The sequence below is a fragment of the Lentzea sp. NPDC020367 genome (genome assembly GCF_044387305.1).
Taxonomy (GTDB): Bacteria; Actinomycetota; Actinomycetes; order Mycobacteriales; family Pseudonocardiaceae; genus Lentzea.
In genome coordinates this window covers 1-55,439 of the sequence record NZ_JBIRVV010000021.1, presented here as the reverse complement: position 1 = coordinate 55,439, position 55,439 = coordinate 1, and the positions used below count along the sequence as shown (strand labels likewise).

Here is a 55,439-nt window from a genome sequence, read left to right as displayed (position 1 = left end):
GGGGTGCTCGATGCCCAGCTCGTCACACAGGCTGGTGCGCATGGTCCTCCACGTGGCGCTTCGCCCACTGGTAGTCGGGTTTGCCGCTCGGGGTGCGGCCGATCTCGCCGACGAGCCACAACGACCGCGGCACCTTGTAGCCCGCCAGGGTCTCGCGCACGTGAGCGTCCAGTTCGGACAGTGTCGGCGTCGCGCCGTCGCGCGGCTGGATGATCGCGCCGACCCGTTGGCCGAGCAGGTCGTCCGGGATGCCGATCACGAGCGCGTCGAACACGTCCGGATGCGACTTCAGCACCCCCTCGACCTCCTCCGGGAAGACCTTCTCGCCGCCGGTGTTGACGCAGGTGTTGCCGCGCCCCAGCAACGTGATGTCGCCGTCCTCCTCGAACCGGGCGAAGTCGCCGGGCACCGTGAACCGCTTGCCGTCGACCTCGACGAACATCCGCGCGGTCTTCTCGGGGTCCTTGTAGTAGCCGAGCGGGATGTGCCCGCCGCGCGCGAGCTTGCCGATGACGCCGGGCACCGGTTCGAGCTTGTTGCCGTCCTCGTCGATGACGATGGTGTCCTCGTTGAGCTTCACCTTGGTGCCGTCGGTCTTCACGATCTCCTTGGGCACCGCGCCGATGCCGGTGGACCCGGTCTCGCTCGACCCGATCGACTCCAGCAGCGTCGTGTGCGGCAGGAGTTCCTGGTACTGCCTCTTGACGGTGTAGGAGAACAGGGCGGCGCTGCTGTTGAGGATGAACAGCGACGAGCCGTCGTAGGACCCGCGCTGGAACTCCTCGATCAACGGCCGGCCCATCGCGTCGCCGGTGATGGCGGCGACCTGAACCTTTTCCCTTTCGATCACCTGCCAGATCTCGACGGGATCGAACTTGGGCACCAGCACCACCGTGCTGCCGCTGAACAACGCGCCGAGCACGGCCCACTGCGCCGCGCCGTGGATCAGCGGTGGCAGGCACAGCCTGATGAGCCCGTAGTCCTTGCCGGACTTGGCCTGCTGCCACTCGTCGGTGAGCCGCTCGCCGGTCACGAAGTCGATGCCGCCGCCGAGCGTGCGCCACACGTCCTCGTGCCGCCACATCACGCCCTTGGGCATGCCGGTCGTGCCGCCGGTGAACAGGATGTAGAGGTCGTCCGGGCTGCGCGGCTCGAAGTCCCGCTCGGGTGACTCCTCGGCCAGCGCGGTCTCGTAGTCGGCGCCGGCGAAGGATTCCTCCGTCTCGTCGTCGATCACGACCGCGTGGCCGGGGACGCCGACCTCCGCGACCAACGGCGAGTACCGCCGATCGTGTACGAGTGCCTTCAGATCCGCTTCACCGAACAAGTACTGCAACTCGTTCTTGGTGTAGCGGTAGTTCACGTTGATGGCCACGGCGCGCAGCTTGAAGACCGCGAGCATGGCCTCGACGAGCTCGATCGAGTTGCGCGCGTAGAGCCCCACGTGCGCACCCTGTGTCACGCCGTTCTTTGCCAGGTGGTGAGCCAGTTTGTTGGCTCGCGCCTCAAGTTCGGCGTAGGTGACCCTCTTGGACCCGCACACGAGCGCGGTCCGGTCGGGCACGGTGTCGGCGGCGTGTTCAACGAGGTCTGCGACGTTGAGGGCCATGGTGAGCAAAGTAGAACGTGTTACTGTTCTCGACAATCCCCCGTGCGGTCAGACTCGATCCAGGAGGCGCGTGAATGACGACCACGACGGAACCACATGCGTTGGTGGACTTGGTCGGCAACGTCCTGGTCGTCACGATGAACCGCCCAGAGGTTCGCAACGCGTTGTCCGGCCCGATGCTGGCCATCATGCGCGAGGCGTGGGACCGGGTGGACTCCGATCCGGACGTGCGCGTCTGCATCCTCACCGGCGCGGGTGGCTCGTTCTGCGCGGGCGCGGACCTGAAAGCCATGACGTCCAACCATCCCAGTGAGAACGCCGGCAAGTTCGACTTCTCCGTCATCGAACCGCTGCTGAAAGGTCGTCGATTGACGAAACCGCTCATCGCGGCGGTGGAAGGACCCGCGGTCGCGGGCGGCACGGAAATCCTGCAGGCGACGGACATCCGCGTGGCCGGCGAGAGCGCGCGGTTCGGCGTCTCGGAGGCGCGCTGGGGCCTGTTCCCGCTGGGCGGCTCGGCGGTCCGGCTGCCACGCCAGATCCCGTACACGGTGGCGGCAGACCTTCTGTTGACAGGACGGCACATTCGCGCGGCGGAGGCCAAGGAGATCGGGCTGATCGGGCACGTGGTGCCGGACGGTCAGGCGCTGGACAAGGCCATGGAGCTCGCCGCGTTGATCACGGCCAACGGGCCGATCGCGGTCCAGAAGATCCTGCAGACCATGCGGGAGACCGAGGCCATGCACGAGAACGACGGGTTCAAAGTGGACGCTCGACTGGGCATGGAGGTGTTCTCCAGCGAGGACGCCAAGGAAGGACCTCGCGCCTTCTCCGAGAAGCGCAAGCCGGAGTTCAAAGGTCGCTAGATAGCTCCCGAACCAATTCGTTCGTGCCCGTAACACTTCGCGGGACTGCTCCGATCTGCGTATCAAACATCCGCGGTCCGGGGCAGGTGCAGGTCTTGAAACACTCCGATCAGTCGGCCGAGAACGACACAGCGGGGATGTCCACGGCACGTCGTTGCAGGCCACGTCGATGGGCGACGTGTATCTCGGCGAGCCCGCCCGGCCCCGGTGGCTCAAAGCCGTGCAGTACCTGGCCGTGCCGGCGGTGGCGGTCGTCGCGGGCGCCACGCTGACGGTCGTCCAGCTGGTGTCGCGTCCCCAGCCGATCACGGAGACACCGGTGGCCGAGGCGAGTTCTGTCCCGGCGGAGACCGGCACGACCTCGCCACCGGCCCCCGCGGCGGGTGCGCAGACGCCCGCCACCATGGCCGGTGCGAACCGGCCGGTGCCGTCCGGGTCGACTCCGCGCACGGCCGGCGGCACCTCGGTCACCGCCGCGCCCACGACGACGAGCAAGGCCGCCGTGGCCGCACCGCTGAGCACCGGCGTGCGGTTCAGCGGCGAACTGCGGTTCGGCAGCTTCCACCTGGACCCCGCCACCCCGCGCGACGTGCCGGAGTCGAACGTCTGGGCGCTCACCCCGACCCGCCTGCACGGCGACCCCGGTTACTGGCTGGCGGAGTGGCACAGCGACGGCGTGCCGGGGCACCAGGAGTGCGTGGCCCACCTCGCGAAGAACGCCACGCTGGACGCGGACAACGTGGTCATGGGCAGCCGGGTCTGCGGGAAGTCCCCCGAGGGCAGGATCTTCCGGATCGACGTCACCGTGCTGGACGGCAGCGCGATCACCGGCCAGGTCACCGTGTGGGAGTCCTCCTAGCCCGGGATGGTGGTTAGCATCGGATTCGTGAGACCTGTCGTCATCGTCGACCTCGACGACTGCCTGATCCCGGACGGCGCCGCCGCGCGTGCCGCCATCGCCGCCGTGCTGGACGAGTTCGCGATCACCGCGACCGAGCAGGCCGTCGACGCGGTGCTGGCCGCCGCCCGCCGGGAGTGGCGCGAGAACCGGCAGATCACCCATCGCGAGGTCGAACGGGTCGCGTCCTGGGAGGCGCTCTGGGCGGACTTCCACGAGCTGCCGATGCCGCAGGAGACCGTTCAGGCGTTGGTGGGCAACGACGTGCGGGCGTGGCGGCTCGCCCTGGACGACCTGGGAAGTGCCGCCGACGCCGCGGAAGCCGCGCTGGCGTTCCGCAGGCTGCGCAGGGCTTTGGTGCGACCGTTCCCCGGTGTGGAGTCCGCATTGGACTCGTTGCGCGAACGCCACGAGCTGTGGCTCGCCACGGACGGCTGCCGGTCGCTCCAGCGCGCGAAGATCCAGCTGTCCGGGCTGGGCGACCGGTTCGAGCGCGTGTTCGTCTCCGGTGAGGTCGGGCATCCGAAGGGCACCGCCGAGTTCACCGCGGCCGTGCGCACCGCGCTGACGGACGGCCGGACGGTGTGTCTCGTCGCGGGCGACAGCACGACCACCGATCTCCTGCTCGCGGAGACCGGTGGCTGGCCGTTCGTGCAGATCACCGACGAGGTGCGGTTCGCGGACGTGCCCGCGCTGTGCCGCTGCCCCTAGACGTCGTTGGCCGCGATGTACCCGAACGTCATGGCGGGCCCGATCGTCGATCCCGCCCCGGCGTAGCTGTGTCCCATCACGGCCGAACTGACGTTGCCCGCCGCGTACAGCCCGGGAATCACCGAACCGTCCGGCCGCAGCACGCGGGCACGTGCGTCGGTGACCAGGCCGCCCTTCGTGCCGAGGTCGCCGGGCACGATCTTGAAGGCGTAGAACGGCGGCGCCCACAGCGGTGCGAGGCACGAGTTCGGGAAGACCGCGGGGTCCGTGTAGTAGTGGTCGTAGGCGCTGTCGCCGCGTTTGAAGTCGGGGTCGCGGCCGGTCATGGCCTGGCCGTTGAACCGGCTGACGGTCGACTTCAGCGCCGCGCCGGGAACCCCGATCGCGCTCGCCAGGCCGTCCAGGGACCAGTTCTTCACCACGGCGCCGGACTGGTACCAGCCGTCGGGCAGCGGCAGGGTCGGGGCCACGTCGGCGAACAGGTACCTGTTGCGGTAGTTCTGGTCCACCACGAGCCAGGCCGGGATGCACGGGTCGTCGGGGTTCTTGTCGTACATGACGTGCACGACGTCGCTGTAGGGCGCGGCCTCGTTGACGAACCGCCTGCCCGCCGCGTTGATCATCAGGCCGCCGGGAAGCGTGCGTTCGGCGAGGCAGAAGTACGGCGAGCCCGGCGTCGGGATGGCCGGGCCCCACCAGGCGTCGTCCATCAGGTCGAGCGCGGCGCCCGCGCGTTGGCCGGCGCGGTGGCCGTCGCCGGTGTTCTCCTTCGCGCCGACCGTCCACTGCGTACCGATCGGCTGGCGCTGGTACTGGGCGCGCATCGCCGCGTTGTGCTCGAAGCCGCCGGAGCCCATGATCACGCCCCGGCGGGCACGCACGACGCCCCGTGACGTCAGCACTCCCTTGACGGCGCCGTTCTCCACGACCAGGTCTTCGAGGCCGGTGTTGAGCCACACCGGGACGTTCACCTGTTGCAGCCCCGCCCGCAGACCACCGGCCAGCGCCTGGCCCATGGTCAACGGCTTCTGGCCCGCAAGAGCGGCCGCCGTACCTCGCGCCAACGCCGCTGCGGCTGTCGCGGCGCCCTTCGCGTTGACCAGGGCCAGCGCCAGCCACTTGTAGTCGGCGCCGTAGATGACCATGCCCGCCGGGGTGGCGAGGTAGGGCGCGTTCAGGTTCGCGAGTTCGGCACCGAGGATCCGGCCGTCGATCATCTCGGGCTCGATCGAGCGGCCCTTCGCGATGCCACCGGGGTATTCCGGGTAGTAGTCGCTGTAGCCGTCCATGTGCCGGAAGCGCAGCGGGCTGTTGCGCATGACGAACGAGATCATCTGCGGCCCGTGGGACAGGTAGGCCTGCTGCCGCACCAACGGGATGTCGCCGACGACCGCCGCCATGTACTGCGCGGCCTTCGCGGGCGTGTCCGGGATGCCGGCCGCGAGGATGACCTCGTTGTTGGGGATCCAGATGCCGGCACCGGACCGCGCGGCGGAACCGCCGTAGGTCGGCGCCTTCTCCACGACCACGCAGCTCAGTCCGCGCTTGGCCGCGGTGAGCGCGGCGGTCATGCCGGCCGCGCCGGCGCCGACCACCACGACGTCGAACTCGCCGAGGTCGGCGGAGGCCGGCGACGGTTTGACGAGTCCGGAGGCCAGTGCGAGACCGGCTCCGGCGAGCACCTGACGGCGGTTCAGGTTCACGGGTTCACTCCAGACATCGTCTTCCGGTGGTCCCAGCTGGCGGTCTTGGTCGGACGGAAGATCACGGCGGCGCGCCTCGACATGGCCTTGCGCAACGCCTCACGAGCATCGGGATCGTCGCCGACCTCGCCGAAGTTGCGCGCCACGACGGCGTCCACGACAGGGCCGAGCTCGGTGAACTCGGTGACGCCCTCCATGTGCACGCCGCGCAACTGGTCGTAGGTCTCCCCCGCCTCGGCCAGCACGCTGCACCGCGGATCCCGTTGCAGGTTCACGATCTTCTGCGACTTGCGGTCGGTGCAGAACACGAGTGCGCCGTCCACCCACGCGAACCACATTGGCGCGAGATGCGGCAACCCGTTGCGGCCGATGGTGGCCACGATCAACGTCTTCTGCTCACCCAGAAAGGCCTCGACCTCTTCGGCCGACATCTTGATCGCGTCACGCACGGTCGCGCAGCTTTCGCTTGTACAGCTTGCCGTTCGGGTCACGCGGCAACTCGGCCATGTACTCGACAGTTCGTGGCAGCTTGAACTTCGCGAGCCTCGTCCGCGCGAACTCGAGGATCTCCTCGGTCAGCGCCTCCGAAGGCTCAACGCCATCGGTGGGCTGCACGACAGCCTTGATCGCCTCGCCCCAGTCCGGGTGCGGCACGCCGAACACGGCCACGTCCGCGACCTTGGGATGGCAGATGAGCTCGCCCTCGATCTCCGCCGGGTAGATGTTCACGCCACCGGAGATGATCATGTCGTTCTTGCGGTCGCACAGGAACAGGTAGCCGTCCTCGTCCAGATAACCGATGTCCTGCAACGTGAACAGCTTGCCCACCCGCGCGGCACGGGTCTTCTCCGCGTCCTTGTGGTACTCGAAGGTCGCGTCGCCCATCCGCATGTAGACCAGGCCTTGCTCGCCAACGGGCAGCTCGGTGCCGTCCTCGCCCAGGATCTTGATCTCGGACGTCGGCCACGGCAGCCCGACGGAACCCGGTTTGCGCAGCCATTCCTGAGCGGTGATCGCGGTGCCGCCACCCTCGGTGGCCGCGTAGTACTCGATCACGACCGGACCCCACCAGTCGAGCATCCGGCGCTTGACCTCCAGGGGGCACGGCGCCGCGCCGTGGATCATCGCGCGCAGCGAACCCATGTCGTACTTGGCCTTGACGTCGTCCGGCAGCGCAAGGAGCCGGTGGAACTGGGTCGGCACCATGTGGCTGTGGGTGACCTTGTGCCGTTCGATCAGCCGCAGCATGTCCTCGGGCGCCCAGTGGTCCATCAGCACGGCGGCGTGGCCGAGCTGGATCGAGATGACGACGAAGTTGAGCACCGCCGTGTGGTAGAGCGGCGACCCGCACAGGTGCACGTGCCCGTCGTGCGGCTTGATCCCGAAGATGCCGAAGAACCAGGGAGCGGACGGCGGCACGACATCGGGGTCGGCGCCGGTCAACGGCCTGCGCACGCCCTTGGGCCGGCCGGTCGTGCCGGAGGTGTAGAGCATCGGCGACCCGGTGGTGCGCCCTTCTGGACGACCTTCCTCGCCGGCCCCGAGCTTCGCCAGCGGTTCGAAGTCCGGGATGTCCCCGACCGCGAACCGGGCGTTGGCGGGCAGACTGGCCGACGCCTCCGCGGCGGCGGCCGCGAACCGTTCGTGGGCAACGAAAGCCTTCGCTCCGCTGTCCTGCACGAGGTACGCGACCTCGGCCCCGGTCAGGTGCCAGTTGGCCATCACGACGTAGAGGCCGGTCTGGAAGGCGGCGAAGTACACCGACACCAGGTCGGCGCTGTTGGGCAGCATCAGCACGATGCTGTCGCCGGGTTCGAGGCCCAGGGCCCGGAACCCGCGTCCGTAGCGGTTCGCGGCGTCCGCGAGCTCCGAGTAGGTGATCTCTCGACCACTCGGATCGACCAGCGCGGTCAGGTCCGGCTGATCGGCAGCGATGTTCCAGAGTCCTGTGACCACACCCTCAAAGTAGAACGCGTTTCACCTACTGACAAGCCTCCGACAAGGCCTTGATCGAGGCAACGTCGCGGCATCCGACGAGCAGCGTCGTCACGCCCGCCTTCTCCCAGCGGCGAACCTCGTCTCGCACGTGCTCGGCGGTGCCGACGATGCTGATCTCGGCCACCAGCTCGTCCGGAACCACCTGCGCCGCCTCGTCCTTGCGGCCCGCCTGGAACAGCTTGCCGACGTCCTGGACGACCTCGCCGTATCCCATGCGGGTGAAGACCTCGGCGTGGAAGTTCATCCCCGGCGCGCCCATTCCGCCGATGTACAAAGCGACGAACGGCTTCAGCATGGCCCTGACAGCAGCCGGATCGTCCGTCACCACGACCTGACACGTGGCCGCGACCTCGAAGTTCTCCCTGCTACGACCCGATTTCGCGAACCCTTCGTCGAGCCACTCGTCGTACATGCCGGCGAGCCGCGGCGCGTAGTAGATGGCGAGCCACCCGTCCGCGATCTCGGACGTCAGCGCGACGTTCTTCGGACCCTCCGCGCCGAGCCAAATGGGCAGGTCAGCGCGCAGCGGATGGGTGATGGGTTTCAACGGCTTGCCCAGCCCCAGGGCACCGGGCCCCTGATAGGGCAACGGATAGTGCGGGCCGTCGTTGCGGACCGGCGCCTCGCGGGCCATCACCTGCCGCAGGATCGACACGTACTCCCTGGTCCTGGCCAGGGGTTTCGCGAACGGCCGCCCGTACCAGCCCTCCACGACCTGCGGCCCGGACACACCCAGACCGAGCACGAACCGCCCGCCGGAGAGGTGGTCCAGGGTCAGCGCGTGCATCGCGCAGGCGGCCGGTGTGCGGGCCGACATCTGCACGACGGACGTGCCGAGCCGCACCCGCGAGGTCGCGGATCCCCACCACGCCAACGGGGTGAACGCGTCCGACCCCCACGCCTCGGCGGCGAACACCGCGTCGAAGCCGAATTCCTCCGCCGCCGCCACGAGTTCGGCGGCGTTCTGAGGCGGACCGGCGCCCCAGTACCCGAGCTGCAGACCGAGCTTCATGCCCTCATCTTGCCACCATTTCGAGAACCTGTTTCACTTTGATCTGTGACTCGGCCGCTGAGTGCTCCGCTCGACGTTGGCTTCGACTACACGCGCTCGCTCGGCCCGACGCTGGGCCGGTTCCTCTCGGATCTCCGCCGCCGCAAGGTGACCGGGATCCGGGGCAGTGACGGGCGCGTGCACGTTCCACCGCTCGAGTACGACCCCGTGACCGCCGAACGTCTCCACGAGTTCGTGGACGTGACGGCGACCGGTGTCGTGCGCGGGTGGTCATGGATTCCCGAACCCCTCGAAGGACAGCCGCTCGACCGGCCGTTCGCGTGGGCGCTCATCCAGCTCGACGGCGCCGACACCTCGTTGCTGCACGCCGTCGACGCGGGTTCACCGGACCAGATGGCGACCGGAACACGCGTGCGCGCAAGGTGGCGTGACGAACGCGTCGGCGCGATCACCGACATCGAGTGCTTCGAGATCTCCGACGAGCCCGCCGACGAACCCGTCGACGCCGAGGCCGTCACGATGGTCACGACACCGGTGAACCTGCACTACACGCACTCGGCGTCGCCGACGGAGGACCCGTTCCTGCGCGGCCTCATGGAAGGCAGGCTGATCGCCCAGCGCTGCCCGGTGTGCGAGAAGGTCTACTTCCCGCCGCGCCCCGCCTGCCCCGTGGACGGCGTGCCGACGACGGACCAGATCGAACTGTCCGACCGCGGCACCATCACGACGTACTGCGTGGTCAACGTGCCGTTCCTCGGCCAGCGCATCCCGCCGCCGTACGTCTCGGCGTACGTGCTGCTCGACGGCGCGGACATCCCGTTCCTGCACCTGCTGCTCGGCGTCGCACCGGAGGACGTGCGGATGGGCATGCGGGTGGAGGCGGTCTGGAAGCCGCGCGAGGAGTGGGGCCCGACGATGCAGAACATCGACCACTTCAGGCCGTCCGGTGAGCCGGACGCGCCGTTCGACTCCTACTCCCAGCACCTGTGAGGCTCGCGTGCGTGACATTGCGGTAGTCGGCTTCGCGCAGACGCCCTGCGTGCGCGAGACCGACGGCACCACCAACGGTGTCGAGATGCTGGTGCCGATCTTCCACGAGGTGCTCGGCGGGCTCGGGATCACCAAGACCGACATCGGGTTCTGGTGCTCGGGCTCCTCGGACTACCTGGCCGGGCGCGCGTTCTCGTTCGTCTCCGCGGTCGACGCGATCGGCGCCTTCCCGCCGATCGCCGAGTCGCACGTCGAGATGGACGCGGCCTGGGCGCTGTACGAGGCGTGGGTGAAGCTGCTCTGCGGCGAGATCGACACCGCCCTGGTCTACGGCTTCGGCAAGTCGTCGGCGGGCCAACTGCGGCGGGTCATGGCGATGCAGCTCGACCCCTACCTCGTGACGCCGCTGTGGCCGGATTCCCTTGGCCTGGCCGGGATTCAGGCGCGGATGGGCATCGAGAACGGGCTGTGGGACGAACGCGCGATGGCCGCCGTGGCCGCGCAGAGCCGTTCCGCCGCCCTCTCGAACCCGCTGGCCCAGCTGTCCGGTGAGGTCGACGCCGACGAGTTGCTGACCTTGCCGTACGTCGCGGATCCGTTGCGCCGCCACGACTGCGCGCCGATCACCGACGGCGCCGCGACGATCGTGCTGGCGGCCGGCGACAAAGCCCGCGAGCTGTGCGAACGACCGGCGTGGATCACCGGGTTCGAACACCGCACCGACTCGCCGTCGTTCGGCACGCGCGACCTCACCACGTCGCCCTCGGCGGTGGCCGCAGGCAAGGCGGCGGGCACCGACGGCGTCCAGGTCGCGGAGCTGCACGCGCCGTTCACGCACCAGGAGATCCTGCTGCGCCAGGCACTCGGGCTCGGCGACGACGTGACCGTGAACCCGTCCGGCGGAGTGCTGGCGGGCAACCCGATGTTCGCGGCCGGGCTGGCGCGCATCGGTGAGGCAGCCCGCCGGATCCACGACGGCACCGCTCAGAAGGTCCTCGGGCACGCCACCAGTGGCCCGCTGCTCCAACAGAACCTCGTCTGCGTGATGGAAGGGCGGCAGTGATGCGACCGGCAGCAGTGGTCGGCGTCGGCCAGACGCACCACGCCGCGAAACGCCTCGACGTGTCGATGGCGGGCCTGTGCCGTGAGGCGATCGACCGCGCGATGGCCGACGCCGGCGTGGACTGGTCCGACATCGACGCCGTGGTCCTCGGCAAGGCCCCGGACCTGTTCGAGGGTGTGATGATGCCCGAGCTGTTCCTCGCCGACGCCCTGGGCGCGGTCGGAAAACCGTTGCTGCGCGTGCACACCGCCGGTTCGGTCGGCGGCAGCACGGGCAACGTGGCCGCCTCGCTCGTCCAGTCCGGCGTGCACAACCGCGTCCTGGCCGTGGCGTTCGAGAAGCAGTCCGAGTCGAACGCGATGTGGGCGCTGTCCGTGCCGACGCCGTTCACCATGCCCGTGCACGCGGGTGCGGGAGGCTACTTCGCACCGCACGTGCGCTCGTACATCCGCCGAGCCAGCGCTCCCGAGCACATCGGCGCGATGGTCGCGGCCAAGGACCGGCGCAACGGCGCCAAGAACCCCTACGCGCACCTCAAACAACCGGACATCACCGTCGAGTCGGTGCAGGCCTCCACCATGCTGTGGGACCCGATCCGCTACGACGAGACGTGTCCGTCGTCGGACGGTGCCTGCGCGGTGGTGATCAGTGCGGAACCCACGTCGGGCCGGGCCGCCTGGATCCGCGCGACCGCGATGCGCACCGAGCCCACCACGTTCGCCGGACGCGACCAGGTCAACCCGCAGGCCGGTCAGGACGCGGCTCGCGCGCTGTGGAAGCAGGCGGGCATCACCGACCCGCTGTCCGAAGTGGACGCCGCCGAGATCTACGTGCCGTTCTCGTGGTTCGAGCCGATGTGGCTCGAGAACCTCGGCTTCACCGACATCGGCCAGGGCTGGAAGCTCACCGAGGCCGGCGAGACCGAGATCGGCGGGCGCCTGCCGGTGAACCCGAGCGGCGGCGTGCTCTCGTCCAACCCGATCGGCGCCTCCGGTCTGCTGCGCTTCGCCGAAGCCGCCATGCAGGTCATGGGCACCGCGGGAGACCACCAGGTCGACGGCGCGCGGGTCGCGCTGGGCCACGCGTACGGCGGTGGTTCGCAGTTCTTCGCCATGTGGGTCGTCGGATCGGAGAAGCCATGAAGTTCACCGTCGGCATCGCCATGAGCCCGCTCGACCAACTGACCGAGTTGGCCCAGTGCGCCGAGGAGTGCGGTTACGCCTCGATCGCGTTGCCGGACTCGTTGTTCTTCTCGGAGAAGGTGTCCGCGGACTACCCGTACACCCCGGACGGGTCCCGCATGTGGAACGCCGACACGCCGTGGGTGGACCCGTTCGTCGCCGCCGCCGCGATGGGCGCCGTGACGTCCCGGATCAACTTCTACACGCAGGTCCTGAAACTGGGCTCCCGCAACCCGTTGCTGCTCGCCCGCCAGGTCGGGTCGGTCGCGCACATGACCGGCAACCGGTTCGGGTTCGGCGTCGGCCTCGGCTGGTCGCCGGAGGAGTTCGAGTGGTGCGGCGTGCCGTACAAGAACCGCGGCCCGCGCGTGGACGAGATGATCGACGTGCTGAAGCTCGTGCTCGGCGGCGGAATGGTCGAGTACCACGGCGACTACTTCGACTTCGACCGGCTGCAGATGTCGCCGGCCCCCACGTCGCCGGTGCCGTTCTACGTCGGTGGGCACTCCGCCGCCGCGTTGAAGCGCGCCGCCCGCGTCGGGGACGGCTGGACGTCGGCGATGATCAAGTTCGAGGAGCTCAAGTCGGTGATCGCGCAGCTCGACGATCTCGGCTGCTTTGAGCGGCCGTTCGAGATCCAGGCCGTGTGCATCGACCGGTTCGGGCTCGACGGCTACAAGCAGCTCGACGAGATCGGCGTGACCGACACGATCGTCGTGCCGTGGCTGTTCTACGGCGTCGGCTTCGACGGCAGCCTGCAGGCCAAGAAGGACGGACTTCGGCGCTTCGCCGACGAGGTGATCGGAGAGTTCGCGTGACCGCAGTTACCTGGACGGCGTCCAAGACGGAAACCCCTGCCCGCGTGGCGTCCTGGCGTTCCATGGAGGCCGTGTCGAGCGGTCTCAAGGAAGACTGGCTGGCCCTGTTCGCCGAGGACGCCGTCGTCGAGGACCCGGTGGGCCCGTCGATGTTCGACGCCGAGGGCAAGGGCCATCACGGCAAGGAGGCGATCGCGGCCTTCTGGGACCTCGCGATCGCCAACGTCGAACGCTTCGAGTTCGCGATGCACGACTCGTTCGCGGCCGGTTCCGAGTGCGCGAACGTGGGCACGATCAGCGCGTTCCTGCCCGGCGGGGCGCGCGTCGACACCGAGGGCGTGTTCGTCTACAACGTGGGCGAGGACGGGCTGATCAAGTCGATGCGGGCGTTCTGGGAGACGGAACGGGCGATGGCCACCCTGCGCGTCGAGTCGTAGCAGACATGAGTGAGGGCCCCTCCGCGACACCGGAGGGGCCCTCGGCCTTTCTCACGAGTACTGGACTCGGAACTCCTTGATCCCGTTCAGCCAACCCGAACGCAGCCGCCGCGGCTCCGCGACCTGCTTGATGTTCGGCATGGCGTCCGCGATCGCGTTGAAGATCAGGTCGATCTCCAGGCGGGCCAGGTTCGCGCCGATGCAGAAGTGCGCGCCGCTGCCGCCGAACCCGAGGTGCGGGTTGGGGTCGCGCAGGATGTCGAACTTCTGCGGGCTGTCGAAGACGTCCTCGTCGAAGTTCGCCGACGAGTAGAACATGCCGACCCGCTGCCCCTGCTTGATCTCCACGCCGCTCAGTTCGGTGTCGGACATCGCGGTGCGCTGGAACGACACGACCGGCGTGGCCCAGCGGACGATCTCGTCGCCGGTGGTGGTGGGCCTGGAGTCCTTGTACAGCTCCCACTGCTCGGGGTGGTCGAGCAACGCCTTCATGCCGTGCGTGATGGCGTTGCGGGTGGTCTCGTTGCCGGCCACGGCGAGCAACAGCACGAAGAAGCCGAACTCCTCCGACGCGAGCCCTGCGCCGTCCACGTCCGCCTGGACGAGCTTGGTGACGATGTCCTGGCGCGGGCACTTGCGGCGGTCCTCTGCCATCGTCCACGAGTAGCCGAGCAGTTCCGTGGCGGCGGTGAGCGGCTCGATCTCGAACTCGGGGTCGTCGTAGGCGATCATCTGGTTGGACCAGTCGAAGATCTTGCGCCGGTCGTCCTGCGGGATGCCGATCAGCTCCGCGATGGCCTGCAACGGCAGTTCGCACGCGACGTCCGACACGAAGTCGCCGGTGCCCTTGTCCAACGCCTCCGCCACGATCCGCTCGGCCCGTTCGGCCAGCGCGTCACGCAGGCTGTTCACGGCTCGAGGCGTGAACCCGCGCGAGACGATCGCGCGCTGCTTCGTGTGTGTCGGCGGGTCCATGTTGAGCAGGAGCAGCCGCTGCATCTCGATGTTGTCGCGCGGCATGTCGTCCTTGAACCGGATGATCGCCGTGTTCTCGCGGCTGGAGAACAGCTCGCTGTTGCGCGAGACCTCCTTGACGTCGTGGTGCTTCGTCACCACCCAGAAGCCCTCGTCGGGGAACCCGCCCTTGCCCAGCGGCTTGGAGTTCCACCAGATCGGCGCGGTCTGGCGCAGTTCGGCGAACTCCTCGAACGGCAGCCGGCTCGCGTACATGTCGGGGTCGGTGAAGTCGAAGCCTTCCGGGATGCGCGGCTTGCTCACAGGCACCTCCTAGGTGGAACGCGTTCTATCCGATTCAAACACGGTTGCGCCTTGTGTTGAAGCCCCCATGCGGCCAATCTGGAGCCATAGAGGAACGTGTTCTAGTTTCCAGGAGGCTCGCGTGGGCAGTCCGGTGATCGTGGGAGCGGTGCGCACGCCCATCGGCAGGCGCAACGGCTGGTTGTCCGGCCTGCACGCCGCCGAGCTCCTCGGTGCGGCGCAACGAGGTCTTCTTGACAGGACAGGTCTCGATCCGTCCACTGTCGAACAGGTCATCGGCGGCACCGTCACCCAGGCGGGCGAGCAGTCGAACAACATCACCAGGACGGCCTGGCTGCACGCGGGCCTGCCGCAGACCACCGGCTGCACCACCGTCGACGCCCAGTGCGGCTCGGCCCAGCAGTCCACGCACCTCATCGCGGGTCTCATCGCGGCGGGTGCCATCGACGCCGGCATCGCGTGCGGGGTCGAGGCGATGAGCCGGGTGCCGTTGCGCAGCAACATCGGTGAGACCGGCATGCCGCGCCCCGACTCGTGGACCATCGACCTGCCCAACCAGTTCGTCGCCGCCGAACGCGTCGCGGAACGGCGTGGCATCGGGCGCGAGGAGGTCGACCGGTTCGGCGTCCAGTCGCAGAACCGCGCTCGGGCGGCGTGGGCGGCGGGCCGGTTCACCGCCGAGGTGGTGCCGGTGAAGGTCGGCGAGGAACTCGTGGACACCGATCAGGGCCTGCGGGAGACCTCGCTGGAGGCGTTGGCGGCGTTGAAGCCCGTTGTGCCGGACGGCGTGCACACGGCCGGGACGTCGTCGCAGATCTCGGACGGCGCGTCCGCCGTGATGGTCGTGGACGAGGAGTTCGCACGGGCGCACGGGCTCAAGCCGCGCGCCCGGATCGTCACGCAGTGCCTGGTCGGATCGGACCCGTACTACCACCTGGACGGGCCGGTCGACGCCACCGCGCGGTTGCTGAAGCGCAGCGGGATGAAGATGGCGGACATCGACCTGTTCGAGGTCAACGAGGCGTTCGCATCCGTCGTGCTGTCGTGGGCGGCGGTGCACCGGCCGAACCTGGACCGGGTCAACGTCAACGGCGGCGCCATCGCGATCGGTCACCCCGTGGGCAGCTCCGGGACGCGGTTGATCACGACCGCGCTGCACGAGCTGGAGCGCAGGGACGGAACAACGGCGTTGATCACGATGTGCGCGGGCGGGGCCATGGCGACCGGCACGATCATCGAACGGATCTGAGGTCCTCGGCCGGGTACGGAGTCCGCCGGCTCTCGTGCTGGAACCGTCGGTAGAAGTCCTTCATCACCGCGGCGACGTCGTTGTGGCGGTTCAGGACCGCCGCGACCCGTGGCGGAACTCCCTGTGAGCGCAGCTGGTACGCGAACCACATCACCAGGTGCGTGACTGTGTAGTGGCGGTCGTAGTCCTGGTTCTCGGCGAAGAACGCGATCTCCTCCCCGGACAGGTCGAACCGGGAGGAGATCGCGAGGCCGTAGTCGGCGAAGTACAGGCGTTCGCCGTCGGTCAGGATGTTCTGGAAGTGGCCGTCGAAGTGCAGCAGGCCGCGGGAGTTCATGAACTCCACCCCGGCCGCCATCTCCCGTTCGACCATCTCGCAAGCGCTTTCGAGGTCCTCGTGGCTGTTCAGCCAGTCGTGCAGGTTGTGCGGGAAGCACTCCAGGAACAGCACGATGCTCGCGCTGGACTCCCGCAACGCCTCGATGCGCGGCCGCACCTCCGGTCCCCAGTAGTCGACAGCCCTGTCCAGTTCCTCGGGAAGCTCCTGGGCCGATGGCAGGACCCGCCAGTGGTACGTCAGCGGAAAGCCCTCGTGCTCGCCCGCCAGCACCCAGTCCGTCGTCATGGTGTGCACGGCCAGCTCACGCCAGGCACCGAAGCCCGCCGACCCGACCAGCCCGACGCCGTAATGGGCGTGCACGGGCAGGTCGTAGAGGTTCGCCGTCGATCCGGCGTGCCGCAGCTCCAGGTCCGTCAGCGGCAGCCGCTTCACGAAGACCGGGATCCCGCCGACGTCCGCCACCGCCGTCGGCCCGCCGATTCCCGCCCCTCTCGGCTCGGCGCGGTCCACCAGGTCACCGAGTTCGCGGTCGCTGAGCTGCGCCAACGCGGCCGAGACGGTCCTGTGGGAGTCCAGACGGGTCACCTGATCGAAGTTACTCGGCTCCGTAGACCGGCGTCGGGTGATCGTCGGCGACCAGCTTGCGGACGACGCTGCCTAGCTCGTCGGACGACCAGCGCTCGCCCTTGTCGACCTCCGGCCCGCGCTGCCAGCCGTGCACGACGCAGACGCGGCCGCCGTCGACCTCGAACATCCGCCCGGTCACGTCCCCGGCCTCCTCGCTGCCGAGCCACACGACCAGCGGCGAGATGTTCTCCGGGGCCATCGCGTCGAACCCGTCCTCCGGCGCCGCCATCATGGTCGCGAACGTCGCCTCGGTCATCCTGGTCCGCGCTGCGGGGGCGATCGCGTTGACCGTGATGCCGTAGCGGGCCAGTTCGGCGGCCGCCACCAGGGTCATCGAGGCGATGCCCGCCTTGGCCGCCGAGTAGTTCGCCTGCCCGACGCTGCCGAAGATCCCCGCCCCGGACGACGTGTTGATCACCCGGCCGCTGACGGCACCCCCGGCCTTGTGCACGGCACGCCAATGCGCGGCGGCGTGGTGCAAGGTCGCGAAGTGGCCCTTCAGATGAACGCGGACGACCTCGTCCCACTCGTCCTCGGCGCAGCTCACGATCATGCGATCGCGCACGATGCCGGCGTTGTTGACGAGCACGTCCAGTCCGCCGAACTCCGACACCGCGGCGTCGATCAGCCGTTTCGCACCGGCCCAGGTGCCGACGTCGTCGGTGTTGACGACGGCCCGCGGCCCGATCAGCTCCGCCACCTCGCCCGCGACCGCGGCGGACAGGTCGTTCACCACGACCCGCGCGCCGGCCGCACCGAACGCCAGCGCGTGGGCGCGGCCGATGCCCCGCCCGGCCCCTGTCACGATCACAACCCGGTTCATGAAGAGCCCCCATCGGCAGCGGTCAGGAACGCGGGTGCCTCTCCCCCGCCGTGCACGACCAAGGTCGCGCCGCTGACGTAGGACGCCAGCGGTGAAGCCAGGAACACCGCACACGCGCCGACCTCGTCCGGCGACGCGAGACGCCCCAACGGCACGGTCTTCGCCACGGCCTCGATTCCGGCCTCGGAGCCGTAGTGCAGATGCGACTGCTCGGTACGCACCAGGCCCACGGCCAACGCGTTGACCCGCACCTTCGGCGCCCATTCGACGGCCAGCGACGAGGTCAGGTTGTCGAGCCCGGCCTTCGCGGCACCGTAAGCGGCGGTTCCGGGCGACGGACGCCGTCCGCTCACGCTGCTCACGTTCACGATCGACCCGCCGGAGTCCTGCTTCTGCATGACCTCGTTCGCCACCTGGGAAACCAGCAACGGCGCCAGCAGGTTCAGCTCGACGATCTTGGCATGGAACCGCGGCGAGGCCTTGTCCGCCAACGCGAACGGCGCCCCGCCGGCGTTGTTGACCACGACGTCGAGCCGGCCGTGTTCGGCGACGATCCCGGCCACCAAGGCAGCCACCTGATCGGCATCCCGCACGTCACAGGGCACGAACGACGCCCCGTCGACCTCTGCGGGACGCCGGGCACACGTCACGACGACGGCCCCGGCCGAGAGAAACGCGCGGGTAATGCCGAGACCGACACCCCGCACGCCGCCCGTCACGAGGACGACTGCTCCGTCGAGGTCCAGTTCCACCAGCACCTACCCCGCTCGCTCCGGCACTGCTAAGTTACCAAGCAATCGCTTGGTTCGGAAGGCGGCTCCATGGGAATCTCCAGCAGCCACACCGAAAACGGCATCATCGAGGTCACCGTCGACTATCCCCCGGTGAACGCCATCCCGTCGCAGGGCTGGTTCGAGCTGGCCAAGGCCATCACGGCCGCGGGTGAGGACCAGGACGCCCGCGTGGTGATCCTGAGGGCCGAGAACCGCGGCTTCTGCGCGGGCGTCGACCTGAAGGAGATCCAGCGCGCCGAGGGCTACAACGCCCTGGTCGCGGCCAATCGGGGGTGTGCCAAGGCTTTCGCGGCCGTGTACGACTGCGAGGTGCCGGTGATCGCCGCGGTGAACGGGTTCTGTCTAGGCGGCGGCGTCGGGCTGGTCGGCAACGCGGACATCATCGTGGCGTCCGACGACGCCACGTTCGGGCTGCCCGAGGTCGACCGAGGAGCACTCGGCGCGGCCACGCACCTGGCCCGGCTCGTGCCGCAGCACCTGATGCGGACGCTCTACTACACGGCCCGCAACGTCAGCGCGCAAACCCTGCACCACCACGGCAGCGTCGTCGAGGTCGTGCCGCGCGCACAACTCGACGACGCGGCGCGCGAGATCGCCAAGGAGATCGCCAAGAAGGACACGTCGGTGATCCGCGCGGCCAAGGAGGCCATCAACGGGATCGACCCGCAGCGCGTGCACCAGAGCTACCGCTTCGAGCAGGGCTTCACCTTCGAACTGAACCTCACGGGCGTGTCGGACCACGCCCGGCAGGCCTTCCTGGACGGAAACCATGCGCGACAAGCGAATGACAGCTGACGAGGTCGTCGGCGAGATCAAGGACGGGATGACCGTCGGCATCGGCGGCTGGGGCTCGCGGCGCAAGCCGATGACCCTGCTCAAGGCGTTGCTTCGATCCGAGGTCAAAGATCTGACGGTCGTGACGTACGGCGGCGCGGACGCCGGGTTGCTGTGCGCGGCGGGCAAGGTGCGCAAGCTGGTCTACGGCTTCGTCTCGCTCGACTCGATCCCGTACGACCCTTGGTTCAAACGGGCGCGCGAGACCGCCGCGATCGAGGTCCTGGAGCTGGACGAGGGCATGTTCCAGACCGGGCTGCGGGCCGCCGGTCACCGGTTGCCGTTCCTGCCGATCAGGGCAGGCCTCGGTTCGGACGTGCTGAAGTACGCGCCGGAGCTCAAGACCGTGCGATCGCCCTACGACGACGGCGAAGAGCTGGTCGCCATGCCGGCGTTGAAGCTCGACGTCGCTCTGGTTCACCTGAACCGGGCGGACAAGCACGGCAACGCGCAGTACCTCGGCCCGGACCCGTACTTCGACGACCTGTTCTGCCTGGCCGCGGACCGGCGTTACGTCTCGTGCGAGCAGATCGTGGAGGCGTTCGACGGGCCGCCGCAGACGTTGCTGCTCAACCGGATGATGGTCGACGGCGTGGTGGAAGCACCGGGTGGGGCGGGATTCACGAGCTGCGTCCCGGACTATCCGCGCGACGAGGCCCTTCAGCGCGAATACGCCTCAGCGGCCACCGATCTGGAGCAGTGGCCGGAGTTCTACGAGAGGTTCCTGGGATGAGCGACATCACGCGAGCCGAAGTCTGCGTCGCCGCCTGCGCCGACCTGTTCCTCGGAGCCGGGGAGACGCTGGCCAGCCCGATGGGCCTCATCCCGTCCCTCGGCGCCAAACTGGCCCGCCTCACCACCGAACCGGACCTGCTGCTGAGCGACGGCGAGGCGTTCCTGCTCACGCCCGAGTCCACTGTGGAGGGCTGGCTGCCGTACCGGAAGGTGTTCGACGTCGTCGCGCACGGCCGGCGGCACGTCGTGATGGGCGCGAACCAGGTCGACCGGTTCGGCAACCAGAACATCTCCGCGATCGGCGACCACGCGCGACCCACCCGGCAACTCCTGGGCTTCCGCGGCGCGCCGGGCAACACGATCAACCACCGCACCAGCTACTGGGTGCCGCGGCACAGCACGCGCGTGCTGGTCGAGGCCGTGGACGTGGTGTCCGGCGTCGGCTACGACCGCGCTGTCGGGCCGTTCCACGACATCCACCGCGTGGTCACGAACCTCGCCGTGCTCGACTTCGGCACCCCGGACCACTCGATGCGCATCGTCTCCGTGCATCCCGGCGTGTCGGTCGACGAGGTCCAGAAGCAGACGTCGTTCCCGCTCGTCGCCGAGGACGTCACCGAGACGCGGCTGCCGACCGAAGAGGAACTGGACCTGATCCGGACGAAGCTCGATCCGGGCAGCAAGCGGGACAAGGAAGTCCCGCAGTGAAGACCGCTCTGACCGAACTGGTCGGCGTCCGGCATCCGGTCGTGCAGACCGGCATGGGCTGGGTCGCGGGACCACGGCTGGTCTCCGCGACCGCCGAAGCGGGCGGACTCGGCATCCTGGCCTCGGCGACCATGACCTACGTCGAGCTCGAAGCCGCCATCAAGGAGACCCGCGCTCGCACGTCCGCGCCGTTCGGCGTGAACCTGCGAGCGGACGCCTCCGACGCGCCGGAACGGATCGACCTGCTGATCCGCGAACAGGTCAAGGTCGCTTCCTTCGCGCTGGCACCGAAACCGGACATGATCGCGAAGCTGAACGACGCCGGCGTCGTCGTGATCCCGTCGATCGGCGCGGCCAGGCACGCGGAGAAGGTCGCCAAGTGGGGTGCACACGCCGTGATCGTCCAGGGCGGCGAGGGCGGCGGCCACACCGGCGGCGTCGCGACGACGCTGCTGCTCCCGAGCGTGCTGGACGCCGTCGACATCCCGGTGATCGCGGCCGGTGGCTTCTTCGACGGCCGTGGTCTCGCGGCGGCGCTGGCGTACGGCGCGGCCGGCATCGCGATGGGCACCAGGTTCCTGCTCACCCGGGAGAGCACTGTCCCGGACGCGGTGAAACAGGCCTACCTGCAACGGGATCTGAACGGCACGGTCGTGACCACCCGCGTCGACGGCCTGCCGCATCGCGTCCTGCGCTCGGATCTCGTCGAGCACCTCGAGAAGTCCGGCCGGATCAGCAGCCTGGCACGAGCGGTCAGCAACGCTGCCAGGTTCCGCAAGCACACCGGGTTGTCGTGGCCCGCGATGATCCGCGAGGGCCTGGCCATGAGGCACGGCAAGGACCTCACCTGGTCGCAGGTGATCATGGCCGCGAACACGCCGATGCTGCTGCGCGCGGGCCTGGTCGAGGGCAGGACCGACGCGGGCGTGCTCGCGTCCGGTCAGGTCGCCGGACTGCTGGGCGACCTGCCGACGTGCGCGGAACTGATCGAGACCATCGTGAAGGACGCCGAGTCGGCGATCGACCGGCTCAGAGACGTTCGATGATCGTCACGTTCGCCTGACCGCCGCCCTCGCACATCGTCTGCAGCCCGAACCGGCCACCCGTCCGCTCCAGCTCGTGCAGCAACGTCGTGAACAGCTTCGTGCCGGTCGCGCCGATCGGGTGGCCAAGTGCGAGCGCTCCCCCGTTGACGTTGACCTTCCCGAGGTCGATCTTGAGTTCCTTGGCCCAGGCCAGCGCCACCGACGCGAACGCCTCGTTGATCTCGAACAGGTCGATGTCCGAAAGGGACATCCCGGCGCGTTCCAGCGCGTACCGGGTGGCCCGGATCGGCGCGGTCAGCATGTAGATCGGGTCGGAGCCGCGCGCCGACATGTGGTGCACGCGGGCCCGAGGCGTCAGCTTGTACTCGCGCACGGCCTGCTCCGACACCACCAGCACGGCCGAGGCGCCGTCGGAGATCTGCGACGACAACGCCGCCGTCGTCCGGCCGCCCGGTCGCAACGGTTGCAGCGCGGCCATCTTCTCGACGCTGGTGTCCGTGCGCGGGCATTCGTCGGCAGCGACACCGTTCACCGGCGCGATCTCGCGGTCGAACCGGCCTTCCTTGATCGCGGTGATCGCCCGCAGATGGCTCTGCAGCGCGAACTCCTCCATCTCGCGGCGCGACAGGTCCCAGCGCACGGCGATCAGGTCGGCCGCCCGGAACTGGTTGACCTCCTCGTCGCCGTACCGGTGCTGCCAGCCCTCGCACCCCTCGAACGGGCTGACGGTCATGGCCGACCCGATCGGCACCTGCGACATGTTCTGCACGCCGCCCGCGACCACGACGTCGGCCGTGCCGCTCATCACCGCCTGCGCCGCGAAGTGCAGCGCCTGCTGGCTCGACCCGCACTGCCGGTCGACCGTCACGCCCGGCACCTGCTCCGGGAATCCCGCCGCCAGCCAGGACGTCCGCGCGATGTCACCCGCCTGCGGGCCGACCGTGTCCACGCACCCGAAGATCACGTCGTCCACGTCCGTCGGGTCGACGTCGACCCGGTTGAGCAGCGCCGTGATCACGTGCGCGCCGAGATCGGCGGGGTGCACGTGGCTCAGTTCGCCGCCACGCCTGCCCGCCGGAGTCCGCACAGCCTCGATGATGTACGCCTCGGCCACGAGGGCCCTCCTTCTACGGCTTTGCTACGTCTTGGAGTTCTTCCTGCGGCCCGTGGCGATGCCGTCGAGCAGGATCGCGAGGTACTGGTCGGCGACCTCGTCCGCTGCCAGGTCACCGTCCGGCCGGTACCACCGCACGGCCACCCACACCGTGTCGCGGATGAACCGGTACGCCACGTCAACGTCGAGGTCGGCGCGGAACACGCCCGCGCGCATGCCCTCCTCCAGCAGCACCGTCCACAGCTTGCGGAACTCCACGCTGCGATCGTCCACGTAGGAGAACCGCTCCAGCGGCATGAGGTGCTTGGACTCGTTCTGGTAGATCGCGACCGCGGCGTGCCGGGTGTCGATCGCCTCGAACGACGCCACCACCAGGGCTTTCAGCGTCTGCTTCGGCCCGAGCCCCGCCTCGACGATCTCCCGGTACCGCGTGAACAGCTCGTCCAGGAAGGTCCGCAGGATCTCGTCCACCATCGACTCCTTCGAGTCGAAGTGGTGGTAGAGGCTGCCGGACAGGATGCCCGCCGCGTCCGCGATGTCCCTGACCGTGGTCTGCCCGTAGCCACGTTCGGCGAACATCTTCGCGGCGAGCTCCAGCAGCTCGGCCCTCCGGCTACTCATCGGTCGTTCCTTCCTCACGGGTGCTGACTGCTCACCGAGACGACCTCGCCCGTGAGATAGGACGAGTAGTCGCTGGCGAGGAACACGATCACATTCGCGACCTCCCAGGGCTCGGCGGCGCGCCCAAAGGCCTCTCGGGACGCCAGTTCCGTCAGCAACTCCTCACTGGTGACCTTGGTCAAGAACGGGTGCGCCGCCAAGCTCGGGGCGACCGCGTTCACCCGGATGCCGTGCTCGGCGACGTCCATCGCGGCGCATCTGGTCAGCGCCATGACCCCGGCTTTCGCTGCGGCGTAATGGGCTTGACCCTTCTGGGCGCGCCAGCCGATCACACTGGAGTTGTTAACGACGACACCGCTTCGTTGGACGACCATTTGGCGTAGTGCGGCCCTGGTGCAGCGGAAGGTGCCGTTGAGGGTGACGTCCAAGACGCGCGACCACTCGTCGTCGGCCATGTCCAGCACGGACTTCTCGCCGCCGAGGCCGGCGTTGTTCACCATCACGTCGATGCGGCCGTAGCGCTCGACCGTCTCGTCGATGAGGTTTTGGACTTGCTGCTCGTTGGTGACATCGCACGGGACGGCGTGATCCGTGCCCAGCGCCTCATGGGTTTCCTTGAGGCGGCGCTCGTGCCAGTCGCTGATGATCACGGTGGCGCCCTCTTCGAGGCACCTCTTCGCGGTCGCCGAGCCGATGCCGGTGCCCGCCGCGGCCGTCACGACGACGATCTTGTCCTTGAGCAGGTCGTGGCCGTTCATCGGGGCAGCCCCAGGATGCGGTGGGCGATGATCTCGCGCTGGATCTCGTCGGAGCCGCCGTAGATCGTCTCCGCTCGGCTGAACAGGAACATCCGCTGCCACTCGTTGTCGTCGATCATCGACTCGGGGCCGAGCGAGTCCATCGCCAGCTCGCCGAGCCTGCGGTGCCAGCTTCCCCAGAACAGCTTCAGCACGGACGCCTCCGGACCCGGGTCGTCGTTGAGCGTTCTCATCGTGTGCGAGCGCATGACGTGCAGTTCGAGCCATGCCCTGGTGAGGCGCTCGTCTTCTGGCGCCTTCGCCATGATCGCGTCGAGCTGCCGGCGGAAGCTGACCTGGTGGCCGAGCATCGCGGTGCCGCGTTCGAAGCCGAGGGTCGCCATGGCGATCTTCCAGCCCTCGCCGGGCTGACCGACGACGTTCTCGCTCGCCGTCACCGCGCCGTCGAAGAAGACCTCGTTGAACTCCGACGTGCCGGTGAGCTGGCGGATCGGCCGCACCTCGATGCCCGGCTGGTCCATCGGCACGAGCAGGTACGACAGGCCCCTGTGCCGTTGCGAACCGGGTTCGGTGCGGCACAGCACGAAGATCCAGTCCGAGTAGTGCGCGTTCGACGTCCAGATCTTCTGGCCGTTGATCACCCACCTGTCGCCTTCGAGGGTGGCCTTCGTCGTGACGGAGGCGAGGTCGGACCCCGCGCCCGGTTCCGAGTAGCCCTGGCACCACAGCTCGTCGAGCGAGCGGATCCTGGGCAGGAACCGTTCCTTCTGCTCTGGCGTGCCGAACGCGACGAGCGTTGGGCCGAGCAGGCCCTCGCCGACGATGTCGACCTTCGCCGGAGCGTCGGCCTCCGCGTACTCCTCGTGGAAGATCACCTGTTCTTCCACACTGCGCTCGCCGGGCCAGCCGAGGCACGTCCACCCGCTCCGCGCGAGATGCCGATGCCACCGCAGCCGTCCCTCGAACGCCTCGTGCTCGCGGCCCGGTCCACCCAGGCCGCGCAGCTCAGCGAACTCACCGACGAGGTTGGCGGACAACCATTCCCGCACCTCGCGCCGGAAGGACTCCATGCGCCATACTCTAACCTACCAAGCACTTGCTTTGGAGGGTGTGATGGCGGACGTTCCAAGCAGGCAAACGGTTTCAGCCGTGCTCGACCGCGCTGCTGCTTCGTACATCGACGCGGAGGCGTTGGTGGACGGGGAGGTTCGCCTCACCTGGCTGGAGTTGCGTTCGGCGGTGCTGGACGCGGCGCGCGCACTCGCGGGGATGGGTGTGCTTCCCGGCGATCGGGTGGCCTTGTGCGCGCCGAACTCCGCGCACTGGGTGGTCGCGGCACTCGGGGCGTTGCGGGCCGGTGCGGCGCTGGTGCCGATCAACACCCGGTTCACCGCGACGGAGACGTTGGACGTGCTGCAACGCAGTGCCGCTCGCGTCCTGATCGTCGAGGGCGAGTTCCTCGGGCGTGATCGGGAGGCGGAACTGCGGGCGTTGTCTCCAGAGCTGCCGTCGGTTGTGCGACTACCGGCCGAGTGGGTCGCCACGGGCGTGGATCTTCCCGACCTGGCTGAAGATCAGCTTTGCGACGTCATGTTCACGTCCGGCACCACCGGGCGCAGCAAGGGGGCGATGAGCGCGCACCGGCAGTCGCTCGGGGTGGCCGAGGCCTGGGCCGGCTGCGGTGAGCTGACGTCCGCGGACCGCTACCTGATCGTCAACCCCTTCTTCCACACCTTTGGTTACAAGGCGGGGATCCTGACCTGTCTGCTGACCGGGGCGACGATCGTGCCGCAGCCGGTGTTCGACGTCGTGGAGACGATGCGGCTGATCGAACGGGAACGGATCACCGTGCTGCCCGGTCCGCCGACGATCTTCCAGGCGTTGCTCGACCACCCCGACCGCGGCTCGTTCGACCTGTCGAGCCTGCGGCTGGTGGTCACCGGCGCCGCGGTGGTGCCCGTCGTGCTGATCGAGCGGCTGGCGGAGCTGTCGCTGACCGTGCTCACCGCCTACGGGCTGACCGAGGCCGTCGTCGCCACCATGTGCCGCCCTGGCGACTCTCCCGAAACGGTCGCGCACACGTGCGGTGCGCCGATGGCGGGGTTCTCGTTGCGGCTGGGCGCGCAGGACGAGGTGCTGTTGCGCGGTCCGAACGTGATGCTCGGCTACCTCGACGATCCGGAAGCGACGGCGCTCGCGATCGATTCCGACGGCTGGCTGCACACCGGTGACGTCGGCGCGGTGGACTCGCGGGGGTACCTCTCGATCACCGACCGGCTCAAGGACATGTACATCTGCGGCGGTTTCAACGTGTACCCCGCCGAGATCGAGCAGGCGCTGGCCCGGTTGCCGGGAGTCGCGGAGTCGGCCGTGGTCGGGATGGCCGACGCCCGGCTGGGTGAGGTCGGGGTGGCGCACGTCGTCACGGCGCCCGGTTTCTCGCTCTCCGCGGACGAGGTGATCGCGTTCTGCCGGGAGCGGCTGGCGAACTACAAGGTGCCGCGTGCCGTCGAGTTCCACCCGGCGCTCCCCCGCAACGCCATGGGCAAGGTCCTCAAAACCCAACTGCGCAAGGAGAACGCGTGACAGTCTCGTATGAGCGGCGGGACGCGGTCGCCGTCGTGACCATGAACCGCCCGGAGTACCGCAACGCGCAGAACTCGGCGATGACCTACGCGTTGGACGAGGCCTTCACCCGCGCGGTGAACGACGACGAGGTCAAGGTGATCGTCCTGGCCGGCGCCGGCGACCACTTCTCCGCGGGCCACGACATCGGCTCTCCTGGCCGCGACGTCGATGTCTCCTTCGAACGCAAGGCCGTGATGTGGTGGGACCACGTCGGCCGCGAGGGTGGTGATCTCCGGTTCGCCCGCGAGATGGAGGTCTACCTCGGCATGTGCCGGCGGTGGCGGGAGATCCCGAAGCCGACGATCGCTTCTGTCCAGGGCGCGTGCGTGGCGGGCGGCCTGATGCTGGCCTGGGTGTGCGACCTGATCGTGGCGGCCGAGGACGCGTTCTTCGCCGATCCCGTGGTGCGCATGGGGATTCCGGGCGTCGAGTACTTCGCGCACCCGTGGATGCTCGGTCCGCGCGCCGCGAAGGAGGTGCTCTTCACCGGCGACCGGTTCTCGGCCCAGCGCGCCTACGAGTGGGGCATGGTCTCGCGTGTCGTGCCGCGTGCGGAGCTGGAAGAGTCGACTTTCCAGCTGGCGTCGCGCATTACCGCGATGCCGCGCTTCGGGCTAGCGCTGGCGAAGAAGGCCGTCAACCAGTCCGAGGACCTGATGGGCCTGCGTGCCGGGATGGATTCCGTCTTCGGTCTGCACCACTTCGCGCACGCGCACAACGCCGAGGTGAGCTCCGACGCGTTGGCCGGGATGGACGCCCGTTCGATGAAGAAGGCCTCCGGCTGATGGATCTCTCACTGGACGCCAGGACTTCGGAGTTCCAGGCGGAGGTGCGTTCGTGGTTGGCCTCCAATGTTCGCCCTCTGTCCTCTATGGACACCGCCGCGGGCTTCGAGGAGCACCGCGCGTGGGAACGGCTGCTCGCTTCTGAACGACTGTCGGTGGTCTCCTGGCCTACTTCTTACGGCGGCCGGGAAGCCTCGTTGCTGCAGTGGCTGGTGTTCGAGGAGGAGTACCACGCTTCGGGTGCGCCGGGCCGTGTCTCGCAGAACGGTATTTTTCTTTTGGCGCCAACGTTGTTCGCTCACGGCACCGACGAACAGCGTGCGCGGATCCTGCCCGCGATGGCGCGCGGCGACGAGGTGTGGGCGCAGGCCTGGTCCGAGCCCGAGGCCGGGTCCGACCTGGCGTCGTTGCGCAGCACCGCCGTCCGGTGCGACGGCGGCTGGCTGTTGCGCGGGCAGAAGACCTGGAGCTCGCGGGCGGCGTTCGCGGACCGGGCGTTCGGCCTGTTCCGCACCGGCGACGGCGAACGTCACCGCGGCCTGACCTACCTGCTCTTCGATCTGAGGGCGGACGGCGTGACCGTGCGCCCGATCGACCAGCTCGACGGCGAACCGGGCTTCGCCGAGATCTTCCTGGACGACGTGTTCGTGCCGGACCACGACGTCGTGGGCGAGGTCGGCGACGGCTGGCGCGTGGCGATGAGCACGGCGGGCAACGAGCGCGGCCTGACCCTGCGCAGCCCGGGCCGTTTCACCGCGGCGGCCTCCCGGCTGGTCGAGCTGTACCGCAAGAACCCGGACCCGGCGTTGCGCGATCGGGTCGTCGACGCGTGGATCGGCGCGCAGGCCTACCGGCTGCACACGTTCGGCGCGCTGGCCAGTCCCTTGTCTGGGCCTGCCGCCAGCGTCACGAAGGTGTTCTGGTCCGAGCTGGACGTGGCTCTGCACGAGACCGCGCTAGACCTGCTCGGCGAGGTCGCGCCGGGGTGGCGGGACGGGTGGCTGTTCTCGCTCTCGGGCCCGATCTACGCCGGTACCAACGAGATCCAGCGCAACGTGATCGCCGAACGACTCCTGGGGCTGCCGCGATGATGTTCACGCTCTCGCCGGAGCAGACGGACTTCGCCACCGTGCTGCACGGGTTCCTGGCCGCCGGCAAGACGGACCTGGCCTCGCTCGGGGTAGACGAGGTGACCGATCCGGTCGACCTCGTGGTGGTGTTCGAGGAGTTGGGGCACCACGCGGTGGGCGGGCCGCTGGTGGAGTCGTTGGCGGTGGTGCCGGCGCTGGTGGGTGGGGCTGAGGCTGGCGGCGGTAGCGGTGGCAGCGGCGGCGGTAGCGGCGGCGGCAGCAGCAGCGGCAGCAGCGGCGGTGGCGACGGCGGCGGTAGCGGCGGCGACGGCAGCGGCAGCAGCGGCAGCAGCGGCAGCAGCGGCAGCAGCGGCAGCAGCGGCAGCGGCAGCAGCAGCAGCGGCAGCGGCAGCAGCGGCGGTGGCAGCAGCGGCGGTGGCAGCAGCGGCGGCGGCGGAGCTGGGACCTGGTCGGTTGCCTTCCCTCCCTTCATCCCCCACGCCGTCGAGGCCGACCGCTACCTCCTAGTCGACGGCGACACCCTCCGCGAAGCCTCCCCCACCACCGAACTCCAGTCCGTCGACCCCGCCCGCCGCCTGTTCGAACTGACCGCCGGCCCGGTGATCGCCACCGACGTACCAGCGGACCGCGCGTTCGACCTCGGCGTCCTGACCTGCTCGGCCCAACTCCTCGGCCTCGGCCGCGCCATGCTGGAGATGACCACCGCCCACGCCAAGGCCCGCGCCCAGTTCGGCAAGCCGATCGGCCAGTTCCAGGCGGTCAAGCACCACCTCGCGAACGTCCTCATCGGACTCGAACTAGCCCGCCCGCTGGTGTTCGGCGCGGCCGTGACCATGTCGTCCCGCGACGTCTCGGCGGCCAAGGTCGCCACCTCCGACGCCGCCTGGCAGGCCGCCCGTACGGCACTGCAGGTCCACGGCGCCATCGGCTACACCGCGGAGCACGACCTGGGCCGTTTCCTGTTGCAGACCCGAGCCCTGCGCACGGCGTGGGGAAGTCCGTCGATGCACCGAGCACGCGTGCTGGAGGCGTTGTGACACCGGAACAACTCGCGTTGCGTGACGCCGTCCGCAGCCTGCTCGACAAGCACTCCGACGTCCGCGCGGCCATCGAGACCCCGCACGGCTACGACAAGGCCGTGTGGGCGCGGCTGTGCGACATCGGCGTGCTCCCGATCCCGGAGCGGTACGGCGGTTCCGGGGCCGGCCAGGCGGAAACCCGCGTGGCGCTGGGAGAACTCGGCCGCACGCTCACCCCCGCTCCCCTGCTCTCGTCGGCCATCGCGGCAGAGGCGATCCTGGCCACCGGCGACGACGAGGCGTGCGGACGGCTGCTGCCGAGGATCGCCGAGGGGACGGTCGCCGCGCTCATCTGGCCGTGGCACGAGAACACCATCGGCGACACGGCTCGTTTCGTCGTCGACGGCGACCTGGCCGAAATCCTTCTCGTCACGGACGGCGTCGACCTGCACGAGGTCCACCTGTCCGGCGTGACCCGCGAGCACACGCCCACGATGGACCTCACCCGTCGCCTCGCCACGATCCACCTGGCGAACGCGGCGAAGACCCGTCTCGGGTCGTGGTCACCTCATGTCCGCGACGTCGCCATCGCCGCGTTGTGCGCGGAACAGGTCGGCACCGCCGCGAGGGCCCTGGAACTCACCGTCGAGTACACCAGGACCAGGGTCCAGTTCGGCAAGCCGATCGGCTCGTTCCAGGCGCTGAAGCACCGCATGGCGGACATGCACGTCCTGGTCGAGACCGCCAGATCGGCAGCAGAGGCCGCTGCCGACGAGGTGTCCGCGGCGGTGGCCAAGGTCTACTGCTCGGAGGCGCTCTTCGCGGTGGCCGCGGAGATGATCCAGTTGCACGGCGGGATCGCGATCACGTGGGAGCACGACGCGCACCTCTACTTCAAGCGGGCGCACGGAAGCGGCCAGTTGTTCGGCAGTCCGCGCGTCCACCTGGCCCGACTCGCTCGTTTCGTCCCGTAGGCAACCGCTTTCCTGCCTAGACTCCAGCCTCGTGGACGAACCCCTCCTCGATCCGAACGGCGCGCGGGAGCGCCTCGCGGCGTGGAAGGGCAGAGTCGACAAGCTGGCCGCCGACACGAAGGCGATGGGCGATCGCCTGCAGGAGCTGCGCGTCGTCGCGAGCGATCCCGGGCGGATGACCGAGGTGACCGTCGACTCGACGGGTCAGTTGGTGGGGCTCCGGCTCACCGACCGGATCGACCGGGTGACACCGGACGTCGTGGCGTCGACGATCATGGCGACGCTCCGGGCCGCGCGCCGCGAGTTGGCGGAGAAGTCCCAGGAGGTCGTCGCCGAGACCGTGGGAACCGAGTCCGCGGCGGCGCAGGCCATCTCGGCGAGCATCGCGAAGCACCTGCGGACCGAACCAGGCCCGCGCACCGCGCCGTCTCCGCCGCCCGGTTCGGTCCCGGTACTGCCCGCCGCCCGTTCTCGCCGGCCGCCTCCCCTGCCCGACGACGAGGACGACAGCCCCAGCGTCATCGACGATCGGTGGTGAGCATGACCGGGTTCGAAGTGGAAGCGGAACTGCTGCGGCAGCACGCGACGAACGTCGACGCGATCCTGCGGCGGTTCGCCGGGGTCCAGTCCGCCAGTTCCCACATCACGAAGGACGACCAGGCGTACGGAAGGCTGTGCAGCTGGCTGCCCGGCAAGCTGGACGCCAGGCACGTCGCCATCGACACCGTCATCGCGACCGTCGAGAGCAATCTCCGGACCGTCGTGAAGGAACTCCACGCCAGCGCGGACACCTACATGGCCGTCGACGCGGACACACGCGAGAACATCCTCAGGGCCGCGGGTGCGCAATGACGGACAAGACGCTCATCGCACCGGAACAGTCCTCGCACAGGCCGTGGACGGGCGCCAGCCTCCCGGACAGCATCGAGGGACTCGTCGAGGCGATCAAGAGCGAGGGCTGGGTCGACGACGCCCTCGCCGGCGCACAGACCGGTGTCGAGGTCGCCTCTTCCGTCCTGGACCCCGTCAGCGCGCTGCTCGCCAACGGGCTCGGCTGGGCGATCGAGTACTTCCGGCCACTGCGCGAGGCGCTCGACGACGTGACCGGCAAGCCCGATCTCGTGAAGGCCCACGTCGCGACGTGGGACAACATGGCGACCGAGCTCTCCTCGATGGCCGACGACCTCCGCGCGGACCTGGAGACCGACCTGTACGGCTGGAACGGCGACGCCTCGGAGAGCTACCAGCGGTTGATGGCCAGCAACGTCGAGGCGATCGCCGCGATGTCCGGTCTCTCGTCCGCGATGGCCGCGGCGTCGAAGGGCGCGAGCGGCCTGGTCGAGATGACCAGGGAGATCGTGCGCGACCTGTTCGCCGACCTGGTGGCGCGGATCATCGTCTGGCTCGCCGAGTCGTTGCTCGTCCTGACGATTCCCTACGTCGCGGTTCAGATCGTCGCCGCGGTGGTCAAGTGGTCGGGCCGGATCCTCACGTTCACGACCGGCCTCGTCAACAGCGTGACCAACCTGACCGCGCTGCTGGACGGGTAGGGCGCGATGGCCCCGAGGACGAAGAGCCCGAGCGGCACCGGAGGCGGTCCGCCCAGACACCCGTCCGGCGGCCCGGCCGCGGGCGTGACCAGTGCGACGCACGCGGCCCAGCAGGCCGCCACGGCGGGCACGCCCAACGCGGCGAGCGGCACCGGCACGCCCGCACCTCCGCCGGCTGCCCGGCCCGCGCAGCCGACGCACCCTGCCGGGGCTCCGCCGATGCCCACGGCACCGCTCAACGCAGCCGACATCCACCACAGCGCCAAGTCCGTGGAGCACATCGCCCACGGCGACGGTGGCCGAAGCGGAGGCCACCTGGCCGGCACGGGGTTCTCGGGCAAGACCGAGTTCCCGAGGAGCTGGAACGTGGCCAAGATCAAGGCCGCCACGTACGAGGTCACCCAGATGGGGCCGCCGGTCAAAGGCCCGCTGCTCACCAGGGACGCCGACGGCAACCCGGCGTGGGCGTACAACTACGAGGGCATGGTCGACGGCGTCAACATCAGGACGGTGGTGCTGGAGACCGGCGAGATCCGCACGTCGTTCCCGAAGAACGGTCGCGACATGGGCGTGATCGAGAATCCCCCCGCACCCCACCCGCCCCCGCCCGGGATCCCCCAGGGGGTTCCGCCCCGATACAGCCACCCCAGCCTGGGTGGTGACGGCAGCTGGACCTGGGAAGGTCCCAAGGGCAACGAGATCCGCAAGATCGTGAAGGATGCCCACGGTATCGTTCACGGCCCGTTCGTACTCGGCCCGTACCAGAAGAAGTGACCCATGGACGTGAAGACCTACGCCACCGTCATCGACGTCTGCGCCCGGCTGGCCGGGCGGCTGGCCGACGACGTCCTGGGCTCGGTGCGCGAGGACTACTACGGCGGCGAACCCTCGCAGGCCGAGGCGACGCTGCTGCTCACCCTGGCGTACCAGAACATCGGCGTCACGGCGCAGGAGCGAGAACTCATCGCCTCCACTGTGGACGAAGCCGGCCTCGCCGATCTGGCGGCGGTACCGCACCTCGACGAGGTTCCGCCGGTCGCGTACCGCTTCAGTGCCGACGCGCCCGCCGGCGCGCCGGATCCGAGCAAGGCGGACATCGTGCTGACGGCCGACGCCGCGCTCCACCGCGTCCATCGCGTGCGCCGCGCCTGGCGCGAGCCGCTCGACGGCGCACCGGACGGCGCGAAGTGGGTGTACGTGCTGCAGACGGGCGCGGACGTCAACCCGTTGGGAGTCTGCTCGGGGCTGTCCGGCAGGTTGTGGGTGGTGCTGAAGGAGAAGTGGCCCCTGGAGGTCGTGGTCGAGGGCAGGGCGCTGCCGCCGTACCAGGCCGCGGCGGTCACGGTGGCGCCGCAGATCTGGCCCTAAAGGCCGAGCACGCGGCGGAACGTCGGGCACTCCAGGTGCGTCGGCGCCGGGCAGGCGGCCGCGTGCCGCAGGTCGTCGCGCATCAACGCCAGCTTCTGGATCGTCACGTCCAGCTCGTCCGCCTTGGCCGCGAGCATCGCGCGGTTCGGCGACGGGCTGCCGTCGGGCGAGAACATCAGCGTGATCTCGTCCAGCGAGAACCCCGCCGTGCGGCAGACCGCGATCAACGCCAGCTGCTCCAGCACCGCCGCGGTGAACACGCGCGTCAGACCTTGCCGTCGCACGGACGCGATCAGGCCGCGCTCCTCGTAGTAGCGCAAAGTAGAGGCCGGCACGCCCGAACGCCGGACCACCTCGCCGATGCCGATCTCGGTTTTGTCCACGACACTTGACCTCAAGCCGACTTGAAGTAGGACGGTAGGAGCATGACAGCAGAGGTGAACAGCGAGCAGGCCGCCTGGTGGAACGCCGCGGGGCAGGGCTGGGCGAACGTGCAGGACATCGTGGACCTGATGCTCCGCCCGTTCCAGGACCTGCTCGTCCAGGCGGCGCTCGAACGGCCGCGCGAACGGGTTCTCGACGTCGGGTGCGGCACGGGTGGCGTCACGAGGGCGATCACGGAGGCCACCGGAGCGGCCTGCGTGGGCGTCGACATCTCCGAGACGATGCTCGCCGCCGCACGCGAGCACGGAAAAGCGCAGTACCTCCTGGCTGACGCGCAGGTGCACGCGTTCGACACCGGCTTCGACCTGATCGTGAGCAGGTTCGGGGTCATGTTCTTCGACGACCCCGTCGCCGCCTTCCGCAACCTGCTGCGAGCCACGTCGCCCGGCGGTGACCTCTGCTTCGTCACGTGGCGCGGCGCGGACGAGAACCCGTTCATGACCACCGCGGCCGACGCCGCCTCCCCGTTGCTGCCGGACGCGCCGGCACCGGATCCGCGCGGACCTGGTCCGTTCGCCCTCGCCGATCCCGGCAGGACGCGCAAGATCCTCGAGGAGGCCGGCTGGGACGGGATCGACATCCGGCCGGTGGACCACGTCCGCACCCTGCCCGAGGAACTGCTGGTCCCGTACCTGAGCAACCTCGGACCGGTCTCCCGTGCGCTCACGGAGGCAGAGGAGTCCGAACGGCCCCGGATCATGGCGCGGGTCCGGAGTGCGTTCGACGGGTTCGTGCACGGTGACGAGGTGCGGATCCCCGCCGCGGTCTGGCAGGTCACCGCGTCAGCTCCACTCTGACTGGCGCTGCCAGGTCAGCAGGTTGTCGAGGACCTCACCGGACCAGCCGCGGGTGTCCAGCTCGGCGTGCGTGGCGTAGCGGCCGCGGTAGAACAGCAGCGGCTGCGCCTCGCGCACCGTGCCCAACTCCACGACCGAGCCGACGACCATGTGGTGGTCACCGGCGTCGTGCACCACCGACACCTGGCAGTCGACCCACGTCAGCGCGCCGTCGAGCACCGGCGCGCCGGTCGCCGACGGCGTCCACGAGACGCTGGAGAACTTGTCCGTGCCCGACTTCCCGAACACCGTCGACACCTCGCGCTGGTCCTCGGCCAGCACGTTCACGCAGAACGAGCCGGCCGAGGCGATCGCGGCCCAGCTGCGCGAGGTCCGTTGTGGACAGAACACCACCAGCGGCGGGTCCAGCGACAGTGCGGCGAACGCCTGGCAGGCGAAGCCGACCGGCCCGTCCGCGGACATGCCGGTCACCACGGTCACCCCGGTGCAGAAGTGACCGAGAACTGAACGGTAGCGGGCGGTTATTTCTGACTGCATTACTTCTGGACGCCCACGCTGAAGTCGTGTCCCCACAGGCTCACCGCCGTGCTCTCGCGTGCGATCCAGTCCTCATCGTCGACCTGCCGTCCCTCACAACCGAACTCGACGTCGAACCCGCCGGGCGTCTTCATGTAGAACGACAGCATCAGGTCGTTGACGTGCCGGCCGAGCGTCGCCGACATCGGCACCTTGCGCCGCTGAGCCCGGTCCAGCGTCAGGCCCACGTCGTCGGTGTTCTCGACCTCGACCATCAGGTGCACGATCCCGCTCGGCGTCGGCATCGGCAGGAACGCGAGGCTGTGGTGGCGCGGGTTGCAGCCGAAGAACCTCAGCCACGCGGGCGGTCCGTCGGCGGGCCTGCCGACGAACTGCGGTGGCAGGCGCATCGAGTCCCGCAACCGGAACCCGAGCACGTCGCGGTAGAAGTGCAGCGCGGCCTCGTCGTCCGAAGTGGACAGCACGACGTGCCCGAGGCCCTGCTCCTCGGTCACGAACCGGTGCCCGTACGGCGACACGACCCGCCGATGTTCCAAAGCCGCGCCGTGGAAGACCTCCAGCGTGTTGCCGGACGGATCCTCGAACCGGATCAGGCCGGTGACCCGCCGTTCCGCCAGGTCCTCCGCAGAGCCTTCGACGTACGCGACCCCGGCCGAGGCCAGGCGTTTCGCGACCTCTTCGACCTCGGCCTCGGTGGCGGCCTCCCAGCCGGAAGCCTGCAGCCGGTCGGTCTCCCCCGGCACGATCACGAGCCGCGCCGGGAAGTCGTCCATCCGCAGGTAGAGAGCGCCCTCGGTGGAACCCTTGCCCTCGACCATGCCGAGGACCTTCAGCCCGAACTCGCGCCACCGGTTCATGTCGGTGGCCTCGATCCGGAGATAGGCCAGGGACCTGATGCCCATCACGCCTCCGTCAGAAAGTCGAGGGCGAGCCGGTTGAACTCGTCGAACTTCTCCAGCTGCGCCCAGTGCCCGCACCCGCCGAACACGTGCAGCTGCACGCGCGGGATCAGCTTCGTCGCCAGCAACGCGCCGTCCAGCGGGTTCACCCGGTCCTCGCGGCCCCACACCAGCAACACCCGCTGGCGCAGCTTGTAGGCCTCACGCCAGAGCATGCCCTGCTCGAAGTCGGGACCGGAGAACGACTTGCCCAGCGCCGCCATGGCGCGCAACGACTCCGGCTGGCGTGCCGCCTCGAACCGTTCGTCGATCAGCTCGTCGGTGATCAGCGACTGGTCGAACACCATGATCCGCAGGAACTCCTCGATCTTCTCCCGCGTGGGTGTGCGAGCGAACGCGCTCAGCTTGCGCACGCCCTCGGTCGGATCAGGCGAGAAGACGTTCAACGACAACCCGCCCGGACCCATCAGCACGAGCCGGCCGGCACGTTTCCCGTTGTCCAGCGCGAACCGGACCGCGGTGCCGCCACCGAGCGAGTTGCCCAGGATGTGCGCCCGCTCGATCTCCAGCGAGTCCAGCAGGTCCTTCAAAGCCCTGGAGGCGAAGGAGAAGTACTGGTCGTGCTCGGCGGGCTTGTCCGACTGGCCATAACCCGGCATGTCGACCGCCAGCACGCGGAACGACTTCGCGAACACCGGGATGTTCGCGCGGAAGTTCGACAGAGCCGACGCACCGGGCCCGCCGCCGTGCAGCAGGACCAGCGTCTCGGCGTTGTCGGTACCGGCCTCGTGGTAGTGCAACCGCACGCTCATCAACGCCCCCTCAGAACAAGCCGTCGCGGACCTGGATGCCGAGCTCGTTCTTGCCGTACAGCACAAGCACGCGCTCCGGGTCGTTGCCCGCGTGCACTCGTGCGGCGTGGGCGTCGCGCCAGAAGCGGGGCAACGGCAGACCGGCGTTGATCGCCTTGCCGCCCGCGCTCTCGAAGAGCAGGTCGATCGCGGCCAGCGCCCGCCCGCTGCCGAGCACCTGGTCGCGCCGGGCCCTCAGCCGCAGGTCGATCGGGATCTTCGTCTCGGCGACCGCGTGCGCCCACTCGTCGTTGATGTCCTTCTCCAGCGTCCACCACGCCACGTCGACGTCGGCCGCCGCGGTCGCGATCCTGACCTGCGCGAACGGGTCGTCGACCGACTTCTCTCCCAGGTACGCCGCCCGGACGCGCTCACGGGTCGCGTTGACGTGGAGCGCGTACGCGCCGGTCGCCATGCCGATGATCGGCGCCGTCACCGCGTACGGGTGGATCGTCCCGTACGGCATGCGGAACAACGGACCGGGATTGACCTCCTGGCCAGGGCACTTGCACCGCGCGGTGTTCGACATGCTCAACGCCCGGTACTCCGGCACGAACACGTCCTCGACCACGATGTCGTTGCTGCCCGTGCCGCGCAGGCCGACCGTGTCCCACACGTCGTTGATCGTGTAGTCGGAGATCGGCAGCAGGAACGTGCGGAAGTCGATCGGCTTGCCCTCGTCGTTCATCACGAGGCCGCCGAGCAGCACCCACGTCGCGTGGTCGCAGCCGGACGAGAAGCTCCACTTGCCGCTGAACCGGAACCCGCCCTCGACCGCAGTGGCACGACCTGTCGGCGCATAAGAAGACGAGATCCGGGTGTCCTGGTCCTCGCCGAACACCTCGTCCTGCGCCCGCACGTCGAACAGCCCGACGTGCCACGGGTGCACGCCCAGCACGGACGCGACCCAGCCCGTGGATCCGCACGCGCTGCCGATCAGCCTGACCGCCGTGTAGAAGTCGAGCGGATGCGACTCGAACCCGCCGTACCGCGCGGGCTGCAGCATCCGGAAGAACCCGGTCTCCTGCAACGCCTTCACCGACTCCGGCGGCACCCGGCGCAGTTCCTCCGCCTCGGGCGCGCGTTCGGCGAGCGCCGGCAGCAGTTCCCGCACCTTGCCGAGGATTTCCTCGCTCATCGGACTTTCTCCCTGCTCAGCTCCAGTGCGATGTCGATCAGCTGGTCCTCTTGCCCGCCCACGAGCTTGCGTTCACCCGCGCGGACGAGGATCTGCGCGCCGGACACGCCATAGCGTTGCGCCTGCGTGTACGCGTGTTTGAGGAAGCTCGAGTAGACGCCCGCGTACCCCATCATCAGCGCCATCCGGTCGAGCAGGCACTCGTCAGGCATGACGGGCCGGACGACGTCCTCGGCCGCGTCCACGATCTTGAAGAAGTCGACGCCGGTCTCGAACCCGAGCTTGTCGCAGACGCCGACGAACGCTTCGAGGGGCGTGTTTCCCGCGCCCGCGCCGAATCCGCGCACGCTGCCGTCGATCTGCTTCGCTCCCGCGCGTGCGGCGGCAACGGAGTTCGCGACGCTCAGCCCGAGGTTCTCGTGCCCGTGGAACCCGACCTGGGCATCAGAACCGAGCTCGGCGACCAGGGCCTCGACCCGCTCGGACACCTGCTCCAGCACCAAAGCGCCGGCCGAGTCGACGACGTAGACGCACTGGCACCCGGCGTCGGCCATGATCCGTGCCTGCTTCGCCAACGCCTCCGGCGGCTGCGAGTGCGCCATCATCAGGAATCCGACGGTCTCCAGCCCACGTTCGCGAGCCAGCTGGAAGTGCTGGACGGAGACGTCAGCCTCGGTGCAGTGCGTGGCTATCCGGACGATCGAGGCGCCGTTGTCCTGCGACACCAGGATGTCGTCCTTCACCCCGACACCCGGCAGCATCAGCACGGCGATCTTGGCCTGGACAGCCGTCTCGACCGCGACCTTGATCAGCTCTTGTTCGGGGGTGTGGCTGAAGCCGTAGTTGAACGACGACCCGCCCAGCCCGTCGCCGTGCGTCACCTCGATCACCGGCACCCCGGCACCGTCGAGGGCGGCGACGATCGAGCGGACGTCCTCGGTCGTGAACTGGTGCCGCTTGTGATGCGAGCCGTCACGCAGTGACGTGTCGGTCAACCGCAGTGTTGGATTCTTTTGGTGCACGGGCGATCTCCTCCCCCACCTTGGTCGCGGCGGCCGTCATGATGTCGAGGTTCCCGGCGTACTCGGGCAGGAAGTCGCCCGCGCCCGCGACCTCCACGAAGATCGCGACCCGGCCGGCGTCGAACTGCGGCTCCCGCAGCAGCCGGAATCCCGGGACGTAAGAACGGATGTCCGTCTCCATCCGCGCGATCGAGTCCGTGATCGGGTCGGGATCGGTGTCCTCGGGAATCGCGCAGAAGATCGTGTCGCGCATGATCATCGGCGGGTCCGCCGGGTTCAGCACGATGATCGCCTTGCCCTTCGAAGCACCCCCGATCGCCTCGATGCCACGACTGGTCGTGCGGGTGAACTCGTCGATGTTGGCCCGCGTGCCCGGACCCGCCGACACCGACGCCACGCTCGCGACGATCTCCGCGTACGACACCGGAACCACCCGGGAAACCGCGTGCACCATGGGAATCGTCGCCTGGCCGCCGCACGTGATCAGGTTGATGTTGGGCGCGTCCCGGTGCTCGCCGAGGTTCACCGGCGGCACGACGTAGGGCCCGACCGCGGCCGGTGTCAGGTCGATCGCCCGGACGCCCGCCTCGGCGTAGCGCGGGGCGTTGGCCCTGTGCACCGCCGCGGACGTCGCCTCGAAGACGATGTCCGGCAGCTCGTCCTGACGCAGCAACCACTCCGCGCCGTCGACCGAGACCTCAAGCCCGAGATCGGCCGCGCGGCGCAGTCCCTCGCTGGCCGGGTCGATGCCCACCATCCAGCGCGGTTCCAGCACCTGCGAGCGCAGGAGCTTGTAGAGCAGGTCGGTGCCGATGTTGCCGGAGCCGACGATGGCCGCCTTCACCCAGTCACCCCTATTCGAACTTCAGGTCAACGGAGCCGAGTCCTGCGAACTCGGCGTGGAACTCGTCACCGGGCCTGGCGTCGATGGCACGTGTGCACGAACCGGGCAGCACGATGTCCCCGGCCAGCAGCCGGACGCCGAAGCCCGCGACCTTCGCCGCCAGCCACGCCACCGCGATCGCCGGATCGCCCAGCACGGCGTCGCCACGTCCCTCGGCGACCACCTCGCCGTTGCGCCGCAACGTGGCCGCGACGGCGCCGATGTCCAGTTCGGACGGACGAACGCGCTCGGAGCCCAGCATGAACCCCGCCGACGACGCGTTGTCCGCGATGGTGTCCTGCAGGCCGATCCGCCAGTTCTCGATCCGGCTGTCGATCAGCTCGATGGACGGCACGACGAACTCGGTGGCGGCCAGCACGTCCTCGACCGTGCAGCCCTCGCCGGGCAGGTCGCGGGCCAGCAGGAACGCGATCTCCACCTCGACCCGCGGATACAGGTACGCCGACGCGTCCGCGGTTCCGGCGAGCTGCATGTCGTCGAGCAGGTGGCCGTAGTCGGGTTCGTCGACGCCCATCATCTGCTGCATCGCCAACGACGAGAGACCGACCTTGTGACCGATCACGTCCCTGTTGCGGTGCCGGACGTTGAGCAGCTGGATCTCGTACGCGTCGACCACGTCGATGTCGGGATACAGCTCCACCAGCGGTTTGATCGGCACGCGGTCGCGTTCCGCCGTCCGCAGCAGTTCGGCGGCCGCCTCCCGTTTCTGGATCGTCAGCACCGGGCCTCCCCTGCTCGAGTCGATTTGGCTACGTGTTGCCCCGCACGGCGGCCCGAGAAGACGCAGTCGGCGAGCGCGAGGCCGCTGACGTAGGACTCCGAGCACACCCCGACCGCGGACCGGCCCGCCGCGTACAGGCCTGGAACTCCTTGCACCTGACCGGTGTCCTCGTCCACGACGAGCCCACCGAGCGTGAGCATCGGGCACGGGTAGCCGAACCCCGCGCGCACCGACACGTTGATCAACGAATAGGGCGGCGTCCCGAACGGCTCGGGCACCGCGATTCCAGCCTTGGCGGCCACTTCCTCGATCGTCGGCGCGGTCACCATGCCGCGTCCCAGCAGGTAGCGGACCTGCCAGCGCTGGAACGGCGCCGTCTGCGTCTTCACCTGGGCCCGCGCGACCTGGAGGATCTCGTCGTCGATCAGCAGCCAGGCCTTGCCGCCGCGTTCGACGATCGCGCCTCCGTTGGCGGCGCCGTACAGGGTCGCGTCGCCGAACCGCTGCCCGGCCGAGTCGACCAGGACCCCGCGCTGCAACGCGCTGGGCGGCGTGACGAACCGCCACACCGAGATCTTGTCCATCCGCGCGGTCTTCCCACCGGCTTCCACACCGAGCCGAATCCCGCCACCGTCGTCACCAGGCGTGCCCAACGCGAGGCCACCGCGATACGCCGGAGCGTTCTCGTGCACCAGCGCCCGGTTCGCGATGAAGCCACCGGCCGCGATGATCACGCCCTGCCCGGCGGTGACCACCAGCGGCCGGCCGAACTGTTCGAGCCACGCTGCCAGCCCGAACAGCCTCTTGCCCAAAGGCGGGTAGTAGAGCCACGGCTTCGCGCCCGCCTTGGACAACGCCCCGTGCAGAAGCCGTGGAAACCCGGTGAGGGTCCGGCACCGCACGCCGGTCACCCTGCCGTCCGTGCGGATCAGCTCGACGGCCCTGGTCTGCGGCATGATCCGCACGCCCGCGCGCCGGGTCGCTTCGGCCAGACGAGTGAAGAAAGCCTTGCCCGACGTGCCCTTCGCCCTGGTCCGGTGCCCGCGAGGAGCCGGATCGGGCCAGGCGTCCTCGCTGCCGGACAGGTAGAGGTAGTAGTCGTCAGTCGGGTAGGAGGTCTTGAACGGCGACACCCGCGCGTCGAACGGCACGCCCTGGTCCTCCAACCAGGCCAGCATCTTCGCGCTGTCCTCGCAGAACCGCCGAAGGGTCTCCGCGGACACCGCGTCCCGGACCTCGTGCCGCAGGTAGGAGAACATCGCGTCCACCGAGTCGGCGACACCGGCCTCGACCTGCTGCCGCGTCCCGCCACCCGCGTAGACGACACCGCCGGACAACGCGGTCGCGCCCCCACCGGCGAACCGGTCCAGCACCACCACGGACGCACCAGCCGCCGCGGCCTCGACGGCGGCGCACGCGCCGGCCGCGCCGAAGCCGATGACGACCACGTCAGCGGTGACTTCCACGCAACCCTCCAGAAACAGGTTCTTGGTGAGTCGACTTGCCTGGAACTCCTACACCATAGCGCCAAACCGCCTCAGAACTATAACCTGTTCTAGTCTGAGCTTCGGGAGGGTGCGATGTACGACGTGATCGTCGTCGGCAGCGGCGCGGCGGGCATGACTGCCGCGCTCTGCACCGCTCAACACGGCTTGCGGACCTTGATCATCGAGAAGGCCGCGCACTACGGCGGCTCGACCGCGCGGTCGGGCGGCGGCATCTGGGTGCCGAACAACGCCGTGGTCGCCGCCAACGGCATACCCGACTCGCCGGAGCGGGCCAGCACCTATCTCGCGCACATCGCGAGCGAGGTCCCGGCCGAGCTGCGGGAGGCGTTCCTGGACGCCGGACCGGCCATGCTGGCCTTCATCTGCGCCCACACGCCGTTGAAGTTCCGCTGGGTCCGCGAGTACTCCGACTACTACCCGGAGGCGCCAGGAGGGCAGCCACGCGGCCGCTCGGTGGAACCCCTGCCGTTCAACGCGGCACTGCTCGGCGACGAGGTCAAGGACCTCGAACCGCCGTACGTGCCGACGCCGGCGGGCATCGTGATCACCCAGACCGACTACCGCTGGCTGACGCTGATCGGACGGCACCCGCGCGGCATCTTCACCGCCGCCAAGGTCTTCGCCCGCCGGTTCCTGCCCGGCCGCCGGCTGACGATGGGTCAGGCGCTGTCCGCGGGGCTGCGAGCAGGGCTGAAGGCGCTGAACGTCGAGGTCAGGCTCAACACCGCGATGACCGACCTGCACCACGAGAACGGTCGCGTGGCCGGAGTGCTGGTCGGCGAGAAGCTGATCCTGGCGAAGCACGTGGTGCTGGCGTCCGGCGGGTTCGAGAACAACGAACGGATGCGCAAGCAGCACCAGGACATCGGTACCGAGTGGACAGTCGGCGCCAAGGCCAACACCGGTGACGGCATCGAGGCCGGGCAACGCGCTGGCGCGGCCGTCGGGCTGATGGACGACGCCTGGTGGGGCCCGTCCGTCCCGTTGCCGCGCGGCCCGTTCTTCCTGCTCGCGGAGCGTTCTCTGCCCGGCTGCGTACTGGTCGACAAGACCGGCCGCCGGTTCGTGAACGAGGCCGCGCCCTACATCGACGTCGTCAACGCGATGACCGGCGACACCTGGCTCGTCTTCGACCACGCCTACCGCAGCCGCTACCCGTTCTGCGGCATCCCGCCGCGCCGCCCGCTCCCCCGGCGCTGGAAGGACTCCGTGATCACGGCGCCCAGCCTGGAAGAGCTGGCCCAGCAGGCCGACCTGCCGGAACTGGCGGACACCGTGCGGCGGTTCAACACCCTGACCGTGGAAGGCAAGGACGCCGACTTCCACCGCGGCGACAGCGCGTACGACCGCTACTACGGCGATCCGCGCACCAAGCCGAACCCCAACCTGGCGCCACTGACGACCGGCCCGTTCTACGCGGTCAAGATCGTGCCCGGCGATCTCGGCACCAAGGGCGGCCTGCGCACCGACACCCACGCGCGGGTGCTGCGCGAGGACGGGTCGGTGATCGACGGCCTCTACGCGGCGGGCAACACCAGCGCGTCCGTCATGGGCCACACCTACGCGGGCGCGGGCGCCACCCTCGGACCGGCGATGACGTTCGGATATCTGGCCGGCCTCGACATCACTGGAGGAAAGCGATGACGCAGGACAGCGTGCGGACGATCGACGCCGGCGCGCCTCCAGCGAGGTTCGCGCGCGGATGGCACTGCCTCGGCCTCGCCAGTCACTTCCGCGACGGCAAACCTCACCCCGTGGAGGCGTTCGGCACGAAGCTCGTGGTGTTCGCCTCGGAGGACGGCAAGATCAACGTCCTGGACGGGTACTGCCGGCACATGGGCGGCGACCTCACCCAGGGCACGGTCAAGGGCAACAACATCGCCTGCCCGTTCCACGACTGGCGCTGGGCGGGCAACGGCAAGTGCGTCGACATCCCCTACGCCAAGCGGGTTCCGCTGCGGGCGCGCACCCGGTCGTGGATCACGCTCGAGGAGAACAAGCAACTCTTCGTGTGGAACGACCCGCAGGGCAACCCGCCGCCGGAGCACATCACGATCCCGCGCATCGAGTCGGCGTTCAGCGACGAGTGGAGCAACTGGACCTGGGACTCGGTGGTGATCGACAACGCGAACTGCCGCGAGATCATCGACAACGTCGTGGACATGGCCCACTTCTTCTACATCCACTTCGCGTTCCCGACGTACTTCAAGAACGTGATGGAGGGCCACGTCGCCTCGCAGTACCTGACCACGCGCGGCCGTCCGGACGTCGCGATGGGCTCGAACTACACCGGTGACGTGGAAGTGCGATCCGAGGCCGCGTACTACGGGCCGTCGTACATGATCGACTACCTGTGGAACGACTACAAGGGCCTCGAGATCGAGACGGTGTTGATCAACTGCCACTACCCGATCTCGCCGACCTCGTTCAAGCTCCAGTGGGGCGCGATCGTGAAGAAGCTGCCGGGTGTGGACGACGTCCACGCCGACAAGATCGCGGAGAAGTTCGCGCGCGGCATCGGCGTCGGGTTCCTGCAGGACGTGGAGATCTGGCAGAACAAGTCGCGCATCGACAACCCGTTGCTGTGCGAGGAGGACGGGCCGGTCTACCAGCTGCGCCGCTGGTACGAGCAGTTCTACGTCGACGTGGAGGACGTCAGCGACGACATGGTGCGGCGCTTCGAGTTCGAGGTCGACACGAGCCGGGCGATCGAGGTCTGGGAGAAGGAGGTCGCCGAGAATCTCGCCCGTCAGGAGTCGGCGACGTGAGCGAGCGCGACGAGTTCCTGGTCGGTGGCATGGTTCCGGTCCGGTGCGACTGCGGGAACCGGGTGCTGGTCAAGAAGAACAGCCCCCAGCACACCAGCGTGCAGTGGCTCTCCGACACGTCCACGTGTGTCGAGCTGTGCGGGCCGCGATCCGCGTTCGTGCCCACGTGTCTGCGGCTGCGTGACGGCATCGAGAAGGCAGTGCGCGAGGGAACGCTGGAGGTCGCCGATGGCTGAGGTGCACCGGCTGCGGGTCGACGCCGTGATCGAGGAGACCGCCGACGCGCGTTCGTTCGTGCTGTCGGGCGTGGACTTCGCGGTGAAGCCCGGCCAGTTCCTGACGGTGCGGGCGGGCGACGTGGCGCGGTGCTACTCGCTGTCCAGCGCACCGGGTGAGCCGTTGAAGATCACGGTCAAGCGGACGCCGGACGGGTACGGGTCGCACTGGATGTGCTCGTCGCTTTGTGAGGGCATGGAACTCGACGTACTGGCGCCGGCCGGGGTGTTCACGCCCTCGTCGCTGGACGGGTCGTTGCTGGCGTTCGCGGCCGGGAGCGGGATCACGCCGGTCATGTCGATCATCCGGGCGGTGCTCGGCGAGGGTTCCGGGCGGGTGTTCCTGGTGTACGCCAACCGGGACGAGGCTTCGGTGATCTTCGCCCGCGAGCTCTCCGAGCTGGCGCGCTCGTACCCGGAGCGGCTGACCGTCGTGCACTGGCTGGAGTCGGTGCAGGGACTGCCTTCTGTTGCTGGACTGCGGGCGTTCGTCCGGTCGTGCGACGAGGCGTTCGTGTGTGGGCCGGGGCCGTTCATGGAGGCCGCTCGCAAGGCGTTGCACGACGTTTCGGTCGTGCACGTCGAGAAGTTCGTGTCGCTGTCAAGTGATCCGTTCTCCGACGTGGTTCCGGTGGTCGACGATCGGCCGGACGCGGTGGTCGAGGTCGAGCTGGACGGTGAGCAGCACCGGTTTCCGTGGCCCGCGCGGACGAAGTTGCTCGACCTGTTGCTGGAGAAGGGACTCAACGCGCCGTACTCGTGCCGGGAGGGTGCGTGCAGCGCGTGCGCGTGCCGGCTGGTCGAGGGCGAGGTCAAGATGCTCAACAACGACGTGCTCGACTCCGACGACATCGCCGAGGGCATCGTGCTGGCGTGCCAGTCGGTCCCGGTCACCGACATCGTGAAGATCAGCTACGAGTGAGGGGCGCCTGATGCCGATCGATCCGGACGTCGCTGTGGGAGCGGAACTTCCCGAGCTCAAGTTCTCGTGGTCCGAGTCCGACGTGCTGCTCTACCACCTGGCGCTGGGGGCGACCGAACTCCGCTACGTCTACGAGCAGGGATTGCGGGTGCTGCCGACGTTCGGCGTTGTCGCGCCGCGCTTCCACGAGACCGCGCCGCCCGCCGTGTCGTTCCCCGGCATCGACATCGACCTGGCTCGGGTGTTGCACGGTACGCAGGAGATCACCGTGCACGCTCCGCTGCCTGCCGAGGGTGAGGCGGTGTTGCGGACGCGGATCGCGGACGTGTGGGACAAGGGCAAGGCAGCGGTCATCGTGCAGGAGTCGACGGCTGTGACGCCGGACGGGACCGCGCTGTACACGACCCGGTCCAGCATCTTCGCCCGTGGCGAGGGCGGGTTCGGCGGCGACCGCGGGCCTTCGGGCAAGGTGGAGGTGCCTTCGCGCGCGCCGGACTTCGTGATCGAGACCCCGACTCTGCCGCAGCAGGCCTACCTGTACCGGTTGTGCGGTGACCGGAATCCGCTGCACGCCGATCCCGAGTTCGCTGTCCGGGCCGGTTTCGACGCGCCGATCCTGCACGGGCTGTGCACGTACGGGGTGGTGTGCAAGGCCGTGATCGACGCGATGCTCGACGGACCGGAGCAGGTGTCGTCGTTCGAGGCGAAGTTCGCGGGCGTGGTCTTCCCTGGAGAGACGCTGACGACGCGGGTGTGGCGGGACGGTCTGCGGCTCGTGCTGACGACGTTCGCCGGGGACCGTCCGGTTCTCGCTGACGCGGTGCTCACGACCGTGTGACGGCTTCCGTGCCTTCGTCCCAGCGCCAGCCCGGCTGACTTCCTCGCAGGTGGACGCCGCCGATCCACCTGTCGACGCCGTTGAGCGTGACGTGGTCTTCCCTGCCCGCGAGCACCTGTGCCCCGGCGCCGGTCAGGCTCAGTCGGGTGTGGCGGGTGATCCGGTCGTCCGACGAGGTGAGCAGTGGGACCGGCGCGTGCGCCAGCCGTTCCATGATCAGGAACGACCACGAGTCACCGAGATAGGGGCGCGTCTCCCTGGCTGCGGCACGGACGAACGCCGTGCCCGCGTCGGCTGCCCCGCTCGCGACGGCGGCCAGCACGCGGCGTTCGGTGAGCGACAGACCGTCGCGAGTGGACGGATACTCACGGCCGAGCCGGTCGAACGCCTCGCCGAGGAACCGCAGTTCGCCGGAGCGGCGGGCGGCGATCTCCGCGATGCGTTCAGGCGTGGGCGCCCGGAAGGCCGCCCACGCGTCGACGGCCAGTTCCAGGGCGTCCGGGGTCAAGACGGCACATGCCTTGGTCGCGGGCAGTTCCCGCAACTGGTCCGCCGTCAACTCGCCGAGGCCGCCGAACCGGGCGATGCCGGGGTACTCGCCGATGCAGATCAGCGTGATGCGGTGCGCCGGAACGCCCAGGCCGGCCAGGCGGTCGAGGATCTGGATGATCTGCAGCTGGTCGTACAGGTCGGCTTCGAACCACAGCACGTACTCGCCGTCCCTGGCTGTCTCCAGGACCCCGTCGCGCTCGGCGAACATGGCCGAGCCCTCCGCGCGGTCGTCGACGCCGCTCTCCGTCAGGAAGGCGGCCCTGATCCCGCGCAGTTCCTCGGAACCCACGTCGGGCACGGGGCCTTCGTGCAGCGAGTCACGCCAGTACAGGACGCGCTGGGCCGGCACGTCCGTGCTGTCGCCATTGCTCACGTGCAACGCGGTCATGGTCGGCCAGTTTAAGCCTCCCGGCCGAGCACGAGGCCGCTCGTCGGGACGCCGGTACCGGCGGTGACCAGGACGTGGTCGACGTTCGCGACCTGGTTCACCGCGGTGCCGCGCACTTGGCGCACCCCTTCGGCGATGCCGTTCATGCCGTGCAGGTAGGCCTCACCGAGTTGCCCACCGTGCGGGTTGAGCGGGAGCGTCCCGTCCAGTTCGAGCGCCCCGGACTTGATGAAGTCCTTGGCCTCACCACGACCGCAGAAGCCCAATTCTTCGAGCTGGACCAGGACGAACGGCGTGAAGTGGTCGTAGAGCACGGCGACGTCCACATCGGACGGACCGATGCCCGACTTCTCCCACAGCCCCCTCGCCACCACGCCCATCTCGGGCAACCGGGTCAGGTCGTCGCGGTAGTAGCTCGTCATCGTGAACTGGTCCACGCTGCTGCCCTGCGTCGCCGCCCTGACGTGCGCCGCCTTGTTCGGGAGGTCTTTCGCGCGTTCCGCGGACGTGACGACCAGTGCGACGCCGCCGTCGCTCTCCTGGCAGCAGTCCAGGAGCCGCAGCGGTTCGGCGATCCAGCGCGACGACTGGTGGTCGTCCAGGGAGATCGGGCGGTTGTGGAACCAGGCGTGCGGGTTCGTGGCGGCGTGCTTGCGGTCGATCACCGCGATCCGGCCGAAGTCCTCGCTCGTGGCGCCGTACTCGTGCATGTACCGACGGGCGAACATGGCGACCATCGCGGCCGGCGTGCCCAGCCCCATCGGGTAGGACCAGCTGTTGTCGATGTTGGCCGCGGCCGCGGTCTGGACCTGCCCGAACCGGTGCCCGGAACGTTCGTTGAACGCCCGGTAGCAGACGACGACCTTCGCCGCACCGGTCTCCACGGCCATCGCGGCCTGCTGCACGGTCGCGCACGCCGCCCCGCCGCCGTAGTGGACGCGGCTGAAGAACGTCAGCTCCGGGATGCCGAGTTCGCGTGCGACCGCGATCTCGGCGTTGGTGTCCATGGTGAAGCTGACCAGGCCGTCCACATCGGACGGTTCGAGGCCCGCGTCCTCGAGTGCGGCTCGGACGGCCTCGGCCGCCAGCTGGAGTTCACTGCGGCCGGAGTCCTTGGAGAAGTCGGTCGCGCCGATTCCGACGATCGCGGCGTTCACGCGGGCACCTCGATCTTCACGGTTCCGGTGACGTGGTCGCCGTGCGCGGTCCGGCCGACTACCTCGATGGTCAGGTCCTGCTGCTCGCGTTCGATGACCTGGCCGAAGAACTTCAGCGTGTCGTAGGCGAAACAGGGTGCGCCGAGCTTGATGTTCACCTGTCGTACGAGCACTTCCGGGCCCGCCCAGTCCGTGACGTAGCGCTGCACCAGGCCGGTCGTCGTGAGGATGTTGATGAAGATGTCCTTCGAACCGCGCTGGATCGCCAGGTCGCGGTCGTGGTGCACGTCCTGGAAGTCGCGGGTGGCCAGCGCGGTGCTGATCACGAACGTCGGGGTGGCCTCGACGTGCCACTCCGGCAGGGAATCACCGATCCGCACGGGGCCTCCAGCTCGGCATCGTCAGGTCGTCGTCGACCTTGGTGAACACGACCTCGACCCGTTGCCCGACGCTGGGTTCGCCGTCCAGTTCACCCAGCATCCGCACGCCCTCGTCCAGTTCGATCAGGGCGATGACGAACGGGGTCTGCTTGCCCGGCACCTGCGGGTGGTGGTGCACGACGTAGCTGTAGACCACGCCGTAGCCCTCCGAGACGAGGTACTTCGGCTTCGTGGCACCACATTCCGGGCACATCGGACCTGGCGGGTGACGCAGGAGACCGCAGCCACCGCACCGTTGGATGCGCAGCTCGCCCTGCCGGGTGCCTTCCCAGAAGTACTCGGTGTCGCGGTTGACGGACGGGCGGATGGCCTGGGGTTTCACGGCTTCGGGCTTCGGTTCCGGCTTCTGCGCGGGCTTGAACTTCAGCACCCGGAACCGCATCTCGGCCACGGCCTCGTCGCCGACCCACCAGGTGCTCCTGGTCGTGACGAACCAGCCCTCGCCCAGCCCGGTCCTCTTCGGCCCGGTCACGTCCTCCAGGCTCGTCGTCACCGACAGGTGCTCGCCGACCTTCAGGTAGCGGTGGTAGGTCTGGTCGCTGTTGGTCGCGACGACCGAGGTGTACCCGGCCTCGTCCAGGATGGTCATCATCGCGCCGAGCGGGTCGTCCAGGGTGCGCTGGCCCTTCAGCCCCGCCATCGTCCAGACCTGGACCATCGCGGGCGGCGCGGTCCCGTCGTAGCCGGGGTGTTCGTCGCCGATGGCCTCCAGCCAGTTGTTGATCATCGGCTGGTTGACCGGGTCGCGGGCCAGTCGTGGCGCGCACTCGCCCTGTTCGGCTATGCGGGCGGCCTCTTTCTCGATGTCGATCATCGCACCACCCGCGGTAGTCCGAGCCCGATGTTCGCGATCAGCTCGCGCTGGATCTCCTGCACTCCCCCGCCGAACGTCAGCACGAGGTTGCGGCGTGCCTGCACGTCCAGCCACTTCGTCAGTTCGGCTGGTGCGCCATGGCGTCCGACCAGCTCTTCGAGCAGCCGTCCTATGCGCTGGGTCCGGTCCGCGGCGAACACCTTGGTCGCCGACGCGTCCGCGACCTCCAGTTCACCGCCGGCGACCTGCCAGTTGAGCAGCTCGTTCACGCGGTGGACGGCCCGCGCCTCGGCGAGTGCCCGGCGCACGTCCGGTTCGTCGAGGAGCTGACGTTCCGCGGCCCAGCCGTGGACCCGTTCGACCAGCGCGCCGAGCCGTCCGGACGGGCCGAGCATGACGCGTTCGTGGTTGAGCTGGGTGGTGATCAGCCGCCAGCCCTTGTTCTCCTCGCCGACCCGGCGGGCCTCGGGCACGCGGACGTCGTTGTAATAGGTGGCGTTGACGTGGTGGGCGCCGTCGCACGTGATGATCGGCGTCCACGAGTAGCCGGGGTCGGTGGTGTCGACGATCAGGATCGTGATGCCCTTGTGCCGCGAGTCCGCGGCCCCGGTGCGGCAGGCCAGCCACACGAAGTCGGCGTCGTGGCCGCCCGTCGTGAACGTCTTCTGCCCGTTGACGACGTAGTGATCGTCTTCGCGAACAGCCTTGGTGCGCAACGCGGCCAGGTCGGTGCCCGCGTCCGGTTCGGTGTAGCCGATGGCGAAGTGGAGGTCACCGCTGAGGATCTTGGGCAGGAAGAAGTCCTTCTGCTCCTGGGTTCCGTACGTCTGCAGCGTCGGGCCGACGGTCTGCAGCGTCACGTACGGCAGCGGGACGTCCGCGCGAGCGGCCTCGTTGACGAAGATCTGCTGCTCGATCGGGCCGAACCCCAGCCCGCCGTACTCCTTCGGCCAGCCGACGCCGAGCCGTCCGTCGCGCCCGAGTCGCTTGACGAGCTCGCGGTAGGTCACGCCGTGCCGTTCGGTCAGCATCGCCTCGCGTTCGGCGTCGGACATGACGGTCGCGAAGTACTCGCGCAGCTCGTCGCGCAGCTTGAGCTGTTCGGCGGTGAGGTCAATGAACATCGATGGCTCCCAAGCGGTGCTCCACTCCGCCGACGAACCGCGTCAGCTCCTTGGCCATGCCGTAGTAGCGGTGCATCGGGTAGGTGATGTCGAGCCCGAGGCCGCCGTGCAGGTGGTGGCAGGTGTGCACGGCCGGCAGGGCTTCCGCCGCGAGCCAGTAGGCCGCCGTGTCGAGGTCGTTGTCGTCGAGGCTCCAGGCGGCCGTCAGCGCGGCCAGGTGCAGCGTGCGGGAGGCGATGTAGACGTCCGCGACCAGGCACGCCGCCGCCTGGAAGGTGGCCAGGGGCTTGCCGAACTGGTGACGGGTGCCGACGTGCTTCACGGTGAGGTCGAGGGCTCCGGCCAGCACGCCGTCCGCCACCGCCGCCGCTCCGGCCAGCGCGAACCGGCCGATGCCCTCCTCCGCGCCTGCCAGCAGTTCGCCTTGAGCGCCGTCGAGACGGACGGTTCCCTCCGATGTGGACACACCGGGTTGCGCCGGGTCGACGACGAAGACTCCGCTGCTCGTGCTGACGAGGATTCGCCGCGCCTCAGAGGCGTACGGCACGTTGATCTTCACACCGAAGATGCCGTCCGGTCCTGCCGTGGTCTCCGGCGCGGAAGGCAGAGGTCTCGAAGGTTCGCTCAACGCCGCTGTCAGCACGCCGTGCTGTTCGGTCACCAACGGCAGCAAGGCGTCCTGCTGCTCCGGAGTGCCGTACCGGACGATCGGCAACACTCCCAGCGCGAGCGTGGCCAGTGCCGGAACGTCCACCGCCCGCCGGCCGACCTCGGTGAGCAGCACGGCCGTCTCCAGCACGCCGAGCCCGTCGCCACCGAGCCGTTCCGGAACGGCCAGGGCCAGCAATCCCGCCTCCCCCAACGCCTTCCAGGGGGTCGCGCTCTCCCTGCCCAGCACGTCGGCCGCCAGGGTGGCGATCTCGCGCTGGGTCTCGTCGAGCTGGAAATCCATCAGGGCTCCCTCGGTAGACCGAGAATGCGTTCACCAGCAAGGTTCATCAGGACTTGGGTCGTTCCGCCCGCGATGCTCAGACACCGCGTGAGCAGGAACTCGTAGATCAGCTCACCTTCGACCGCCGCGTCCGGGCCGAGCACCTCGACCGCGAACTCGGCGACGTCCTGCCGTTGCCGCACCCCGGCCAGCTTGCGCACGCTGGACTCCGCGCCCGGCTCCTGCCCGCTCAGCACCCGCAGGCTCGCCCGCAGGTCCAGCACGGACACCGCCAACCCCTGGGCCACCAGGGCACCCAGCCGTTCCGCGTGATCGGCAGCCGCCGGTGACCTCAGAACCTGTTCCAGCGGCTCGCCGAGTGCCGAGCCCATCGCGACGCGTTCGTTCGCGAGGGTGGTGCGGGCCAGCCGCCAGCCGTCGTTCACCGCGCCGACCACGCAGTCGTCCGGCACGAACACGTCGTCCAGGAAGACCTCGTTGAACCGCGCGTCGCCGGTGATCTCCCGCAACGGCCGCACGTCCACGCCGTCCGAGCGCATGTCGACCAGGAAGTACGTGATGCCCTTGTGCTTCGGGACGCTGGAGTCCGTGCGGGCCAGGCAGATCGCCCAGTCGGCCTGGTGCGCGAGCGACGTCCAGACCTTCTGCCCGGTGAGCTTCCAGCCGCCGTCGGCGCGCACGGCCTTGGTGCGCAACGAGGCCAGGTCCGAGCCTGCCTCGGGTTCGCTGAACAGCTGACACCAGGTCAGCTCCCCGCTCAACGTCGGCGGCACGAACCGTTCCTGCTGCTCCGGCGTTCCGTGGCGGAGGATCGTCGGCCCCGCCCAGCCGCCGATGATCAGGTCCGGCCTGCGCACCCCGGCGCGGACGAACTCGCTGTCGATGACCATCTGCCTGGCCTGGTCGGCGTCCTGCCCGTACGGCCTGGGCCAGTGCGGCACGAGGAACCCGCTGTCCGCCAGACGTTCCCGTTGCGCGGCGGCGTCGAGCCCGGCGATCTCCTCCGCGAAGGTCCGCACGCCGGGATCCGACTCGACCTGGACGGTGAGCGACCGGCGTGCCCCGGCCAGCGCCAGTGCGGCGACACGTCGGCGCCAGAACGCCACGCCGCCCGCGAGTTGCTGCAACGCCAACGCCCGGCGCAGATAGCGATGCGCGTCGTGCTCCCAGGTGAAGCCGATGCCGCCGAGCACCTGGATGCAGTCCTTGGCGTTGCGGACGGCCGCGTCGAACGCCACCGCCGCCGCGACCGCCGCCGCCAGCGGATGTTCGTCGTCGCCCACCGACCGCGCCGCGTCCCAGGCCACCGACGACGCCTGCTCCGCGCGGCACAACATCTCCACGCAGAGGTGCTTCACGGCCTGGAACGACCCGATGACACGCCCGAACTGCTGACGCTGTTTCGCGTACTCCACAGCGGTGTTCAGGCACCACGCGGCGATCCCGCTCGCCTCGGCGGCCATCAACGTGACCGCGAGATCGGTCGGGTCCGCTGTCACGTCCCCAGGCGTGTTGACCACGACCGAGCCGAGTGAACGTGAGTGGTCGACGGATTCGAGGGCTTTGATCGACACCTGGTCGACCGGTACGAGCATCCAACTGTCCGTTTTGAGCAACAGGTGCGTCGCTTCGGCGGCACCGACCACATGCTGGGACGAGAACCCGAACCCCGCTATGCCCTCGAAGTCCGGGAACAGCACCGACACCAGCGCCGTGGGCAGCAACGGCCCCGGCACGAGGTTCTCGGCCGCCCGCTCCAGCATCACCGCGAGATCGGCGACCGTGCCGCCCTCCCGCGTCACCTCGAAGAACCCGACCTTGACGAGATCTGCCCACTCACCCTTGGCGGCGTCCACGCTGTCGCGCAGGGCGCGTTGTTCCCCGGTCGTGGCGATCGGCATGCGGCCTCCTCCAGTACGTGAAGAAGTTTATAGAACGTGTTCTATTTCCGGCAACAGATCATGGCTGGGAAACCGATCGAGTATGATGCGAAGGCAGCTGCAACACGTTCCAGGAGGATCATCTCCGTGTCACCTTCGAAGTCGCGCACGGACGCGCTCATGGCGGGCGACGAGCTCAGCTCAGCCGCCCAGCGCGAGCGTCGCAAGCGGATCGTCGACGCGACCATCGCGCTGGCGTCGAAGGGCGGGTTCGACGCCGTCCAGATGCGCGCCGTGGCCGACCGCGCGGACGTCGCGCTGGGCACGTTGTACCGCTACTTCCCCTCGAAGGTCCACCTGCTCGTGTCGAGCCTCGCGGTGGAGCTGGAACGCGCCCAGGAGAAGATGGACCGCACCACCGTCCCGGGCGAGAGCCCGTACGAGCGCGTGTTGTTCGTGCTCGGCCGCATCACCAGGGGCCTGCAGCGCAACCCGCACCTCACCGAGGCGATGACGCGCGCGTTCACGTTCGCCGACGCCTCCGCGGGCGCCGAGATCGACCGCGTCTCGCTGCTCATGGAGAGCATGTTCACCAAGGCGATGAGCGACGACGCCCCGACCGAGGAGCAGAAGGCCATCGCCCGCGTCATCGGCGACGTGTGGCTGTCGAACCTGGTCGCCTGGGTCACGCGCCGTGCCACCGCCACGGACGTCGCGAACCGCCTCGAACTCACGGTGCGCCTGCTGCTGAAGTGAGCCCGCCGGCGTCGCGACGTCACTAGTGGTGTGGCTCGGAACGTAGCCGGGGGAATTCGCGGTCAGACGGGTGCATCGTGGTGTCGCCCCCACGTCCTCGTACTGGTTGTACGGGGCGTGGGGG

Annotated in this window: 59 protein-coding genes and 1 pseudogene (1 of these 60 running past the window's edge); 30 read left to right on the top strand and 30 right to left on the bottom strand. The window is 69.1% G+C overall.

Translation table 11 applies throughout. The features are described 5' to 3' along the window. On the bottom strand, positions 1-42 hold the start of the coding sequence (locus ACH413_RS43620; protein WP_360039176.1) for a nitronate monooxygenase family protein. 1,050 nt of this gene lie to the left of the window's left edge; the window shows 42 of its 1,092 coding nt (coding positions 1-42); the start codon lies at positions 40-42; its stop codon lies off the left edge, out of view. After that, complete coding sequence (locus tag ACH413_RS43615) at positions 23-1,609, bottom strand: acyl-CoA synthetase (protein WP_360039179.1); 1,587 nt, start codon at positions 1,607-1,609, stop codon at positions 23-25. The genes ACH413_RS43620 and ACH413_RS43615 overlap by 20 nt, the downstream gene beginning before the upstream one ends. Positions 1,610-1,683: 74 nt before the next feature. On the opposite strand from ACH413_RS43615, the gene ACH413_RS43610 reads away from it, so the two are divergent. The 3 genes from ACH413_RS43610 (at position 1,684) to ACH413_RS43600 (ending at position 4,084) form a co-directional block, all read left to right on the top strand. After that, positions 1,684-2,475 (top strand): crotonase/enoyl-CoA hydratase family protein, encoded by a 792-nt coding sequence (locus tag ACH413_RS43610; protein WP_330275067.1) that lies wholly within the window; start codon positions 1,684-1,686, stop codon positions 2,473-2,475. A gap of 169 nt (positions 2,476-2,644) precedes the next feature. Then, positions 2,645-3,334, top strand: coding sequence for a hypothetical protein (locus tag ACH413_RS43605; protein ID WP_360039182.1), 690 nt, complete (start codon positions 2,645-2,647; stop codon positions 3,332-3,334). A 27-nt stretch (positions 3,335-3,361) separates the two neighbouring features. Continuing rightward, entirely contained in the window at positions 3,362-4,084 is a 723-nt protein-coding gene (locus ACH413_RS43600; RefSeq protein WP_360039185.1) for an HAD family hydrolase, read from the top strand. Here the strand turns inward: ACH413_RS43600 and kstD are convergent. Genes kstD through ACH413_RS43580 form a run of 4 tightly spaced genes read right to left on the bottom strand, consistent with a single transcriptional unit; the run spans position 4,081 to position 8,797 of the window. Then, entirely contained in the window at positions 4,081-5,787 is a 1,707-nt protein-coding gene (gene kstD / locus ACH413_RS43595; RefSeq protein WP_360039188.1) for a 3-oxosteroid 1-dehydrogenase, read from the bottom strand. The two genes, ACH413_RS43600 and kstD, sit on opposite strands and share 4 nt — an antisense overlap. After that, positions 5,784-6,236 carry a pyridoxamine 5'-phosphate oxidase family protein gene (locus ACH413_RS43590; protein WP_360039191.1) on the bottom strand — a complete coding sequence of 151 codons (453 nt, stop codon included), beginning with the start codon at positions 6,234-6,236 and terminating at the stop codon, positions 5,784-5,786. Before ACH413_RS43590 ends, kstD begins: the two co-directional genes overlap by 4 nt. Then, the gene (locus ACH413_RS43585; RefSeq protein WP_360039194.1) at positions 6,229-7,743 is read right to left on the bottom strand and encodes an acyl-CoA synthetase; all 1,515 of its coding nucleotides are present in this window, start codon (positions 7,741-7,743) and stop codon (positions 6,229-6,231) included. Before ACH413_RS43585 ends, ACH413_RS43590 begins: the two co-directional genes overlap by 8 nt. Before the next feature lie 25 nt (positions 7,744-7,768). Beyond that, entirely contained in the window at positions 7,769-8,797 is a 1,029-nt protein-coding gene (locus ACH413_RS43580; RefSeq protein ID WP_360039196.1) for an LLM class F420-dependent oxidoreductase, read from the bottom strand. Positions 8,798-8,842: 45 nt separating this feature from the next. Here ACH413_RS43580 and ACH413_RS43575 point away from each other — a divergent pair, with 45 nt between their 5' ends. The 5 genes from ACH413_RS43575 to ACH413_RS43555 are packed head-to-tail and all read left to right on the top strand — an operon-like array spanning position 8,843 to position 13,286. Continuing rightward, positions 8,843-9,787 (top strand): OB-fold domain-containing protein, encoded by a 945-nt coding sequence (locus ACH413_RS43575; protein ID WP_360039199.1) that lies wholly within the window; start codon positions 8,843-8,845, stop codon positions 9,785-9,787. Positions 9,788-9,794: 7 nt separating this feature from the next. Next, a complete protein-coding gene (locus tag ACH413_RS43570; protein ID WP_360039202.1) occupies positions 9,795-10,850 on the top strand; it encodes a thiolase domain-containing protein in 1,056 nt (351 codons plus the stop codon). Beyond that, complete coding sequence (locus ACH413_RS43565; RefSeq protein ID WP_360039205.1) at positions 10,850-11,992, top strand: thiolase domain-containing protein; 1,143 nt, start codon at positions 10,850-10,852, stop codon at positions 11,990-11,992. Before ACH413_RS43570 ends, ACH413_RS43565 begins: the two co-directional genes overlap by 1 nt. Further along, complete coding sequence (locus ACH413_RS43560; protein ID WP_360039207.1) at positions 11,989-12,849, top strand: TIGR03619 family F420-dependent LLM class oxidoreductase; 861 nt, start codon at positions 11,989-11,991, stop codon at positions 12,847-12,849. The genes ACH413_RS43565 and ACH413_RS43560 overlap by 4 nt, the downstream gene beginning before the upstream one ends. Continuing rightward, positions 12,846-13,286 (top strand): nuclear transport factor 2 family protein, encoded by a 441-nt coding sequence (locus ACH413_RS43555; RefSeq protein WP_360039210.1) that lies wholly within the window; start codon positions 12,846-12,848, stop codon positions 13,284-13,286. Before ACH413_RS43560 ends, ACH413_RS43555 begins: the two co-directional genes overlap by 4 nt. Positions 13,287-13,337: 51 nt before the next feature. Here the strand turns inward: ACH413_RS43555 and ACH413_RS43550 are convergent, their stop codons facing one another. Beyond that, positions 13,338-14,564 carry a cytochrome P450 gene (locus ACH413_RS43550; RefSeq protein ID WP_360039213.1) on the bottom strand — a complete coding sequence of 409 codons (1,227 nt, stop codon included), beginning with the start codon at positions 14,562-14,564 and terminating at the stop codon, positions 13,338-13,340. Between the two features lie 121 nt (positions 14,565-14,685). On the opposite strand from ACH413_RS43550, the gene ACH413_RS43545 reads away from it, so the two are divergent. After that, positions 14,686-15,813 carry a steroid 3-ketoacyl-CoA thiolase gene (locus ACH413_RS43545; RefSeq protein ID WP_360039216.1) on the top strand — a complete coding sequence of 376 codons (1,128 nt, stop codon included), beginning with the start codon at positions 14,686-14,688 and terminating at the stop codon, positions 15,811-15,813. Here ACH413_RS43545 and ACH413_RS43540 read toward each other — a convergent pair. Genes ACH413_RS43540 through ACH413_RS43530 form a run of 3 tightly spaced genes read right to left on the bottom strand, consistent with a single transcriptional unit; the run spans position 15,797 to position 18,361 of the window. Beyond that, positions 15,797-16,738: a hypothetical protein gene (locus ACH413_RS43540; protein ID WP_360039219.1), complete on the bottom strand. Its 942-nt coding sequence runs from the start codon at positions 16,736-16,738 to the stop codon at positions 15,797-15,799. The genes ACH413_RS43545 and ACH413_RS43540 overlap by 17 nt on opposite strands. 10 nt (positions 16,739-16,748) lie before the next feature. After that, on the bottom strand, positions 16,749-17,603 hold the full coding sequence (locus ACH413_RS43535; protein WP_360039222.1) for an SDR family oxidoreductase: 855 nt from the start codon (positions 17,601-17,603) through the stop codon (positions 16,749-16,751). Then, positions 17,600-18,361, bottom strand: a complete 762-nt coding sequence (locus ACH413_RS43530) for an SDR family oxidoreductase (protein WP_360039225.1) — start codon at positions 18,359-18,361, stop codon at positions 17,600-17,602. Before ACH413_RS43530 ends, ACH413_RS43535 begins: the two co-directional genes overlap by 4 nt. A gap of 63 nt (positions 18,362-18,424) precedes the next feature. Here ACH413_RS43530 and ACH413_RS43525 point away from each other — a divergent pair, with 63 nt between their 5' ends. From ACH413_RS43525 to ACH413_RS43510, 4 genes are read left to right on the top strand one after another with little or no spacing between them, the layout of a single operon-like run. Next, positions 18,425-19,192: an enoyl-CoA hydratase family protein gene (locus ACH413_RS43525; RefSeq protein ID WP_360039228.1), complete on the top strand. Its 768-nt coding sequence runs from the start codon at positions 18,425-18,427 to the stop codon at positions 19,190-19,192. Continuing rightward, complete coding sequence (locus ACH413_RS43520) at positions 19,167-19,964, top strand: CoA-transferase (protein WP_360039231.1); 798 nt, start codon at positions 19,167-19,169, stop codon at positions 19,962-19,964. The genes ACH413_RS43525 and ACH413_RS43520 overlap by 26 nt, the downstream gene beginning before the upstream one ends. Then, the gene (locus ACH413_RS43515; protein ID WP_360039234.1) at positions 19,961-20,674 is read left to right on the top strand and encodes a CoA-transferase; all 714 of its coding nucleotides are present in this window, start codon (positions 19,961-19,963) and stop codon (positions 20,672-20,674) included. Before ACH413_RS43520 ends, ACH413_RS43515 begins: the two co-directional genes overlap by 4 nt. Further along, positions 20,671-21,720 carry a nitronate monooxygenase gene (locus ACH413_RS43510; RefSeq protein ID WP_360039237.1) on the top strand — a complete coding sequence of 350 codons (1,050 nt, stop codon included), beginning with the start codon at positions 20,671-20,673 and terminating at the stop codon, positions 21,718-21,720. Before ACH413_RS43515 ends, ACH413_RS43510 begins: the two co-directional genes overlap by 4 nt. On the opposite strand, the gene ACH413_RS43505 is transcribed toward ACH413_RS43510, so the two are convergent. Genes ACH413_RS43505 through ACH413_RS43490 form a run of 4 tightly spaced genes read right to left on the bottom strand, consistent with a single transcriptional unit; the run spans position 21,704 to position 25,283 of the window. Continuing rightward, the gene (locus ACH413_RS43505) at positions 21,704-22,834 is read right to left on the bottom strand and encodes an acetyl-CoA C-acetyltransferase (protein WP_360039240.1); all 1,131 of its coding nucleotides are present in this window, start codon (positions 22,832-22,834) and stop codon (positions 21,704-21,706) included. The genes ACH413_RS43510 and ACH413_RS43505 overlap by 17 nt on opposite strands. Before the next feature lie 24 nt (positions 22,835-22,858). Further along, a complete protein-coding gene (locus ACH413_RS43500; protein ID WP_360039243.1) occupies positions 22,859-23,455 on the bottom strand; it encodes a TetR/AcrR family transcriptional regulator in 597 nt (198 codons plus the stop codon). A 14-nt stretch (positions 23,456-23,469) separates the two neighbouring features. Then, positions 23,470-24,213 (bottom strand): SDR family oxidoreductase, encoded by a 744-nt coding sequence (locus ACH413_RS43495; RefSeq protein ID WP_360039246.1) that lies wholly within the window; start codon positions 24,211-24,213, stop codon positions 23,470-23,472. Then, entirely contained in the window at positions 24,210-25,283 is a 1,074-nt protein-coding gene (locus ACH413_RS43490) for an acyl-CoA dehydrogenase family protein (RefSeq protein ID WP_360039249.1), read from the bottom strand. Before ACH413_RS43490 ends, ACH413_RS43495 begins: the two co-directional genes overlap by 4 nt. A 43-nt stretch (positions 25,284-25,326) precedes the next feature. Between ACH413_RS43490 and ACH413_RS43485 the strand changes: the two genes are divergently transcribed. From ACH413_RS43485 to ACH413_RS43440, 10 genes are read left to right on the top strand one after another with little or no spacing between them, the layout of a single operon-like run. Further along, positions 25,327-26,799, top strand: a complete 1,473-nt coding sequence (locus ACH413_RS43485; RefSeq protein WP_360039252.1) for a FadD3 family acyl-CoA ligase — start codon at positions 25,327-25,329, stop codon at positions 26,797-26,799. After that, complete coding sequence (locus ACH413_RS43480; protein WP_360039255.1) at positions 26,796-27,626, top strand: enoyl-CoA hydratase; 831 nt, start codon at positions 26,796-26,798, stop codon at positions 27,624-27,626. Before ACH413_RS43485 ends, ACH413_RS43480 begins: the two co-directional genes overlap by 4 nt. Further along, a complete protein-coding gene (locus tag ACH413_RS43475; RefSeq protein ID WP_360039258.1) occupies positions 27,626-28,717 on the top strand; it encodes an acyl-CoA dehydrogenase family protein in 1,092 nt (363 codons plus the stop codon). Before ACH413_RS43480 ends, ACH413_RS43475 begins: the two co-directional genes overlap by 1 nt. Further along, complete coding sequence (locus ACH413_RS43470; protein WP_360039260.1) at positions 28,714-29,754, top strand: acyl-CoA dehydrogenase family protein; 1,041 nt, start codon at positions 28,714-28,716, stop codon at positions 29,752-29,754. Before ACH413_RS43475 ends, ACH413_RS43470 begins: the two co-directional genes overlap by 4 nt. Then, a complete protein-coding gene (locus ACH413_RS43465) occupies positions 29,751-30,710 on the top strand; it encodes an acyl-CoA dehydrogenase family protein (protein ID WP_360039263.1) in 960 nt (319 codons plus the stop codon). The genes ACH413_RS43470 and ACH413_RS43465 overlap by 4 nt, the downstream gene beginning before the upstream one ends. 31 nt (positions 30,711-30,741) lie before the next feature. Further along, the gene (locus ACH413_RS43460; protein ID WP_360039266.1) at positions 30,742-31,248 is read left to right on the top strand and encodes a YbaB/EbfC family nucleoid-associated protein; all 507 of its coding nucleotides are present in this window, start codon (positions 30,742-30,744) and stop codon (positions 31,246-31,248) included. Positions 31,249-31,250: 2 nt separating this feature from the next. Beyond that, complete coding sequence (locus ACH413_RS43455; RefSeq protein ID WP_360039269.1) at positions 31,251-31,562, top strand: type VII secretion target; 312 nt, start codon at positions 31,251-31,253, stop codon at positions 31,560-31,562. Continuing rightward, the gene (locus tag ACH413_RS43450; protein WP_360039272.1) at positions 31,559-32,260 is read left to right on the top strand and encodes a hypothetical protein; all 702 of its coding nucleotides are present in this window, start codon (positions 31,559-31,561) and stop codon (positions 32,258-32,260) included. Before ACH413_RS43455 ends, ACH413_RS43450 begins: the two co-directional genes overlap by 4 nt. A 6-nt stretch (positions 32,261-32,266) precedes the next feature. Beyond that, entirely contained in the window at positions 32,267-33,034 is a 768-nt protein-coding gene (locus tag ACH413_RS43445; RefSeq protein WP_360039275.1) for a hypothetical protein, read from the top strand. A 3-nt stretch (positions 33,035-33,037) separates the two neighbouring features. Next, a complete protein-coding gene (locus tag ACH413_RS43440) occupies positions 33,038-33,628 on the top strand; it encodes a hypothetical protein (protein ID WP_360039278.1) in 591 nt (196 codons plus the stop codon). Here the strand turns inward: ACH413_RS43440 and ACH413_RS43435 are convergent. Beyond that, positions 33,625-34,011: a helix-turn-helix domain-containing protein gene (locus ACH413_RS43435; RefSeq protein ID WP_360039281.1), complete on the bottom strand. Its 387-nt coding sequence runs from the start codon at positions 34,009-34,011 to the stop codon at positions 33,625-33,627. The two genes, ACH413_RS43440 and ACH413_RS43435, sit on opposite strands and share 4 nt — an antisense overlap. 42 nt (positions 34,012-34,053) lie before the next feature. Between ACH413_RS43435 and ACH413_RS43430 the strand changes: the two genes are divergently transcribed. After that, the gene (locus ACH413_RS43430; RefSeq protein ID WP_360039284.1) at positions 34,054-34,869 is read left to right on the top strand and encodes a class I SAM-dependent methyltransferase; all 816 of its coding nucleotides are present in this window, start codon (positions 34,054-34,056) and stop codon (positions 34,867-34,869) included. Here the strand turns inward: ACH413_RS43430 and hsaB are convergent. From hsaB to ACH413_RS43390, 8 genes are read right to left on the bottom strand one after another with little or no spacing between them, the layout of a single operon-like run. Further along, positions 34,855-35,406 (bottom strand): 3-hydroxy-9,10-secoandrosta-1,3,5(10)-triene-9,17-dione monooxygenase reductase subunit, encoded by a 552-nt coding sequence (gene hsaB, locus ACH413_RS43425; protein WP_360039287.1) that lies wholly within the window; start codon positions 35,404-35,406, stop codon positions 34,855-34,857. The genes ACH413_RS43430 and hsaB overlap by 15 nt on opposite strands. Continuing rightward, positions 35,406-36,308: an iron-dependent extradiol dioxygenase HsaC gene (gene hsaC, locus ACH413_RS43420; RefSeq protein WP_360039290.1), complete on the bottom strand. Its 903-nt coding sequence runs from the start codon at positions 36,306-36,308 to the stop codon at positions 35,406-35,408. The genes hsaB and hsaC overlap by 1 nt, the downstream gene beginning before the upstream one ends. Continuing rightward, positions 36,308-37,117 carry a 4,5:9,10-diseco-3-hydroxy-5,9,17-trioxoandrosta-1(10),2-diene-4-oate hydrolase gene (gene hsaD, locus ACH413_RS43415; RefSeq protein WP_360039293.1) on the bottom strand — a complete coding sequence of 270 codons (810 nt, stop codon included), beginning with the start codon at positions 37,115-37,117 and terminating at the stop codon, positions 36,308-36,310. The genes hsaC and hsaD overlap by 1 nt, the downstream gene beginning before the upstream one ends. Positions 37,118-37,127: 10 nt before the next feature. Continuing rightward, positions 37,128-38,294, bottom strand: coding sequence for a 3-hydroxy-9,10-secoandrosta-1,3,5(10)-triene-9,17-dione monooxygenase oxygenase subunit (gene hsaA, locus ACH413_RS43410; protein WP_360039296.1), 1,167 nt, complete (start codon positions 38,292-38,294; stop codon positions 37,128-37,130). Continuing rightward, entirely contained in the window at positions 38,291-39,316 is a 1,026-nt protein-coding gene (gene dmpG / locus ACH413_RS43405; RefSeq protein WP_396425924.1) for a 4-hydroxy-2-oxovalerate aldolase, read from the bottom strand. The genes hsaA and dmpG overlap by 4 nt, the downstream gene beginning before the upstream one ends. After that, complete coding sequence (locus ACH413_RS43400; RefSeq protein ID WP_360039299.1) at positions 39,267-40,160, bottom strand: acetaldehyde dehydrogenase (acetylating); 894 nt, start codon at positions 40,158-40,160, stop codon at positions 39,267-39,269. The genes dmpG and ACH413_RS43400 overlap by 50 nt, the downstream gene beginning before the upstream one ends. Positions 40,161-40,170: 10 nt before the next feature. Beyond that, complete coding sequence (locus ACH413_RS43395) at positions 40,171-40,941, bottom strand: 2-keto-4-pentenoate hydratase (RefSeq protein WP_360039301.1); 771 nt, start codon at positions 40,939-40,941, stop codon at positions 40,171-40,173. Next, positions 40,935-42,407 (bottom strand): FAD-binding protein, encoded by a 1,473-nt coding sequence (locus tag ACH413_RS43390; protein WP_360039304.1) that lies wholly within the window; start codon positions 42,405-42,407, stop codon positions 40,935-40,937. The genes ACH413_RS43395 and ACH413_RS43390 overlap by 7 nt, the downstream gene beginning before the upstream one ends. A 105-nt stretch (positions 42,408-42,512) precedes the next feature. On the opposite strand from ACH413_RS43390, the pseudogene ACH413_RS43385 reads away from it, so the two are divergent. From ACH413_RS43385 to ACH413_RS43365, 5 genes and pseudogenes are all read left to right on the top strand, one after another. Then, a pseudogene (locus ACH413_RS43385) lies at positions 42,513-44,093 on the top strand (FAD-dependent oxidoreductase); the annotation flags it as partial. Beyond that, the gene (locus tag ACH413_RS43380) at positions 44,090-45,217 is read left to right on the top strand and encodes a Rieske 2Fe-2S domain-containing protein (protein WP_360039307.1); all 1,128 of its coding nucleotides are present in this window, start codon (positions 44,090-44,092) and stop codon (positions 45,215-45,217) included. The pseudogene ACH413_RS43385 and the gene ACH413_RS43380, both read left to right, overlap by 4 nt. Further along, entirely contained in the window at positions 45,214-45,453 is a 240-nt protein-coding gene (locus ACH413_RS43375) for a hypothetical protein (RefSeq protein WP_360039310.1), read from the top strand. Before ACH413_RS43380 ends, ACH413_RS43375 begins: the two co-directional genes overlap by 4 nt. Next, positions 45,446-46,414, top strand: coding sequence for a ferredoxin--NADP reductase (locus ACH413_RS43370; protein ID WP_360039312.1), 969 nt, complete (start codon positions 45,446-45,448; stop codon positions 46,412-46,414). The genes ACH413_RS43375 and ACH413_RS43370 overlap by 8 nt, the downstream gene beginning before the upstream one ends. 10 nt (positions 46,415-46,424) lie before the next feature. Then, the gene (locus ACH413_RS43365) at positions 46,425-47,252 is read left to right on the top strand and encodes a MaoC/PaaZ C-terminal domain-containing protein (RefSeq protein WP_360039315.1); all 828 of its coding nucleotides are present in this window, start codon (positions 46,425-46,427) and stop codon (positions 47,250-47,252) included. Here the strand turns inward: ACH413_RS43365 and ACH413_RS43360 are convergent. From ACH413_RS43360 to ACH413_RS43330, 7 genes are read right to left on the bottom strand one after another with little or no spacing between them, the layout of a single operon-like run. Further along, positions 47,239-48,192, bottom strand: a complete 954-nt coding sequence (locus tag ACH413_RS43360) for a hypothetical protein (RefSeq protein ID WP_360039318.1) — start codon at positions 48,190-48,192, stop codon at positions 47,239-47,241. The two genes, ACH413_RS43365 and ACH413_RS43360, sit on opposite strands and share 14 nt — an antisense overlap. A gap of 11 nt (positions 48,193-48,203) precedes the next feature. Further along, the gene (locus ACH413_RS43355) at positions 48,204-49,349 is read right to left on the bottom strand and encodes a lipid-transfer protein (protein WP_360039321.1); all 1,146 of its coding nucleotides are present in this window, start codon (positions 49,347-49,349) and stop codon (positions 48,204-48,206) included. After that, complete coding sequence (locus ACH413_RS43350) at positions 49,346-49,729, bottom strand: MaoC family dehydratase (protein ID WP_030481674.1); 384 nt, start codon at positions 49,727-49,729, stop codon at positions 49,346-49,348. The genes ACH413_RS43355 and ACH413_RS43350 overlap by 4 nt, the downstream gene beginning before the upstream one ends. Further along, entirely contained in the window at positions 49,716-50,600 is an 885-nt protein-coding gene (locus ACH413_RS43345) for an OB-fold domain-containing protein (protein ID WP_360039558.1), read from the bottom strand. Before ACH413_RS43345 ends, ACH413_RS43350 begins: the two co-directional genes overlap by 14 nt. After that, entirely contained in the window at positions 50,600-51,727 is a 1,128-nt protein-coding gene (locus ACH413_RS43340) for an acyl-CoA dehydrogenase family protein (protein WP_360039324.1), read from the bottom strand. The genes ACH413_RS43345 and ACH413_RS43340 overlap by 1 nt, the downstream gene beginning before the upstream one ends. Then, positions 51,717-52,679, bottom strand: coding sequence for an acyl-CoA dehydrogenase family protein (locus tag ACH413_RS43335; protein WP_360039327.1), 963 nt, complete (start codon positions 52,677-52,679; stop codon positions 51,717-51,719). Before ACH413_RS43335 ends, ACH413_RS43340 begins: the two co-directional genes overlap by 11 nt. Further along, a complete protein-coding gene (locus tag ACH413_RS43330; RefSeq protein WP_360039330.1) occupies positions 52,679-54,580 on the bottom strand; it encodes an acyl-CoA dehydrogenase family protein in 1,902 nt (633 codons plus the stop codon). Before ACH413_RS43330 ends, ACH413_RS43335 begins: the two co-directional genes overlap by 1 nt. Positions 54,581-54,739: 159 nt before the next feature. On the opposite strand from ACH413_RS43330, the gene kstR reads away from it, so the two are divergent. Then, positions 54,740-55,315, top strand: coding sequence for a cholesterol catabolism transcriptional regulator KstR (gene kstR / locus ACH413_RS43325; protein WP_245821835.1), 576 nt, complete (start codon positions 54,740-54,742; stop codon positions 55,313-55,315). Positions 55,316-55,439 lie beyond the last annotated feature (124 nt).

Coding starts and splice junctions, on each gene's coding strand:
- ACH413_RS43615 (WP_360039179.1), bottom strand. CDS start 1,609: ATGGCCCTCAACGTCGCAGACCTCGTTGAACACGCCGCCGACACCGTG.
- ACH413_RS43610 (WP_330275067.1), top strand. CDS start 1,684: ATGACGACCACGACGGAACCACATGCGTTGGTGGACTTGGTCGGCAAC.
- ACH413_RS43605 (WP_360039182.1), top strand. CDS start 2,645: ATGGGCGACGTGTATCTCGGCGAGCCCGCCCGGCCCCGGTGGCTCAAA.
- ACH413_RS43580 (WP_360039196.1), bottom strand. CDS start 8,797: ATGAAGCTCGGTCTGCAGCTCGGGTACTGGGGCGCCGGTCCGCCTCAG.
- ACH413_RS43565 (WP_360039205.1), top strand. CDS start 10,850: ATGCGACCGGCAGCAGTGGTCGGCGTCGGCCAGACGCACCACGCCGCG.
- ACH413_RS43560 (WP_360039207.1), top strand. CDS start 11,989: ATGAAGTTCACCGTCGGCATCGCCATGAGCCCGCTCGACCAACTGACC.
- ACH413_RS43535 (WP_360039222.1), bottom strand. CDS start 17,603: ATGAACCGGGTTGTGATCGTGACAGGGGCCGGGCGGGGCATCGGCCGC.
- ACH413_RS43525 (WP_360039228.1), top strand. CDS start 18,425: ATGGGAATCTCCAGCAGCCACACCGAAAACGGCATCATCGAGGTCACC.
- ACH413_RS43520 (WP_360039231.1), top strand. CDS start 19,167: ATGCGCGACAAGCGAATGACAGCTGACGAGGTCGTCGGCGAGATCAAG.
- ACH413_RS43515 (WP_360039234.1), top strand. CDS start 19,961: ATGAGCGACATCACGCGAGCCGAAGTCTGCGTCGCCGCCTGCGCCGAC.
- ACH413_RS43500 (WP_360039243.1), bottom strand. CDS start 23,455: ATGAGTAGCCGGAGGGCCGAGCTGCTGGAGCTCGCCGCGAAGATGTTC.
- ACH413_RS43495 (WP_360039246.1), bottom strand. CDS start 24,213: ATGAACGGCCACGACCTGCTCAAGGACAAGATCGTCGTCGTGACGGCC.
- ACH413_RS43490 (WP_360039249.1), bottom strand. CDS start 25,283: ATGGAGTCCTTCCGGCGCGAGGTGCGGGAATGGTTGTCCGCCAACCTC.
- ACH413_RS43485 (WP_360039252.1), top strand. CDS start 25,327: ATGGCGGACGTTCCAAGCAGGCAAACGGTTTCAGCCGTGCTCGACCGC.
- ACH413_RS43475 (WP_360039258.1), top strand. CDS start 27,626: ATGGATCTCTCACTGGACGCCAGGACTTCGGAGTTCCAGGCGGAGGTG.
- ACH413_RS43470 (WP_360039260.1), top strand. CDS start 28,714: ATGATGTTCACGCTCTCGCCGGAGCAGACGGACTTCGCCACCGTGCTG.
- ACH413_RS43455 (WP_360039269.1), top strand. CDS start 31,251: ATGACCGGGTTCGAAGTGGAAGCGGAACTGCTGCGGCAGCACGCGACG.
- ACH413_RS43450 (WP_360039272.1), top strand. CDS start 31,559: ATGACGGACAAGACGCTCATCGCACCGGAACAGTCCTCGCACAGGCCG.
- ACH413_RS43445 (WP_360039275.1), top strand. CDS start 32,267: ATGGCCCCGAGGACGAAGAGCCCGAGCGGCACCGGAGGCGGTCCGCCC.
- ACH413_RS43440 (WP_360039278.1), top strand. CDS start 33,038: ATGGACGTGAAGACCTACGCCACCGTCATCGACGTCTGCGCCCGGCTG.
- ACH413_RS43430 (WP_360039284.1), top strand. CDS start 34,054: ATGACAGCAGAGGTGAACAGCGAGCAGGCCGCCTGGTGGAACGCCGCG.
- hsaB (WP_360039287.1), bottom strand. CDS start 35,406: ATGCAGTCAGAAATAACCGCCCGCTACCGTTCAGTTCTCGGTCACTTC.
- hsaC (WP_360039290.1), bottom strand. CDS start 36,308: ATGGGCATCAGGTCCCTGGCCTATCTCCGGATCGAGGCCACCGACATG.
- hsaD (WP_360039293.1), bottom strand. CDS start 37,117: ATGAGCGTGCGGTTGCACTACCACGAGGCCGGTACCGACAACGCCGAG.
- hsaA (WP_360039296.1), bottom strand. CDS start 38,294: ATGAGCGAGGAAATCCTCGGCAAGGTGCGGGAACTGCTGCCGGCGCTC.
- ACH413_RS43380 (WP_360039307.1), top strand. CDS start 44,090: ATGACGCAGGACAGCGTGCGGACGATCGACGCCGGCGCGCCTCCAGCG.
- ACH413_RS43370 (WP_360039312.1), top strand. CDS start 45,446: ATGGCTGAGGTGCACCGGCTGCGGGTCGACGCCGTGATCGAGGAGACC.
- ACH413_RS43365 (WP_360039315.1), top strand. CDS start 46,425: ATGCCGATCGATCCGGACGTCGCTGTGGGAGCGGAACTTCCCGAGCTC.
- ACH413_RS43360 (WP_360039318.1), bottom strand. CDS start 48,192: ATGACCGCGTTGCACGTGAGCAATGGCGACAGCACGGACGTGCCGGCC.
- ACH413_RS43340 (WP_360039324.1), bottom strand. CDS start 51,727: ATGTTCATTGACCTCACCGCCGAACAGCTCAAGCTGCGCGACGAGCTG.
- ACH413_RS43335 (WP_360039327.1), bottom strand. CDS start 52,679: ATGGATTTCCAGCTCGACGAGACCCAGCGCGAGATCGCCACCCTGGCG.
- ACH413_RS43330 (WP_360039330.1), bottom strand. CDS start 54,580: ATGCCGATCGCCACGACCGGGGAACAACGCGCCCTGCGCGACAGCGTG.
- kstR (WP_245821835.1), top strand. CDS start 54,740: ATGGCGGGCGACGAGCTCAGCTCAGCCGCCCAGCGCGAGCGTCGCAAG.